Origin of the sequence: Pseudomonas hormoni, assembly GCF_018502625.1 — a bacterium.
In the GTDB taxonomy this organism is placed as follows: domain Bacteria; phylum Pseudomonadota; class Gammaproteobacteria; order Pseudomonadales; family Pseudomonadaceae; genus Aquipseudomonas; species Aquipseudomonas hormoni.
Genome location: NZ_CP075566.1, coordinates 5,111,194 through 5,168,864, shown reverse-complemented (window position 1 = coordinate 5,168,864; position 57,671 = coordinate 5,111,194). Strand labels below are relative to the sequence as shown.

The 57,671-nt window shown below is 59.6% G+C and carries 48 protein-coding genes, 1 tRNA gene and 1 pseudogene (2 of these 50 only partly in view); 17 read left to right on the top strand and 33 right to left on the bottom strand.

All coding sequences use genetic code 11. The features are described from left to right. On the bottom strand, positions 1-820 hold the beginning of the coding sequence (locus KJF94_RS24100; RefSeq protein WP_214379300.1) for a malate synthase G. The gene continues 1,358 nt to the left of window position 1, outside the view; only the first 820 of its 2,178 coding nucleotides appear in the window; it begins with the start codon at positions 818-820; its stop codon lies off the left edge, out of view. Positions 821-1,384: 564 nt separating this feature from the next. Here KJF94_RS24100 and KJF94_RS24095 point away from each other — a divergent pair. Next, positions 1,385-1,903 (top strand): glycine cleavage system transcriptional repressor, encoded by a 519-nt coding sequence (locus tag KJF94_RS24095; protein ID WP_007947710.1) that lies wholly within the window; start codon positions 1,385-1,387, stop codon positions 1,901-1,903. A 215-nt stretch (positions 1,904-2,118) separates the two neighbouring features. Here KJF94_RS24095 and rarD read toward each other — a convergent pair whose 3' ends face one another. From rarD to KJF94_RS24070, 5 genes are all read right to left on the bottom strand, one after another. Next, positions 2,119-3,006, bottom strand: a complete 888-nt coding sequence (rarD, locus tag KJF94_RS24090; protein ID WP_214379298.1) for an EamA family transporter RarD — start codon at positions 3,004-3,006, stop codon at positions 2,119-2,121. 205 nt (positions 3,007-3,211) lie between these two features. Then, on the bottom strand, positions 3,212-4,186 hold the full coding sequence (locus KJF94_RS24085; protein ID WP_214379296.1) for a serine/threonine protein kinase: 975 nt from the start codon (positions 4,184-4,186) through the stop codon (positions 3,212-3,214). 198 nt (positions 4,187-4,384) lie between these two features. Next, the gene (locus KJF94_RS24080; RefSeq protein WP_214379294.1) at positions 4,385-6,286 is read right to left on the bottom strand and encodes a PhoX family protein; all 1,902 of its coding nucleotides are present in this window, start codon (positions 6,284-6,286) and stop codon (positions 4,385-4,387) included. Positions 6,287-6,344: 58 nt separating this feature from the next. After that, positions 6,345-7,109 carry a TOBE domain-containing protein gene (locus tag KJF94_RS24075; protein ID WP_214379292.1) on the bottom strand — a complete coding sequence of 255 codons (765 nt, stop codon included), beginning with the start codon at positions 7,107-7,109 and terminating at the stop codon, positions 6,345-6,347. A 187-nt stretch (positions 7,110-7,296) separates the two neighbouring features. Continuing rightward, positions 7,297-8,037, bottom strand: a complete 741-nt coding sequence (locus KJF94_RS24070) for a ComF family protein (RefSeq protein WP_214379290.1) — start codon at positions 8,035-8,037, stop codon at positions 7,297-7,299. Between the two features lie 90 nt (positions 8,038-8,127). Here KJF94_RS24070 and bioB point away from each other — a divergent pair, with 90 nt between their 5' ends. The 10 genes from bioB to KJF94_RS24020 all read left to right on the top strand — a co-directional run bounded on the left by bioB (position 8,128) and on the right by KJF94_RS24020 (position 20,622). Continuing rightward, the gene (bioB, locus tag KJF94_RS24065) at positions 8,128-9,183 is read left to right on the top strand and encodes a biotin synthase BioB (RefSeq protein ID WP_214379288.1); all 1,056 of its coding nucleotides are present in this window, start codon (positions 8,128-8,130) and stop codon (positions 9,181-9,183) included. Positions 9,184-9,321: 138 nt separating this feature from the next. After that, on the top strand, positions 9,322-10,500 hold the full coding sequence (gene bioF / locus KJF94_RS24060; protein WP_214379286.1) for an 8-amino-7-oxononanoate synthase: 1,179 nt from the start codon (positions 9,322-9,324) through the stop codon (positions 10,498-10,500). Beyond that, a complete protein-coding gene (locus tag KJF94_RS24055; protein ID WP_214379284.1) occupies positions 10,493-11,224 on the top strand; it encodes an alpha/beta fold hydrolase in 732 nt (243 codons plus the stop codon). The genes bioF and KJF94_RS24055 overlap by 8 nt, the downstream gene beginning before the upstream one ends. Next, complete coding sequence (bioC, locus tag KJF94_RS24050; protein WP_214379281.1) at positions 11,217-12,041, top strand: malonyl-ACP O-methyltransferase BioC; 825 nt, start codon at positions 11,217-11,219, stop codon at positions 12,039-12,041. Before KJF94_RS24055 ends, bioC begins: the two co-directional genes overlap by 8 nt. Next, a complete protein-coding gene (bioD, locus tag KJF94_RS24045; RefSeq protein ID WP_214379279.1) occupies positions 12,038-12,718 on the top strand; it encodes a dethiobiotin synthase in 681 nt (226 codons plus the stop codon). The genes bioC and bioD overlap by 4 nt, the downstream gene beginning before the upstream one ends. Positions 12,719-12,838: 120 nt before the next feature. Continuing rightward, complete coding sequence (locus KJF94_RS24040) at positions 12,839-13,135, top strand: pyrroloquinoline quinone biosynthesis protein PqqE (RefSeq protein ID WP_214379277.1); 297 nt, start codon at positions 12,839-12,841, stop codon at positions 13,133-13,135. 277 nt (positions 13,136-13,412) lie between these two features. Next, positions 13,413-15,218 carry a phenylacyl-CoA dehydrogenase gene (locus KJF94_RS24035; protein ID WP_214379275.1) on the top strand — a complete coding sequence of 602 codons (1,806 nt, stop codon included), beginning with the start codon at positions 13,413-13,415 and terminating at the stop codon, positions 15,216-15,218. A 200-nt stretch (positions 15,219-15,418) separates the two neighbouring features. Continuing rightward, complete coding sequence (locus tag KJF94_RS24030) at positions 15,419-16,705, top strand: GGDEF domain-containing protein (RefSeq protein ID WP_214379273.1); 1,287 nt, start codon at positions 15,419-15,421, stop codon at positions 16,703-16,705. A 90-nt stretch (positions 16,706-16,795) separates the two neighbouring features. After that, positions 16,796-18,592, top strand: coding sequence for an acyl-CoA dehydrogenase C-terminal domain-containing protein (locus KJF94_RS24025; RefSeq protein WP_214379271.1), 1,797 nt, complete (start codon positions 16,796-16,798; stop codon positions 18,590-18,592). A 251-nt stretch (positions 18,593-18,843) separates the two neighbouring features. After that, positions 18,844-20,622 carry an acyl-CoA dehydrogenase C-terminal domain-containing protein gene (locus KJF94_RS24020; protein ID WP_214379269.1) on the top strand — a complete coding sequence of 593 codons (1,779 nt, stop codon included), beginning with the start codon at positions 18,844-18,846 and terminating at the stop codon, positions 20,620-20,622. A 227-nt stretch (positions 20,623-20,849) separates the two neighbouring features. On the opposite strand, the gene KJF94_RS24015 is transcribed toward KJF94_RS24020, so the two are convergent. Beyond that, the gene (locus KJF94_RS24015; protein ID WP_214379267.1) at positions 20,850-21,770 is read right to left on the bottom strand and encodes a LysR family transcriptional regulator; all 921 of its coding nucleotides are present in this window, start codon (positions 21,768-21,770) and stop codon (positions 20,850-20,852) included. A gap of 169 nt (positions 21,771-21,939) precedes the next feature. Between KJF94_RS24015 and KJF94_RS24010 the strand changes: the two genes are divergently transcribed. Beyond that, positions 21,940-23,223 (top strand): aspartate aminotransferase family protein, encoded by a 1,284-nt coding sequence (locus KJF94_RS24010; protein WP_214379265.1) that lies wholly within the window; start codon positions 21,940-21,942, stop codon positions 23,221-23,223. Between the two features lie 206 nt (positions 23,224-23,429). After that, positions 23,430-23,588, top strand: coding sequence for a YqaE/Pmp3 family membrane protein (locus KJF94_RS24005; RefSeq protein WP_007904205.1), 159 nt, complete (start codon positions 23,430-23,432; stop codon positions 23,586-23,588). Positions 23,589-23,692: 104 nt separating this feature from the next. Here KJF94_RS24005 and KJF94_RS24000 read toward each other — a convergent pair whose 3' ends face one another. From KJF94_RS24000 to KJF94_RS23955, 10 genes are all read right to left on the bottom strand, one after another. Next, positions 23,693-25,519, bottom strand: a complete 1,827-nt coding sequence (locus KJF94_RS24000) for a S9 family peptidase (protein WP_214379263.1) — start codon at positions 25,517-25,519, stop codon at positions 23,693-23,695. Next, a complete protein-coding gene (gene pqqE / locus KJF94_RS23995; RefSeq protein WP_250548192.1) occupies positions 25,485-26,660 on the bottom strand; it encodes a pyrroloquinoline quinone biosynthesis protein PqqE in 1,176 nt (391 codons plus the stop codon). The genes KJF94_RS24000 and pqqE overlap by 35 nt, the downstream gene beginning before the upstream one ends. Continuing rightward, positions 26,632-26,907 carry a pyrroloquinoline quinone biosynthesis peptide chaperone PqqD gene (pqqD, locus tag KJF94_RS23990; protein ID WP_214379261.1) on the bottom strand — a complete coding sequence of 92 codons (276 nt, stop codon included), beginning with the start codon at positions 26,905-26,907 and terminating at the stop codon, positions 26,632-26,634. Before pqqD ends, pqqE begins: the two co-directional genes overlap by 29 nt. Then, complete coding sequence (gene pqqC / locus KJF94_RS23985; protein ID WP_214379259.1) at positions 26,904-27,656, bottom strand: pyrroloquinoline-quinone synthase PqqC; 753 nt, start codon at positions 27,654-27,656, stop codon at positions 26,904-26,906. Before pqqC ends, pqqD begins: the two co-directional genes overlap by 4 nt. Positions 27,657-27,793: 137 nt before the next feature. Further along, on the bottom strand, positions 27,794-28,705 hold the full coding sequence (gene pqqB / locus KJF94_RS23980; RefSeq protein ID WP_214379257.1) for a pyrroloquinoline quinone biosynthesis protein PqqB: 912 nt from the start codon (positions 28,703-28,705) through the stop codon (positions 27,794-27,796). Positions 28,706-28,777: 72 nt separating this feature from the next. Beyond that, positions 28,778-28,852 carry a pyrroloquinoline quinone precursor peptide PqqA gene (gene pqqA, locus KJF94_RS23975; protein WP_009045898.1) on the bottom strand — a complete coding sequence of 25 codons (75 nt, stop codon included), beginning with the start codon at positions 28,850-28,852 and terminating at the stop codon, positions 28,778-28,780. A 155-nt stretch (positions 28,853-29,007) separates the two neighbouring features. Then, on the bottom strand, positions 29,008-31,434 hold the full coding sequence (gene pqqF, locus KJF94_RS23970; RefSeq protein ID WP_214379255.1) for a pyrroloquinoline quinone biosynthesis protein PqqF: 2,427 nt from the start codon (positions 31,432-31,434) through the stop codon (positions 29,008-29,010). A 48-nt stretch (positions 31,435-31,482) separates the two neighbouring features. Then, positions 31,483-32,277: a carbon-nitrogen hydrolase family protein gene (locus tag KJF94_RS23965; protein ID WP_214379253.1), complete on the bottom strand. Its 795-nt coding sequence runs from the start codon at positions 32,275-32,277 to the stop codon at positions 31,483-31,485. Positions 32,278-32,289: 12 nt separating this feature from the next. Beyond that, positions 32,290-33,972: a flavin monoamine oxidase family protein gene (locus KJF94_RS23960; RefSeq protein WP_214379251.1), complete on the bottom strand. Its 1,683-nt coding sequence runs from the start codon at positions 33,970-33,972 to the stop codon at positions 32,290-32,292. Between the two features lie 188 nt (positions 33,973-34,160). Continuing rightward, positions 34,161-34,622 (bottom strand): Lrp/AsnC family transcriptional regulator, encoded by a 462-nt coding sequence (locus tag KJF94_RS23955; protein WP_046029956.1) that lies wholly within the window; start codon positions 34,620-34,622, stop codon positions 34,161-34,163. A 140-nt stretch (positions 34,623-34,762) separates the two neighbouring features. Between KJF94_RS23955 and KJF94_RS23950 the strand changes: the two genes are divergently transcribed. After that, positions 34,763-35,410 (top strand): zinc metalloprotease, encoded by a 648-nt coding sequence (locus tag KJF94_RS23950; protein WP_214379249.1) that lies wholly within the window; start codon positions 34,763-34,765, stop codon positions 35,408-35,410. A gap of 69 nt (positions 35,411-35,479) precedes the next feature. On the opposite strand, the pseudogene KJF94_RS23945 reads toward KJF94_RS23950, so the two are convergent. The 6 genes and pseudogenes from KJF94_RS23945 to rpsU form a co-directional block, all read right to left on the bottom strand. Then, positions 35,480-35,789 (bottom strand): annotated as a pseudogene (locus KJF94_RS23945) (DUF3077 domain-containing protein). Between the two features lie 397 nt (positions 35,790-36,186). Beyond that, a tRNA-Ile gene (locus tag KJF94_RS23940) sits at positions 36,187-36,263 on the bottom strand. A gap of 15 nt (positions 36,264-36,278) precedes the next feature. Then, positions 36,279-40,025, bottom strand: a complete 3,747-nt coding sequence (locus KJF94_RS23935; protein ID WP_214379247.1) for a bifunctional diguanylate cyclase/phosphodiesterase — start codon at positions 40,023-40,025, stop codon at positions 36,279-36,281. A gap of 121 nt (positions 40,026-40,146) precedes the next feature. Beyond that, positions 40,147-41,994, bottom strand: a complete 1,848-nt coding sequence (rpoD, locus tag KJF94_RS23930) for an RNA polymerase sigma factor RpoD (RefSeq protein WP_084318398.1) — start codon at positions 41,992-41,994, stop codon at positions 40,147-40,149. Positions 41,995-42,061: 67 nt separating this feature from the next. Beyond that, entirely contained in the window at positions 42,062-44,041 is a 1,980-nt protein-coding gene (gene dnaG / locus KJF94_RS23925) for a DNA primase (RefSeq protein WP_214379245.1), read from the bottom strand. 481 nt (positions 44,042-44,522) lie between these two features. Next, positions 44,523-44,738: a 30S ribosomal protein S21 gene (gene rpsU, locus KJF94_RS23920; protein ID WP_002551877.1), complete on the bottom strand. Its 216-nt coding sequence runs from the start codon at positions 44,736-44,738 to the stop codon at positions 44,523-44,525. Between the two features lie 199 nt (positions 44,739-44,937). Here rpsU and tsaD point away from each other — a divergent pair, with 199 nt between their 5' ends. Continuing rightward, positions 44,938-45,963: a tRNA (adenosine(37)-N6)-threonylcarbamoyltransferase complex transferase subunit TsaD gene (tsaD, locus tag KJF94_RS23915; RefSeq protein WP_214379243.1), complete on the top strand. Its 1,026-nt coding sequence runs from the start codon at positions 44,938-44,940 to the stop codon at positions 45,961-45,963. A 23-nt stretch (positions 45,964-45,986) separates the two neighbouring features. Here tsaD and plsY read toward each other — a convergent pair whose 3' ends face one another. Continuing rightward, positions 45,987-46,556, bottom strand: a complete 570-nt coding sequence (gene plsY, locus KJF94_RS23910; RefSeq protein WP_214379241.1) for a glycerol-3-phosphate 1-O-acyltransferase PlsY — start codon at positions 46,554-46,556, stop codon at positions 45,987-45,989. A gap of 74 nt (positions 46,557-46,630) precedes the next feature. On the opposite strand from plsY, the gene folB reads away from it, so the two are divergent. Both folB and folK read left to right on the top strand, forming a co-directional pair. Further along, a complete protein-coding gene (gene folB / locus KJF94_RS23905; RefSeq protein WP_008027044.1) occupies positions 46,631-46,987 on the top strand; it encodes a dihydroneopterin aldolase in 357 nt (118 codons plus the stop codon). Continuing rightward, positions 46,978-47,496 carry a 2-amino-4-hydroxy-6-hydroxymethyldihydropteridine diphosphokinase gene (gene folK / locus KJF94_RS23900; RefSeq protein ID WP_214379239.1) on the top strand — a complete coding sequence of 173 codons (519 nt, stop codon included), beginning with the start codon at positions 46,978-46,980 and terminating at the stop codon, positions 47,494-47,496. Before folB ends, folK begins: the two co-directional genes overlap by 10 nt. An 83-nt stretch (positions 47,497-47,579) precedes the next feature. Here the strand turns inward: folK and KJF94_RS23895 are convergent, their stop codons facing one another. The 9 genes from KJF94_RS23895 to pdxA form a co-directional block, all read right to left on the bottom strand. After that, positions 47,580-48,809, bottom strand: a complete 1,230-nt coding sequence (locus KJF94_RS23895; RefSeq protein ID WP_214379237.1) for a multifunctional CCA addition/repair protein — start codon at positions 48,807-48,809, stop codon at positions 47,580-47,582. A gap of 63 nt (positions 48,810-48,872) precedes the next feature. After that, positions 48,873-50,435: a SpoVR family protein gene (locus KJF94_RS23890; protein WP_214379235.1), complete on the bottom strand. Its 1,563-nt coding sequence runs from the start codon at positions 50,433-50,435 to the stop codon at positions 48,873-48,875. Then, the gene (locus tag KJF94_RS23885) at positions 50,432-51,703 is read right to left on the bottom strand and encodes a YeaH/YhbH family protein (protein ID WP_084318393.1); all 1,272 of its coding nucleotides are present in this window, start codon (positions 51,701-51,703) and stop codon (positions 50,432-50,434) included. Before KJF94_RS23885 ends, KJF94_RS23890 begins: the two co-directional genes overlap by 4 nt. Before the next feature lie 204 nt (positions 51,704-51,907). Next, positions 51,908-53,830: a PrkA family serine protein kinase gene (locus tag KJF94_RS23880; protein ID WP_214379233.1), complete on the bottom strand. Its 1,923-nt coding sequence runs from the start codon at positions 53,828-53,830 to the stop codon at positions 51,908-51,910. A 297-nt stretch (positions 53,831-54,127) separates the two neighbouring features. Further along, positions 54,128-54,457 carry a thiosulfate sulfurtransferase GlpE gene (glpE, locus tag KJF94_RS23875; RefSeq protein WP_046045372.1) on the bottom strand — a complete coding sequence of 110 codons (330 nt, stop codon included), beginning with the start codon at positions 54,455-54,457 and terminating at the stop codon, positions 54,128-54,130. A 33-nt stretch (positions 54,458-54,490) separates the two neighbouring features. Further along, positions 54,491-55,372, bottom strand: a complete 882-nt coding sequence (locus KJF94_RS23870) for a symmetrical bis(5'-nucleosyl)-tetraphosphatase (protein ID WP_214379231.1) — start codon at positions 55,370-55,372, stop codon at positions 54,491-54,493. After that, the gene (gene apaG / locus KJF94_RS23865) at positions 55,372-55,752 is read right to left on the bottom strand and encodes a Co2+/Mg2+ efflux protein ApaG (protein ID WP_123368659.1); all 381 of its coding nucleotides are present in this window, start codon (positions 55,750-55,752) and stop codon (positions 55,372-55,374) included. The genes KJF94_RS23870 and apaG overlap by 1 nt, the downstream gene beginning before the upstream one ends. Before the next feature lie 123 nt (positions 55,753-55,875). After that, complete coding sequence (gene rsmA / locus KJF94_RS23860) at positions 55,876-56,694, bottom strand: 16S rRNA (adenine(1518)-N(6)/adenine(1519)-N(6))-dimethyltransferase RsmA (protein ID WP_017341115.1); 819 nt, start codon at positions 56,692-56,694, stop codon at positions 55,876-55,878. Beyond that, a protein-coding gene (pdxA, locus tag KJF94_RS23855) for a 4-hydroxythreonine-4-phosphate dehydrogenase PdxA (protein WP_214379229.1) crosses the window boundary here: on the bottom strand, positions 56,691-57,671 show its 3' portion. The gene runs 9 nt beyond the window's last position; only the last 981 of its 990 coding nucleotides appear in the window; its start codon lies beyond the right edge, outside the window — the gene reads right to left on this strand; the stop codon is at positions 56,691-56,693. The genes rsmA and pdxA overlap by 4 nt, the downstream gene beginning before the upstream one ends.

The following is a 57,671-nucleotide window of genomic DNA, read 5'->3' as shown; positions in this document are numbered from 1 at the left end:
CGCAGTCCATGATGGTGGTCAGCGCGGCTTCCATCAGGATGTCTTTGACGCCGGCAGCGTCGGTCTGGCCGACCGGGGTGCTGGCGTCGACCTGGATTTCGAAATGCAGGCCGTTGTTTTTCAGCAGGATCGCGGTGGGTGCCGCTGCATCGCCGTGGAAACCGATCAGCTGCGCGTCGTTGCGCAGGCCGCTGTTGCTGCCGCCTTTGAGGGCGACCACCAGTTTGCCGTCAACGATCTTGTAGGCGGTGGAATCGACGTGGGAGCCGGCGGCCAATGGCGCGGCTTCGTCGAGGAAGGCGCGGGCGAAGGCAATCACCTTGTCGCCGCGAACCTTGTTGTAGCCTTTGCCTTTTTCCGCGCCGTCAGCTTCGCTGATGGCGTCGGTGCCGTAGAGCGCGTCGTACAGCGAGCCCCAGCGGGCGTTCGAGGCGTTGAGCGCGAAGCGGGCGTTCATCACCGGCACCACGAGCTGCGGGCCGGCCATGCGGGCGATTTCGTCATCGACGTTTTGCGTCGTTGCCTGGAAATCGGCCGCTTCTGGCAGGAGATAACCGATGTCTTGCAGGAAGGCTTTATAGGCCACGGCGTCGTGCGCCTGACCAGCACGCGCTTGGTGCCAGCCATCGATACGAGCCTGGAAATCATCGCGTTTGGCGAGTAGGGCTTTGTTCTTCGGCGCCAGGTCGTGAATGACCTTGTCGGCACCGGCCCAGAATTTATCGGCGGTGAGGCCGGTTCCGGGAATGGCTTCGTTGTTCACGAAGTCGAACAGGACTTTGGCGACCTGCAGGCCACCGACTTGAACGTGTTCAGTCATTGCTTGCCTCACTCTGCTCAGCTATTTCGCTTTTCAGCTCTTCAAATTAACAATGAAGCCTCTGGCTATTTAAACCACAAACCCCTTCCACCAGTACATGCCATTTCGGGCGGCTGGGATGGAACCGATCAACGGCTTTGAGGCCTTGCTGATAGGGCTTTCAGGGCTGCGACTGCGCCTGTGGCAGACATCGATCCAACGTCATGTAGTGCGCGCTGCGGCATACTACATGATGAATTGCGGTTGTGAAAATTAGACTAATTACGTCGTTCTGCGACCCCATGACGCATTGCAGTCACGTCGGGGATGGGGATGTTCTCAAAAAACTATGAGATTGTTCCAGTTAATTATAAGAAGTTGTACACGATTTGTGTTTGACAGGTTCATTGGCGATGCTCCGATTCGCGGGCAAGCCTCGCTCCTACAGGTTTTGTGTCGTTCACAAAATTGGCGACCGACACAAAACCTGTAGGAGCGAGGCTTGCCCGCGAAGGCGTCGGCCGATTCAACGCAGCAATAACCCTTGCCTATACTTCTCTTTCTATAACAAAAGAGGGCTGCGCCATGGACCACCTCGTACTCACTGTTTTCGCACCGGACAAACCTGGGCAGGTCGAGCGCATCGCCCAGTGCATTGCCGAGCACGGCGGCAACTGGCTGGAAAGCCGCATGTCACGTATGGCCGGGCAATTTGCCGGGATTCTTCGGGTGGGCGTGCCGGCCGAGGCCTACGACGAATTGGTCGATGCCCTGCAGGCGTTGTCGGCCCATGGCATTCGCGTGTTGATTGCCGAAAGTGGCATCGAGCAATCCTGCACCTGGAAACCAATCGCCATGGAATTGGTGGGCAACGACCGTCCGGGGATCGTGCGCGACATCACGCGTCTGTTGAGTGAGCAGGGGGTCAATCTGGAACGACTGGTTACCGAAGTGCGTCCGGCGCCGATGAGCAGCGAGCCGCTGTTCCACGCCGAAGCGATTCTCGCCGTGCCGCTGACCCTGTCTCTGGATGTGTTGCAGTCGCGCCTGGAAACCCTGGCGGACGATTTGATGGTGGAATTGGTCCTGCGCAGCGAACCCTGACAGGGTTATCCAAGTTATACGTGCACCTGCCTGTGGATAACCTGTAGAGACAGCCCGCCAGCCCACGCCGGCCGGGCTTCTTCAAGAACTGATCAAAAAATCATCAGATTCAACAAGTTGCGCACATACGCCGGGGATCACGTTGTGGATAACCTTGGGAAAGATCGATGCAGGCCACGAAATACGTGGCCTGCAAAGGTTCGTACGATTTTTGATCAGCTGCGACGGCGCAAACTTATCCACGCATCGACGCTGTAAACCGCCAGCCCGGCCCAGATAAAGATAAACGCCACCAGTGTGCTGGACGACAAGTGTTCGCCAAACAGCAGCACGGCTTGCAGCAGCACCAATGTCGGTGCCAGGTATTGGAGGAATCCCAGCGTGGTGTAGGGCAAATGCCGTGCGGCGGCGTTGAAACACACCAGCGGCACGAGGGTTACCGGCCCGGCGGCAACCAGCCACCAGGCTTCGGTAGTCGTCCAGAACTCGGGCTGAGCGCTCATGGCCGTCTGATTGAATAGCAGCCAGGCCATGGCAATCGGCACCAGCATCCAGGTTTCCACCACCAGGCCGGGCAGGGCTTTGACCGGTGCCTGCTTGCGGATCAAACCGTAGAAGCCAAACGTCAGCGCCAGCACCAGCGACACCCACGGCAGACTGCCGACCTGCCACACCTGTTGCGCCACACCGACCGCCGCCAGACCCACTGCGATCCACTGCATGCGCCGCAGCCGTTCGCCGAGGATCAACATCCCCAACAACACGTTCACCAGCGGGTTGATGTAGTAACCGAGGCTGGCTTCGAGCATGCGCCCGTTGTTCACCGACCAGACGTACGTCAGCCAGTTGGCCGCGATCAGCGTGCCGCTCAGCGCGAGGATCGCCAGCCGTTTCGGGTTGTCACGCAGCTCGCGCCACCAGCCCGGATGCTTCCACACCATCAGCAGCAAGGCACCGAACAACGCAGACCAGAGCACGCGGTGGATGATGATCTCCACGGCGGGCACGTTGGCGATGGCTTTGAAGTAGATCGGGAACAGGCCCCAGATGATGTAGGCACTCAGGCCCAGGATGTACCCGCGACGCGGGTTGGCGGCTTGCATGCAGAATCCTTGCTTAGGCAGCTAACTAAAGAGGGGATTGTAAGGAAATTTGTCTACGAATGTCCCGCCCGAATACGTCGGGCAATTGTGAACACATGACCTGTAGGCGCTAGGCCGGCTTGCCGGTGCTGTATCAGCTTGCATCGATGTTGCATGTGTTGCCGTCATCGCTAGCAGGCTAGCTCCCACAGGGATTTTCGGTGTGTCAGAAAAGTTTTAGGGGCTCTTCGTTGAGCGCCGCCAATTGCTCACGCAACGCCAACACCTGATCCCCCCAATACCGCTCGGTCCCGAACCACGGAAAACTGTGCGGGAACGCCGGGTCGTCCCAGCGCCGCGCCAGCCAGGCGCTGTAGTGCATCAGGCGCAGCGCGCGCAGCGGTTCGATCAGCGCCAGTTCCCGCGGGTCGAAGTCGTGAAATTCGTTGTAGCCGTCCATCAATTCCGACAGCTGCCCCAGACATTCCTGACGGTCACCGGCGAGCATCATCCAGATGTCCTGCACCGCCGGGCCCATGCGGCAGTCGTCGAGGTCGACGATGTGGAACATTTCGTCGCGGCACATCATGTTGCCGGGGTGGCAATCGCCATGCATGCGGATGTTCTGGTGAGGCGTGACGTTGTAGACGTCTTCCACACGCTTGAGCAGGTCGCGGGCCACGGACTCGTAGGCCGGCAGCAGGCTTTTGGGGATGAAGTTGCCTTCGAGCAGCGTCGTCAGCGAGGCATGACCGAAGTTCTGCACGCCCAAGGCTTCACGGTGTTCGAACGGTTTGGTCGCGCCGACGGCGTGCAGGCGACCAAGCAGTTGGCCCAGCCGATACAGCTGATCGAGGTTGCCCGGCTCCGGCGCGCGTCCGCCACGGCGGGGAAACAGGGTGAAACGGAAACCGTTGTGTTCGTGCAGGCTGGCGCCGTTGTGAATCATCGGCGCCACCACGGGTACGTCGCACTCGGCGAGTTCGAAGGTGAATTGGTGCTCTTCGAGAATCGCTTCGTTGGTCCAGCGCTGCGGGCGGTAGAACTTGGCGATCAGTGGCTCGGAGTCTTCGATGCCGACCTGATAGACGCGGTTCTCGTAGCTGTTGAGCGCCAGAATGCGCGCGTCGCTGAGAAAGCCGATGCTTTCGACGGCATCGAGCACGAGGTCTGGGGTGAGGGTTGCAAACGGGTGGGCCATGCTGACTCCTGCGCGCAGCAGGCTGCCGCGTCCGGCCAAGCATGGTAGCGCAGACGGGCTGTCTTTAGTGGTTGGGCTTTAGATGAGTGGTGTTTGGGCTGACGCTTTCGCGGGCAAGCCTCGCTCCTACAGGATGTCGTCAATTCTAGAATTGCGCATAACCTGTAGGAGCGAGGCTTGCCCGCGAAGGGGGCCCTATCAGGCGCCGACGATCCCGCCATCCTCACGGGAAATCGCCATCACCGAAGACCGCGGCTTGCCGTTCGGCAAATGCTCAGGGAACGTCGACCCACCGTTTTCCCCCGGATGCTGAATCCCGACAAACAGCGTCTTCTGATCCGGCGAGAAGCTGATCCCCGTCACTTCGCAGCCAATCGGCCCGACCATGAAGCGGCGGATCTCCCCGGTGACCGGGTCGGCGCAGAGCATCTGGTTATTGCCCATGCCGGCAAAATCACCGGCATTGCTCGAGTCGCCATCGGTCAGGATCCACAAGCGTCCGGCCTTGTCGAAACCCAGGCCATCCGGGCTGTTGAACATGTTTTGCGGCGTGATGTTCGACGAACCGCCCTTCGGCGTACCCACGTGGACACCCGGGTTGCCGGCGACCACAAACAGATCCCAGGCAAAGCTTTTCGAACCATGATCATCGCGGTCCGTGCGCCAGCGCAGAATCTGCCCGTACACGTTCTTCTCACGCGGATTCGGCCCACCCACCGGTTGACCGTCTTCACCGCGCTTGGCGTTGTTGGTCAGCGTGCAATAGACCTGGCCATCCTTGGGGCTGACGACGATCCACTCCGGACGGTCCATGCGCGTGGCTTTCACCACGGTGGCCGCGAGGCGCGCGTGAATCAGCACTTCGGCCTGATTGGCGAAACCGCTGCTGGCGTCGATGCCGTTTTTGCCGTGGGTCAATTCGATCCACTCGCCCTGACCTCTCGGGTGATCGGCATTGCCGTCACCCGCGTCGAAGCGCGCCACGTACAAGGTGCCGTGATCCAGCAGGTCGCGATTGGCCTTCGGGTTTTTGTGGTTGATCTTGTCGCGGCTGACGAACTTGTAGATGAACTCGCCGCGCTCGTCGTCGCCCATGTACACCACGGCGTGGCCGTCATGGGTTTCGGCCAGGGCCGCGTTTTCATGTTTGAAACGGCCCAGTGCGGTGCGCTTGACGGGTGTCGACTGCGGATCGAACGGATCGATTTCCACCACCCAGCCGTGACGGTTGAGTTCGTTGGGGTTTTTCGCCAGGTCGAAACGCTCGTCGTGTTGATGCCAGTTGATTTCTTTACTGGTCGCCACCGCGCCGTAGCGTTTCTGCGCGGCGTCGAATTTCTGCTCGGCATTGCTGCTGCCGAAACAGTCGGTGAAGTTCTCTTCGCAGGTCAGATAGGTGCCCCACGGCGTCTTGCCGTTGGCGCAGTTCTGGAAGGTGCCGAGTACGTTCTTGCCGTGTGGGTCGGCGCTGGTTTTCAACAGGTCGTGGCCGGCAGCGGGACCGCTGAGGGTGATCGGCGCGTTACCGTGAATGCGTCGGTTGTAGCGCGAACCCTGAACGAATTGCCATTGGCCATTCTTACGCTGCACTTCGATCACCGACACGCCTTCGCAGGCCAGCGCCTTGCGCACTTCTTCTTTCGATTGCGGCATGCCGCCGTGCGGGTAGAGGTAGCGGTAGTTGGTGTATTCGTTGTTGATCGCCATCAATGCCCGGTCTTTCTCACCCGGAAATTCGAACAGGCTCATGCCGTCATTGTTGTCGCCGAACTGGATTTCCTGATGCTCGGCAGTGCCGTTACCGCTCGGGTCGAACGCCGGACCGTTCTTCTGCAACGGCTGGCCCCAACTGATCAGCACCGAAGACTTGTAGCCCGGCGGCAGGGTAATGGCGTCGCTGGTGGCGGCGGGGATGCTGTCAAAACCCAGCAGTTTGCTGGTGCCTGCGCTGACACTGGCCGCGAGCACGCTGCGGCTCAGCAGGTTGCCGCCGAGGAACATGGCTGCACCGCACAGGGCGCCCGCGCTGATGAAGCCACGACGGCTGAGGCCGACCATGTTCTCGAGGTCGGTGTTCTGGTTGTCTTCTAATAGGCTCACATCAGGCTCCCTGCGGGTTTTTGCAGTCACCTTAAAGAGCGTTAATGACGCTTGTGTTTCAGAGTGGTGTACCGAGCAGCACGTTGGAGGGGGCAAATTGCACCCGTACCGGTTTGTCGGTGACGAGGCCGAGGGTTCGCAAGTGCAGCGGCTCGGCCAGAGCGCATAGCGTCTGGCCATTGGGCAGGCCGATGCGCACTTCACTGGGGCCGTCTTCGGCGTCGAGGATTTCTTCGATGATGCCGGTCAGGTCATTGTGTCCTGATGTTGCAGTGTCTTCGATGGCCAGCAGGTCGAGCCAACCGGCCTTGATCAGGGCGACGACTTCAGTGCCGGGCTCCAGCTCCAGGCGCACGGTGCTGTCGTGGGTGATCTGCGCATCAAGGGCCAGGCCTCCGGCCAGTTCAAGACGAATCAGGTCGTTGCGCCCCTGAGCTTCAATCGCCACGACCTTGCCGTGCAATTGATTGCGCGCGCTGGTTCTGAGCATCAGGCGGCCGAGCAGGTCGAGGTCGCTGGCGTCCTCGGCGGCTTCCAGCACCTGGGCCTGCAGCGTTTGCAGCTTTTGATACAGGCGCAATACGCGTTCGCCTTCGCTGGACAGCTTCGCACCGCCACCGCCCTTGCCGCCGACACTGCGCTCCACCAGCGGTTTCTGCGCCAGGTTGTTCAACTCGTCGATGGCGTCCCACGCGGCTTTGTAACTCAGGCCCGCGCTTTTCGCGGCGCGGGTGATCGAGCCCTGCTCGGCGATGTGTTGCAGCAACGCGATGCGCTGCGGGCGACGGACAATGTGCTGGGACAACAACGTGGGCAAGGACATGGCAAGGCGCTTTGGGCTGTGACGATGGTGAGGACGTTGGCGGCTTGGGCTGCGGGAGTCAAGTCATGTGGAAATCCCTGTGGGAGCGAGCCTGCTCGCGATGAGGTCATCAAGTTCAACATTGATGTGGCTGATAAACCGCCATCGCGAGCAGGCTCGCTCCCACAGGTTTTGTGCCTGGCGCAAGTCAGGCGATGTCGCCGGGTTTGGGTGTGCGCGCCAGGCAATAGACATCGACCCGCGAGGCGCCGGCATCCATCAACAGGCGAGCCAGGGCCTGGGCGGTGGCGCCGGTGGTCAGCACGTCGTCGACCAGCGCCAGGTGCCGACCCTTGATCGCTGCATCGGGCATCAGGGCAAATGCGTTACGCAGGTTCTTTTTGCGGGCCTCGGCCTTCAGGTCTTGTTGCGCGCTGGTGTCCTGAATCCTCTTGAGTAACTGTTCGTCGCAGGGGATATCCAGGCTCGCGCTCAACCAGCGGGCCAGCATCGCGGCCTGGTTGAACCCCCGCTGCCGCAGACGCTTGGTGGCCAGCGGAACCGGGACCAGCGCGTCGGGCCGTTCCAACGCTTCATTGAAGCGATGTTGCAGGGACTGGGCGAGAAGTTCGGCAAGCAGGTTGCCAAACGGCCACTTCACGCTGTGTTTGAAACGGGTGATCAGGCTGTCGACCGGAAAGCTGTAGGTCCACGGGGCGATCACGTGTTCGAAGGAGGGCGGCGCCTTCAAACATTGGCCGCAGGTCATTCCCGCCGCGGGCAAAGGCAGGGCGCAGGTCCTGCAGTGATCGCCGAGCCAGGGCAGGTCGGATTCACACGCCATGCAGATCGGCGTAGCTTCATCCGCCATCTCGCCGCAAAGCAGACAGGGTTGTTTGTTTTTTAACCAGATGTAAACCGGTCCTTTGTATCGTGGTTGACAGCGCATCGCTCTTCCTTAAATATGCCGAACATCCGTGTCGCGTCTGTGGGTATTCCATTCCCCAGTCGCTTGCCAAGCATAATCAAGGAAACACCCATGAGCGCCAGCACCTCTGCAACCCTGCGTCATGACTGGTCTTTGGCCGAAGTCAAAGCACTCTTCGTTCAGCCATTCAACGACCTGCTGTTCCAGGCGCAGACCGTGCACCGCGCGCATTTCGACGCCAACCGCGTCCAGGTTTCCACGCTGCTGTCGATCAAGACCGGCGCCTGCCCGGAAGATTGCAAATATTGTCCGCAGTCCGGTCACTACAACACCGGCCTGGAAAAAGAAAAACTGATGGAAGTGCAGAAGGTCCTCGAAGAGGCTGCCCGCGCCAAGGCCATCGGTTCGACCCGTTTCTGCATGGGCGCGGCGTGGAAACACCCGTCGGCCAAAGACATGCCGTACGTGCTGGAGATGGTCAAGGGCGTGAAAGCCATGGGCCTGGAAACCTGCATGACCCTCGGTCGCCTCGACCAGGACCAGACCGAAGCCCTGGCCCAGGCCGGTCTCGATTACTACAACCACAACCTCGACACCTCGCCCGAGTTCTACGGCAGCATCATTACCACCCGCACCTACAGCGAGCGCCTGCAAACCCTGGCCTACGTACGTGAATCGGGAATGAAGATCTGCTCCGGCGGCATCCTCGGCATGGGCGAATCCCTCGATGACCGTGCCAACCTGCTGATCCAGCTGGCCAACCTGCCGGAGCACCCGGAATCGGTGCCGATCAACATGCTGGTGAAAGTCGCCGGTACGCCGCTGGAAAACGCCGAAGACATCGACCCGTTCGACTTCATCCGCATGCTCGCCGTCGCGCGCATCCTGATGCCGCAATCCCACGTGCGCCTGTCCGCCGGCCGTGAAGCGATGAACGAGCAGATGCAGGCCCTGGCGTTCTTCGCCGGTGCGAACTCGATTTTCTACGGCGAAAAACTGCTGACCACCGCCAACCCGCAGGCTGACAAGGACATGCAACTGTTCGGGCGCCTGGGGATCCTGCCGGAAGCGCGTGAAGAGCATGCGGATGAAGTGCACCAGGCAGCCATCGAGCAGGCGCTGGTGGAGCAAAAGAGCAGCGAGATGTTCTACAACGCGGCTGTTTGATCACCGCTGAACCCCTGTAGGAGCAAGGCTTGCCCGCGATGGGATCGCCACGGTCATTCAGACAGACCGAGGCGCATTCATCGCGAGCAAGCTTTGCTCCTACAGAAGCTTTATCTCCTTCCTACTCGCGAGGCCTGCATGTCTTTCGATCTCGCCGCACGCCTTGCTGCCCGTCGTGCCGAAAATCTCTACCGTCAACGCCCATTGCTCGAAAGCCCTCAAGGCCCGGAAGTTGTGGTCGATGGCCAGCCGTTGCTGGCGTTCTGCAACAACGACTACCTGGGCCTCGCCAATCACCCGCAAGTGATCGAAGCCTGGCGCGCCGGCGCGTCCCGTTGGGGAGTCGGTGGCGGGGCTTCGCATTTGGTCATTGGCCACAGCACGCCACATCATGAGCTGGAAGAAGCGTTGGCTGACTTGACTGGCCGCCCGCGTGCACTGCTGTTTACCACCGGCTACATGGCCAACCTTGGCGCGGTGACCGCGTTGGTGGGGCAGGGCGATACGGTGCTCGAAGACCGCCTCAATCACGCCTCGTTGCTCGATGCCGGCCTGTTGTCCGGTGCGCGTTTCAATCGTTATCTGCACAACGACGCGGCGAGTCTGGCCAATCGTCTCGAGAAGGCCACCGGCAATACGCTGGTGGTCACCGACGGCGTGTTCAGCATGGATGGCGACATCGCCGACCTGCCAGCGCTGGCCCGGGAAGCGAAGGCCAAAGGCGCATGGCTGATGGTCGATGACGCCCACGGTTTTGGTCCGCTGGGCGCCAACGGTGGCGGAATCGTCGAGCATTTCGGCCTGAGCCAGGAAGACGTGCCGGTGCTGGTGGGCACCCTCGGTAAAGCTTTCGGCACTGCTGGCGCCTTTGTTGCCGGCAGCGAAGAACTGATCGAGAGTTTGATCCAGTTCGCTCGGCCGTACATTTACACCACCAGCCAACCGCCCGCGCTGGCCTGCGCGACGCTGAAAAGCCTGGAGTTGTTGCGTAGCGAGCACTGGCGTCGTGAACATCTGAACATCCTGATTCGCCAGTTCCGGCAAGGTGCCGAGCAGATCGGCCTGGAGCTGATGGACAGCTTCACGCCGATCCAGCCGATCATGATCGGCGATGCCGGGCGTGCGGTGCGGCTGTCGCAAATGCTGCGCGAACGCGGATTGATGGTGACCGCGATCCGCCCACCGACCGTGCCCGCCGGCAGCGCCCGACTGCGTGTGACCCTGACCGCTGCGCACAGCGAGGCGCAGGTACAGCTATTGTTAAATGGACTGGCCGATTGTTTTGCACAACTGGGACCGGAGCCAAGCCATGCGTGATCGTCTGATTCTGCTACCTGGCTGGGGGCTCGGGATTTCACCTCTGGAGCCATTGGCAGCTGCGTTGCAAGGGCTGGACGAACACCTGCGCGTTGAGATCGAGCCGCTGCCGGAGCTGGAATCCAGCGACCTTGAAGAATGGCTTGATGAACTGGATTCGACGATCCCGCAAGACGCCTGGCTCGGCGGCTGGTCCCTTGGCGGGATGCTCGCTTCCGAGTTGGCGGCCCGACGCGGCGATCGTTGTTGTGGCTTGTTGACCCTGGCGAGCAATCCTTCGTTTGTCGGCCATGAGCAATGGCCAAACGCGATGCCCGGCGAGACCTTCGACGCGTTTCTGGCCGGATGCAGCGCCGATCCACGGATGACGCTGAAGCGCTTTTCGCTGCTCTGCGCTCAAGGCGCCGCAGACCCGCGCGGATTGTCACGGTTATTGCTCGGTGGCGCGCCCCACACCTCTGCTTCGGTATTGATGAACGGCCTGGAGCTGCTTGCGCAACTGGATACCCGTCAGGCATTGCAAGCATTCCGCGGCCCGCAGCTGCATTTGTTCGCCGGTCTCGACGGGCTGGTGCCGGCCGAAGCGGCGGGGGATTTGCTGGCGTTGCTGCCGGACGTTGAAATCGGCCTGATTGAACAGGCCAGCCACGCGTTTCTTCTGGAAGACCCTCACGGTGTGGCGGGGGCGATCCAGGCCTTTTTGCATGAGTCCGGTGATGACTGATTTATCCCTTCCGCTTCCCCTTCCAAAGCAGCCCGGCGGCTTGCCGGACAAGCGCCAGGTGGCCGCGTCCTTTTCCCGTGCGGCGGCCAGCTATGACAGCGTCGCCGAATTGCAGCGTGATGTCGGCAGCCAGTTGTTAAGCCATTTGCCGGGTGATTTCGTGCCGGGTCGCTGGCTGGACCTGGGCTGTGGCACCGGGCATTTCAGTCGCGTGCTGGGTGAACGTTTTCCTGCCGGTCACGGCGTGGCGCTGGATATTGCCGAAGGCATGCTCAATCACGCGCGCCCGTTGGGTGGGGCCACGCACTTCATCGCCGGAGATGCGGAACGACTGCCCTTGCAGGATTCGACCTGTGATCTGATCTTCTCCAGCCTGGCGGTGCAGTGGTGCGCGGACTTCGCTTCGGTGCTCAGTGAAGCCCATCGTGTGCTGAAACCTAGCGGAAAGTTTGCATTTGCTAGTCTGTGCGTGGGCACGCTGTTTGAGCTGCGTGACAGTTGGAGGCAAGTGGATGGCATGGTGCACGTCAACCGCTTCCGCGAGTTCGGGGTTTATCAACAGCTGTGCGCGGCCAGCGGTTTGAAGGTCGCGAGTCTGCAAACCCGTCCTCACGTGCTGCATTACCCGGATGTGCGCAGCCTGACTCACGAACTCAAGGCGCTGGGTGCGCACAACCTGAATCCCGGACGGCCGGGCGGTTTGACCGGCAGGGCGCGGATTCTCGGCCTGGTCGAGGCTTACGAACAGTTTCGTCAGGCCGAAGGCCTGCCGGCGACTTATCAAGTGGTGTATGCCGTTATGGAGAAACCCTTATGAGCGCAGCGTATTTCATCACCGGTACTGACACCGATGTCGGCAAGACCACTGTGGCTGCGGGTTTGTTGCATGCCGCGCGGTCGGCGGGCCTGAGTACGGCGGCGGGGAAACCGGTTGCTTCGGGTTGCGACGTGACGCCCAAGGGTTTGCGCAACGCCGATGCGTTGGCGTTGCTGGCGGAATGTTCGTTGCCGCTGACGTATGCACAGGTCAATCCGGTGGCGTTCGAACCTGCAATCGCACCGCATCTGGCGGCGCGGGAGGCTGGCGTGGCGTTGACGGTGCAATCCTTGTTGGCACCGATGCAGCAGATTCTGGAGATGCAGGCGGATTTCACCCTGATCGAAGGCGCCGGTGGCTGGCGCGTGCCGTTGGCGGATCAGGACAACCTGTCGGACCTGGCCATGGCGCTGGATCTTCCGGTGATTCTGGTGGTCGGCGTGCGGCTGGGTTGCATTAACCATGCGTTGCTGACAGCCGAGGCGATTGCGCAGGACGGTTTGCAGCTGGCGGGTTGGGTAGCCAATATCATCGATGCCAAGACGGCGCGCCTTGAAGAAAACCTTGCCACGCTTGCCGAGCGGATCCCCGCGCCGTGTCTGGGGCGAGTGCCGAAACTCAAGCTGGTGACAGCAGAGGCGGTGGCGGAACACCTTCAGCTGGATTTGCTGGACTGACCATTCAAGCGATGGTTTTACCTATGACAAGGCACTGTGCCATTAGTGTTTTTGTCGGGTGTTTTGCGCGTGCGTCTGTTTCAATGCCCGCTGTTGATCCTTTGTAGGACGAGTTCTCCCATGGAAATCTCAGGAAGTACCGCTTTTTATGCCGGTCTGAGCACTATTCAGACAGGGCAGAACCGTGTCGATCAGGCTTCCGGGCAGATCGCCAACAATACAATCGAGCGCTCGGTGACCAGTCAGTCTTCCGAGGTTCAGGTCGATCGCCTGCGTTCGGTCGATCGCAGTCAGCAGTCGGACCTGGCCAGCAACATGGTCGAGATGGCGCAGGGCAAGTTTCAGGTCGCGGCGGGCGTAGCAGTCGCCAAGGCTTCCGATGAAATGCTCGGCACGTTGATCGATACCTTCGCCTGATCCTCCGCTGAATCAGTACTTCCAACGCCGCGATTTCTCGCGGCGTTTTTGTGCGTAAGTCCTTCTCTCCAAACTAAACTTTGTTATACGGCGTGTTGCCTGGGCAACGGCGCAGTGTTGCCGTGCGTCCGGGATTTGCGTCGAGCCATGACGAACGGCAAAAGATCGACGCTTGACAAGATTTGGGCGTAAACGTATGTTTCAAACAACTGTTTGACCGTTACAACAAATCACCACGGTCGTTCATTCCCGGTTACATCAGCAGAGGTTTATCGCTATGCCTGACTACAAGGCCCCCTTGCGTGATATTCGCTTCGTTCGTGACGAACTGCTCGGCTACGAAGCGCACTATCAGAGCCTTCCGGCTTGTGCAGACGCAACTCCGGACATGGTTGACGCCATTCTCGAAGAAGGCGCCAAGTTTTGTGAGCAGGTGCTGGCTCCGCTGAACCGCGTGGGTGACACCGAAGGCTGCACCTGGAGCGAGTCCGGCGTTAAAACCCCGACTGGCTTCAAAGAAGCCTACAAACAATTCGTCGAAGGCGGCTGGCCGAGCCTGGCCCACGACGTAGAGCACGGCGGCCAAGGCCTGCCAGAGTCTCTGGGTCTGGCTGTCAGCGAAATGGTCGGCGAAGCCAACTGGTCGTGGGGCATGTACCCAGGCCTGTCGCATGGCGCGATGAACACCATCTCCGAGCACGGCACGCCTGAGCAGCAAGAGGCTTACCTGACCAAGCTGGTGTCCGGCGAATGGACCGGCACCATGTGCCTGACCGAACCGCACTGCGGCACTGACCTGGGCATGTTGCGCACCAAGGCCGAACCTCAGGCCGACGGTTCCTATAAAGTCTCCGGCACCAAGATCTTCATCTCGGCCGGTGAACACGACATGGCCGACAACATCGTCCACATCGTGCTGGCCCGCCTGCCGGATGCACCGGCTGGCACCAAAGGCATCTCGCTGTTCATCGTTCCGAAGTTCCTGCCGAACGAAGACGGTTCGATCGGTGCACGTAACGCCGTGTCCTGTGGTTCCCTGGAACACAAAATGGGCATCCATGGTAACGCCACCTGCGTGATGAACTTCGACGCGGCCACCGGTTTCCTGATCGGCCCTGCGAACAAAGGCCTGAACTGCATGTTCACCTTCATGAACACCGCACGTCTGGGCACCGCGCTGCAAGGTCTGGCCCACGCCGAGATCGGCTTCCAGGGCGGCCTGAAATACGCTCGTGATCGTCTGCAAATGCGCTCCCTGACTGGCCCGAAAGCGCCGGAAAAAGCCGCTGACCCGATCATCGTGCACCCTGATGTACGTCGCATGCTGTTGACCATGAAGGCGTTCGCCGAAGGCAACCGCGCGATGGTTTACTTCACCGCCAAGCAAGTCGACATCGTCAAGTACGGCGTGGACGAAGAAGAGAAGAAGAAAGCCGACGCGCTGCTGGCATTCATGACGCCAATCGCCAAAGCCTTCATGACTGAAGTCGGTTTCGAATCCGCCAACCACGGCGTGCAAATCTACGGTGGCCACGGCTTCATCGCCGAGTGGGGCATGGAGCAGAACGTTCGCGACAGCCGCATTTCGATGCTGTACGAAGGCACCACCGGTATCCAGGCGCTCGACCTGCTGGGCCGTAAAGTGCTGATGACCCAAGGCGAGGCCCTGAAAGGCTTCACCAAGATCGTCCACAAGTTCTGCCAGACCAACGAAGGCAACGAAGCCGTTCAGGAATTCGTCGCACCGCTGGCTGCACTGAACAAAGAGTGGGGCGAGCTGACCATGAAGGTCGGTATGGCGGCCATGAAAGATCGCGAAGAAGTTGGCGCGGCCTCCGTGGACTACCTGATGTACTCCGGTTACGCCTGCCTGGCCTACTTCTGGGCTGACATGGCACGTCTGGCGGCCGAGAAACTGGCGGCCGGCACCACCGAAACGGCGTTCTACACCGCCAAGCTGCAGACAGCGCGCTTCTACTTCCAGCGCATCCTGCCGCGTACCCGCACTCACGTTGCAACCATGCTGTCGGGTGCCAACAACCTGATGGACATGAAAGAAGAAGACTTCGCACTGGGCTACTAAGTCCCGAGCGGTCGCTTCAGAAAGCCGCTGTTTCCTTTGGGAGCAGCGGCTTTTTTGTGCGCGATTTACGCGCGTAAATATTCCTGACTAAAACGCTAAGAAGAACGACTTTGCTGCCGTTAAAGAGGATGGCTATGTGACATGCCGCTCGATGAGCAGGCACAATGCCATCTCAGTTTGCCGGGTCGGAGCTTTTACCCTTGCCGCGTTCTTCCGCTGTACGTTTCAGTCATTTCCTACCGTCACTTCTGCTTTTGATTGCGGGGCTGGCGGCTGCCTACGTCAAGGATCTGAACGTCTTCTTCACGTCGCTGTTCAACGTGTTGCCCACCCTCGTTTTGTTGCTCGGTGGCGCTTACTGCGCGGTTTACCGACGTCAGCGCGAGCTGTTTCTGATGGTCACGGTGTACATCGCTTACTACCTGCTCGACACCCAGACCGACTATTACCGCGACAACGGTAAGGTGCGCGAAGACGCCGCTGTGGTTTTTCACCTGTGCTGTTTGCTGCTTCCGCTGCTGTTTGGTGTGTTCGCGGCGTGGCAGGAACGCACCCATTTGTTCCAGGACATGGTCGCGCGCTTCGCGGTGTTGCTGGCCGTCGGCAGTGTGGCGTTGGGGCTGGAGCAAAGTTACCCACAGGCGTTGCTGATGTGGCTGTCGGAAATCCGCTGGCCCGCCCTGCATGGTGCGTGGATGAGCCTGATTCAGCTGTCTTACCCGGTATTCATCGCCTCGTTCCTGCTGCTGAGCTGGCAATACTGGCGCAATCCCAGACCGTTGCACGCCGCACAACTGGTGGGTTTGCTCGGGTTGTTCTGGGCGTTACCGAAAACCTTCATCCTGCCGTTTACCCTTAACATCATGTGCAGTCAGGTGATGTTGATGATCGCCGCGGCGGTTGCCCATGAAGCCTATCAAATGGCTTTCCGTGATGAGCTTACCGGTCTGCCGGGGCGCCGTGCCTTGAACGAACGCATGCAGCGCCTGGGGCGCAATTACGTATTGGCCATGAGCGACGTCGACCACTTCAAGAAATTCAACGACACCCACGGTCACGACGTCGGCGATCAGGTGCTGCGCCTGGTTGCCAGCAAGTTGTCGAAAATCGGCGGTGGCGGTAGGGCGTATCGCTATGGCGGTGAGGAATTTGCACTGGTGTTTGCGGGCAAGACGCTCGAGGAGTGCATGCCCCACCTGGAAGTGATCCGTGAATCCATTGCGACCTACAATATTCAACTGCGTAACCAGGACAATCGTCCTCAGGACGATCAGCAGGGTCGTCAGCGTCGTTCCGGTTCCGCGGCTTCGAGTGTGTCGGTCACCGTCAGCATCGGCGTCGCCGAACGCGTGGATCAACGTAACCCTGAAAAAGTGCTCAAGTCTGCCGATGAGGCGCTCTACGCTGCCAAAGGTGCCGGGCGAAACTGTGTGGTGGCTTACGGTCAGAACCGTCGTGGTGCGGTGCGCGAGGCGGCTGCGGGTTGAGTGATGATGGCGCATTCAGCGTCTGGACTGTGATTGTGAGGCGTGGTCGGCGGCAGTAGGTTTAAGGAATCTGCTGCCGGAGAAATGACCATGCCCGAGTACAAAGCTCCCCTGCGCGACATGCGCTTTCTGATCGACCACGTCTTCGATTTTCACCGCAACTACGCGGCGCTGGGTGCCACCGAGGCCAGCCCGGACATGGTCAATGCGATCCTCGAAGAAGGTGCGAAATTCTGCGAGAACGTGCTGGCACCGCTCAATCGCAGCGGCGACGAAGAAGGCTGCCATTTCGACAATGGCGTGGTGACAACGCCTGCAGGCTTCAAGCAAGCCTTTGCACAATACGTGGAAGGTGGCTGGCATGGTCTGGCGGCTGATCCCGCTTACGGCGGTCAAGGCTTACCGATTTCTCTGGGGCTGGTCATCAGCGAGATGGTCGCGTCCAGCAACACTTCCTGGGGCATGTACCCCGGTCTGACCCACGGTGCTATGTCGGCCATTCATGCCCATGGCACCGACGAACAGAAAAACACCTACCTGAGCAAACTCACCGCGGGTCAGTGGACCGGCACCATGTGCCTGACCGAAGCTCATTGCGGCACTGATCTGGGCATCATCAAGACCCGCGCCGTGCCTGCGGCGGACGGCAGTTACGCGATCTCCGGCAGCAAGATCTTCATCTCCGCCGGCGAACACGACATGAGCGACAACATCATTCACCTCGTGCTGGCGAAACTGCCTGATGCGCCTGCAGGAACCCGGGGCATTTCGCTGTTTATCGTTCCCAAATTCCTGCCGGATGCCGACGGTGGAGCGGGCGAGCGCAACGGCGTTTCCTGCGGCTCGATCGAGCACAAGATGGGCATCAAGGCTTCGGCCACCTGCGTGCTGAACTTCGACGAGGCCAGGGGCTTCCTGATCGGTGAACCGAACAAGGGCCTGAACTGCATGTTCACCATGATGAACCATGCGCGCCTCGGCACGGGGATGCAGGGTTTGTGTCTGGGCGAAGCGAGCTTCCAGGGCGCAATCAAGTACGCCAACGACCGTTTGCAGATGCGCTCGCTGACCGGCCCGAAAGCGCCGGAAAAAGTCGCCGACCCGATCATCGTTCACCCCGATGTGCGCCGGATGTTGCTGACCATGAAAGCCTTCAACGAAGGCAATCGCGCGTTGACGTACTTCACCGCGCAATTGCTGGACGTTGCGCACCTGAGCCCGGATGAAACCACGCGGCAGGACGCCGAAGACCTGTTGGCCTTCCTGACGCCGATCTGCAAAGCCTTCATGACCGACACCGGGCTGGAAGTGACCAACCTCGGCATGCAAGTGTTTGGCGGTCACGGGTTCATTCGTGAATGGGGCATGGAGCAACTGGTTCGCGATTGCCGGATTGCACCGATCTACGAAGGCACCAACGGCATTCAGGCGCTGGATTTGCTGGGGCGCAAAGTGCTCGGCAGTCAGGGCAAACTGCTGCGGGGCTTTACCAAAATCGTTCACAAGTTTTGCGCGGCGAACGCCGGGCATCCGCAACTCGCCAGTTATGTGGCGCAACTCAATGGGTTGAATCAGCAGTGGGGCGAGTTGACCACCCAGGTCGGCATGGCCGCAATGAAGAATCCGGACGAAGTGGGCGCCGCGTCGGTGGACTACCTGATGTACAGCGGTTACATCATCCTTGGCTATTTGTGGCTGCGCATGGCACTGGTGGCTCAGTCACAACTGGATGCGGGCAGCGGCGATGCCGATTACTGCCGGGGCAAACTGGCGACCAGCGAGTTTTACTTCAAGCGCTTGCTGCCGCGCACTGCCGCTCATCGCGCGGCCATCGAAGCGGGCAGCGAATGCCTGATGAAGTTGCCGGCGGAGTTGTTTGCGCTGTAACGGTTACGTTTGCAAAGCTTCGCGGGCAAGCCTTGCTCCTACAGGTCATGCGCTAAATTTAAAATGGCGCAAACCCTGTAGGAGCGAGGCTTGCCCGCGAATGCGTTTTCGCAGGCATAAAATTCAATGACTAAAAATTACAAAACGGTCATGGCCTGACCCTATGTGTCTCAAAAGTTGTTGGGTTACACTCGGACCCAACGAAAACTTTCTTCCTACGAATCACCTGTAAAGATCCTGCGAGGTTTGCCATGGCTGACTACAAAGCGCCCCTGCGCGATATGCGCTTCGTCCTCAATGAAGTATTCGAGGTCGCCAAGCTCTGGGCCGAGTTGCCTGCACTGGCCGAGACCGTCGATGCGGAAACCGTTGAAGCCATTCTTGAAGAAGCCGGCAAGGTCACCAGCAAAAGCATCGCGCCCCTGAACCGTGCGGCAGACGAAGAAGGTTGCCATTGGGCGGACGGTGTTGTCACCACGCCGGCAGGTTTCACACAGGCTTATCAGACTTATGCCGAAGGCGGATGGGTCGGCGTCGGTGGCGATCCGACCTACGGCGGCATGGGCATGCCCAAGGCGGTTTCGGCTCAGGTCGAAGAAATGGTCAACTCCGCGAGCCTGTCGTTCGGTCTGTACCCGATGCTGACCGCCGGCGCCTGTCTGTCGATCAACGCCCACGCCAGCGAAGAACTGAAAGCGGCGTACCTGCCGAACATGTATGCCGGCGTCTGGGCCGGTTCGATGTGCCTGACCGAGCCGCACGCCGGCACAGACCTGGGGATCATCCGCACCAAGGCCGAACCTCAGGCCGACGGTTCCTATAAAGTCAGCGGCACCAAGATTTTCATCACCGGCGGCGAACACGACCTGACCGAGAACATCATCCACCTGGTGCTGGCGAAACTGCCGGACGCGCCAGCGGGGCCGAAAGGCATTTCGCTGTTCCTGGTGCCGAAGTTCATGGTCAATGCCGATGGCAGCCTGGGCGCGCGCAACCCGGCGACCTGCGGTTCGATCGAACACAAGATGGGCATTCAGGCGTCCGCGACCTGCGTGATGAACTTCGACGAAGCCGTGGGCTATCTGATCGGCGAGCCGAACAAAGGTCTGGCGGCGATGTTCACCATGATGAACTACGAACGTCTGGGCGTCGGCATCCAGGGCCTGGCCTCTGGCGAGCGCTCTTACCAGAACGCCATCGAATACGCCCGCGACCGTCTGCAAAGCCGTTCGCCGACCGGCGCGCAGAACAAAGATAAAGTGGCTGACCCGATCATCGTCCACCCGGACGTGCGTCGCATGCTGCTGACGATGAAAGCCTCGAACGAAGGCGGCCGTGCGTTCTCGACGTACGTGGCCATGCAACTGGACACCGCCAAGTTCAGCGAAGACGCGACCACCCGCAAACGCGCGGAAGACCTGGTGGCGCTGCTGACCCCGGTGGCCAAGGCGTTCCTGACTGACCTCGGTCTGGAAACCACCATTCACGGCCAGCAGGTTTTCGGCGGTCACGGTTACATCCGTGAGTGGGGCCAGGAGCAACTGGTTCGCGACGTGCGCATCACCCAGATTTACGAAGGCACCAACGGCATTCAGGCGCTGGACCTTGTAGGACGCAAGATCGTCGGCAGCGGCGGGGCGTTCTACAACCTGTTCGCCGACGAGATTCGTCACTTCACCGCGACTGCCAGCGCTGACCTGGCCGAGTTCACCAAGCCGTTGAACGATGCCGTGACCACCCTCGACGAATTGACCGCATGGTTGCTGGATCGGGCAAAAAACAACCCGAGCGAAATCGGCGCGGCCTCGGTCGAGTACCTGCAAACCTTCGGTTATGTGGCCTACGCCTACATGTGGGCACTGATGGCCAAGGCGGCCTTGGGCAAAGAAGCGCAGGACGATTTCTACGCGAGCAAACTGGGCACCGCTCGGTTCTATTTCGCACGCCTGCTGCCGCGTATTCACTCGTTGAGCGCGTCGGTGAAGGCCGGTAGCGAGTCGCTGTTCCTGCTGGACGCAGCGCAGTTCTGACACTGTAACGTCATGTAAGCATTCTCTTACATGACGTGCTGCTCTTCTCCCATAGATGCAGATTGGATCCACAGCTAATCTACTTCTCATGGACGTCGCGCAGGAAGCGCAAAGCAACAACACGGACACGTAGGATTCTGCCAGGACGGCGGAGTGAAATGGATGTCAGGGAAACAGTCTGCAAAGCCCCGCTTCGGCGGGGTTTTCTTTTGCCCGCAGAAAAGTGGTCAACTCAGCCCATCCAGGGTTGCCGAGCGCTCATCCGGTGCGTTCATCACTTCTTCCAGCAAGGTTCGCAATAAGGCCAGCGAGGCTTGTTGCCGCTGCACATCCCGACACACCAGCCCGACTTTCAGCGGCACCCGTGGTTCGGTCAATGGTTTCCAGAGCAGTTCACGGTTGCCGAGCGCTTTCTGCGAGCGGCCCGGAAGCACGGTCGCCAGCCGGGTGTGGGGCAGACTGTCGAGAATGCCCGCCATATTGTTCAGTTCCGCCTGCACCTGCGGGCGTCGCCCCAGGTTGGCCAGTTGCGTCTGCCAGATCTGCCGCACCTGAAACTCTTCACCCAGCAGCAACATCGGCAACTCGGCAGCCTGACTCATGGAGACTTTTTTGAATTCGCGCAACGGGTGATCCGCCGGGATGACGAGCGTCAGTTCATCTTCGTACAGCATTACGCCGTGCAACCCCGGCTGTCGGGGCGGCAGGTAACTGATGCCGATGTCCAGAGCGCCGTTGAGCAGCCGCCGCTCGATCTCCAACCCGGTCAGTTCATAGATCTGTACCACCAGGTGCGGTTGCGCCTTGCGCACACGTTCGAGCATTTGCGGTACGAGACTGGTGTGAACGGTTTGCAACACGCCAATGGCCAGCGTGCGAAGCGCTTGTCCCTTGAAATTGCCCAACGCTTCACGTGCCCGTTGCAAACCATCCAGCAACGGCAGGGCGTGGTTGTACAACGTGTGGGCGGCCAGGGTAGGCAGCAGGCGTTTGCTGCTGCGCTCGAACAGGCTCACATCGAGGTTTTGTTCGAGGTGGCGGATTTGTTGGGACAGTGCCGGCTGAGAGATCGAAAGTCGCTCGGCGGCCCGGCCGACATGGCCCTCTTCGTAGACCGCGACGAAATAACGCAGTTGTTTGAAATCCATAAGATTTGCTTATCGAAAATGCTGGGAAATCGAAATGGCTCGAGGCCTGGTCTGGGCCTAGTCTAACCGCATTCACAAGGCTTACAGGGCCATAGAGCGCGATGAATATCGTTTACGCCGAGGTTGTTTACATAGGTAAGGCAAAAAACCTTAAACGAGGTTTTTTCGGATGAACTTGTTCAATTTACGGCGTAGCACTCCCAGCCTTGATGACTTGGCCGCGGACAATTTCCTGCCGTCCAGAAGTGACAATCTTTCCAGCGAGTGTCTGATGCCCAGTGTCGAGCGGCCTAAACAGATTTTTGTGCGCGGCCAAGGCTCTTGGCTGTGGGACAGCGACGACCGTGCCTATCTGGATTTTTCCCAGGGGGGCGGGGCCAATAGCCTCGGACATAGCCCTTCTGTTCTGGTCAATGCGATTACGGCGCAGGCTCAATCGCTGATCAACCCCGGTTTCGGCCTGCATAACCGCGGCATGCTCAACCTCGCCGAGCGGCTCTGCGTCAGCACCGGCAGTGATCAGGCGTACCTGCTCAACAGTGGCAGCGAAGCCTGTGAAGCGGCGATCAAACTGGCGCGCAAGTGGGGTCAGCTACATCGCGGCGGTGCTTCGCGGATCATTGTGGCCAAGAAGGGTTGTCATGGTCGTAGCCTCGGGACGATTCCCGCGTCGGACAGTTCCACTCTTACCAACCGCTTCGAGCCTCAGCTCCCCGGTTTCAGCCACGTGCCATTCAACGATCTTGCAGCCTTGCATGCAGCGGTTGATGCCCGGACCGTGGCAATCATGCTCGAACCGATCCAGAACGAAGCCGGGGTCATTCCCGCCACCGAGCTTTACCTCAAGGGTGTCGAACGCCTGTGTCGTGAGCTCGGCATTCTGTTGATCTTCGACGAAGTGCAGACCGGTGTCGGTCGCCTCGGGACATTGCTCGCGGAACAATCCTACGGCGTGCGGGCAGATATCGTTGTCCTCGGCAAAGGGCTGGGCGGTGGCGTGCCTCTAGCGGCGTTGCTGGCGCGGGGCAAGGCATGCTGTTTCGATATCGGCGAACTGATGGGCACCCATCATGGCAATGCACTGATGACCGCTGCCGGCCTTGCGGTACTCGATAGCGTGCAGGACAAGGGATTTCTCGAGCATGTCCGGGAAACCGGCCAGCACCTGCGTGAAGGCCTTGCCCGTCTGACTCATCGCTATGGACACGGTGAAGTACGCGGGCAGGGGCTGCTCTGGGGTCTTACCCTGTCCGAGGATTCGGCTGACGCCGTCGTTAAAGCGGCGATGTACGAAGGGCTGCTGCTCGACGCCCCGCAAGCCGATTGCCTGCGTTTCACCCCGGCGCTCACCGTCAGCAAGGCCAACATCGACGAAATGCTCTTGCGCCTGGCCCGTGCCTTTTCCCGCGTACGCACCGCACAACTGCAATGCCGGAAAGGGATCGCCGTGTAATCAGAACCGCCCTACGCGAATTCCCGAACCGTCTCGCGGTATAACGCATCGCCCCACGTTTGATTCTTTTAACGTGGGGCGTTTTTTTGTCCACGAATTCATTTGGATACCGCATCCTGCGAAGAACCGCACTGAACCCTGACGAACAGCGCGGGTCGATTGGTTGTGTAGCTCACACGAGCCCACTTCACATCAGGAGCTGACCCATGGACTTCATTCGTATCATCATCGCCATTCTGTTGCCGCCACTGGGTGTGTTTCTGCAAGTCGGTTTCGCCGGCGCGTTCTGGCTGAATATTCTGCTGACGCTGTGCGGTTACATCCCCGGGATTGTGCATGCGGTGTACATCATCGCCAAGCGCTGATATTCGCGGCGCCAGGTAGATTGCTTTCGCGGGCAAGCCTCGCTCCTACAGCACAGCGTCATAACTGTAGGAGCGAGGCTTGCCCGCGAAGGGGCGCCACGGTATCAGTCCGCGAGCGCCATCACCCGCCGATAAAACAACCACTCCTGCTCCAGCGCATGGGCCTGATTGCCGGCCTTGCGAAAGCCGTGACGTTCATCCGCGTAGTAATGCGCTTCAACCAAAATGCTGTTTTTCTGCAGCGCTTCGACCATGTCGCGGGTTTGCTGCGGCACGACCACGGCGTCGAGTTCACCCTGAAAGAAAATCACCGGCACGCTGATGTTGCTCGCATGCAGCAGGGGTGTTCGTGCGGCGTAGCGCTCGGCGTCTTTGACAGGATCGCCGATCAGCCAATCCAGATAATCGCCTTCGAACTTGTGTGTCGCCCGACCCAAGGCAACGGGATCGCTGACGCCGTAAAGGCTGGCGCCCGCGCGGAAGACCTTCTTGAACGCCAACGCGCACAGCGTGGTGTATCCGCCGGCGCTGCCACCGCGAATAAACGCCTTGTCGCCATCGATCAACCCACGCTCGGCGAGATGGGTGACCACCGCGCAGGCATCTTCCACATCCACGTCTCCCCAGCTCAAATGCAACGCCTGGCGATAGGCCCGGCCATAACCGCTGCTGCCACGATAGTTGAGGTCGGCCACGGCGAAACCGCGTTGCGCCCAGTACTGGATGCGCGGATCGAGCATCGGGTAGCACGCCGATGTCGGGCCACCGTGGATGAACACCACCAGCGGCGGCTTCGTGTCGCCCGTCATCGCCGGATAGAAGAAACCGTGAGCCTCACCTGCACCGCTCAGGTAGCGCAGGGTTTGCGGGACGCTGATTTGTCCGGCGGGCAACGGTGCCATTCCCCCGGCCAACACCTTGACCTGCCGGGTTGTGCGGTCGATGGCGATCACGGCGGACGAACTGACTGGCGAAGCAGCGATGCAGTAGATGAATTGGTCATCCAGTGCGAGATGTCGGAAACGGCTGTAGTCCCCGGTGAAATCTTCAGGGGTTTCACCGCAAAGTCCCAGTCGGCCGAATCCACCTTCGGTCCAACTGGCCAAATAGCTGTTTTCACTCAAGGGCAGCCAAGTGCAACCACCCAACTGCCAGGGGGCTGGCCCATGATCAGCCGCAGCGCTGGGCAACGGGCGCAAAGCATCGGAAGACTCGACCCACGGCTGCCAGTAGCCGCCACGATCCGTCAGACAATACAGACGACCACTGTCATCGAATCGCGGCTGCTGCAGCGACTCCTGAACGTCATCGCCCGCCACACAACGGGCTTGAGCGAAACGGCTCTCGTCCTGGCGGTCGGCAACCATCAGGCGAGTCGCGGTCCATGGCTGGTCCGGGCGGCTCCATTCGATCCAGGCCAACCGTTGAGCGTCGGGGCTCAACGTCGGTGCGGCATAAAAGTCGGCCCCTTCGGCCAGCAGATGGCGGGCGCCATCCGCCAGATCGATGGCCACCAGACGATGCCGGTCTCGATGTTCTTCAACCGCCAGCACCTGCCCGTGCGCAAACTGCAAGTCGCCATAGCGGCACTCGCCGGATGTCAGTACCTCGGGCGTTTCGTCTTTCAGCGATTGGCGATACAGCTGCTGATCTGCCTCGTTGACGAAAACCACCCCGTCATCTGTCAGGCAAAACGCTCCACCGCCATATTCGTACACCCGACTGCGAACACTGAAACCCGCTGGCGTCAGGCAGTGTGCCTGGCCGTCCCGCCAATGCCAGATGCGGCAAGCGGCGTCCTCGGGGCGGTATTCATTCCAGAACAGGCCCTGCTGGCCAACCTGCAATTCGGCAAAGTCGATGCCGGCCGCAACGGCTTTGGCGGCGCTGAAAGGTTCAGCTTTTGGCGATGAGTCGTGAGTTTCGTTCATTGCGAAAGGCCAGTTGTTCGATGGTCTGGGTCGCGTGCTCGGCTTCTTCGCGGGCCTTGAGAATCACGCCGTGATGTTCCGATTTGCTGCACACCGGGTCGGCATTGCTCGCGTCACCCGTGAGCATGAACGCCTGGCAGCGGCAGCCGCCGAAATCCTTTTCTTTCTCGTCGCAGGAGTGGCACGGCTCGGGCATCCAGTCGTAACCGCGAAAGCGGTTGAAGCCGAACGAGTCGTACCAGATGTGCTGCATGCTGTGGTCGCGCACGTTGGGAAACTGTACCGGCAACTGTCGGGCGCCATGACAGGGCAGGGCGGTTCCGTCCGGAGTCACTGTCAGAAAAATACTGCCCCAGCCATTCATGCAGGCCTTCGGGCGTTCTTCGTAGTAGTCCGGCGTGACGAAAATCAGCTTGCACGGATGTCCTTCAGCTTCCAGTTTTGCGCGGTATTCGTTGGTGATGCGTTCGGCGCGGACCAGCTGTTCCCTGGTCGGCAGCAGACCGACCCGATTGAGCTGCGCCCAGCCGTAAAACTGGCAAGTGGCGAGCTCGACGAAGTCCGCCTCAAGGGCGATGCACAGCTCGATGATCCGGTCGATCTTGTCGATGTTGTGCCGGTGGGTGACGAAATTCAGCACCATCGGATAGCCATGAGCCTTTACCGCGCGAGCCATTTCCAGCTTCTGCGCAAAGGCCTTTTTCGAGCCGGCCAGCAAGTTGTTCACTTGCTCGTCGCTGGCCTGGAAGCTGATCTGGATGTGGTCCAGGCCGGCCTTCTTGAAGTCGCTGATTTTCTGCTCGGTCAGGCCAATGCCGGAGGTGATCAGGTTGGTGTAGAAACCCAACTTGCGCGCCTCGGCAATCAGTTCGGCGAGGTCCTGGCGCACCAGCGGTTCACCGCCGGAAAAACCCAATTGTGCCGCGCCCATTTCCCGCGCTTCGCGGAACACCTTGATCCACTGTTCGGTGCTCAGCTCTTTACCCTGCTCGGCGAAGTCCAGCGGATTGGAGCAGTAGGGGCATTGCAGCGGACATCGATAGGTCAGCTCGGCCAGCAGCCACAGCGGCAGGCCGATTTCCGGTTTGGGCGGTAACTTGTCTGACAGGGAATCAGGCAAGTTCGATCCAGTGCTGAACACGGGCGACCTCCATGAATTGCTCGATGTCATCACCGAGCTCCGGCACGCCGGGGAACTGCGCGTCCAGTTCGGCGATGATCGCCGCGACATCACGATCACCGTCGATCAAACCACCGATCAGCGCGGCGCTTTCATTGAGTTTGATCATGCCTTCCGGGTAGAGCAGCACATGGCCTTTCTGCGCCGGTTCGTACTGAAAGCGGTAGCCGGGACGCCAGGTCGGGGTCTTGCTGCGATCGAAACTCATAAGGTGATTCCTTTATGCCAGACCCGTTGTTCAGTCACGCTGTGATACGGCGGGCGTTTCAGTTCGTAGGCCATGCTCATGGCATCGAGCATGCTCCAAAGAATGTCCAGTTTGAACTGGAGAATTTCCAGCATGCGCTCCTGGCCTTCTCGCGTCGTGTAGTGCTGCAACGTGATCGCCAGACCGTGTTCCACATCGCGTCGCGCCTGGCCCAGACGGGTGCGGAAATACTCGTAGCCAGCCGGGTCGATCCACGGGTAATGCTGCGGCCAGCTGTCGAGGCGCGACTGGTGGATCTGCGGCGCGAACAGCTCGGTCAGCGAGCTGCTGGCGGCTTCCTGCCAACTGGTACGGCGGGCGAAGTTGACGTAGGCGTCCACGGCGAAACGTACGCCGGGCAGCACCAGTTCCTGGGAGCGCAGCTGGTCCGGGTCGAGGCCGACGGCCTGACCCAGACGCAGCCAGGCTTCGATGCCGCCGTCTTCACCGGGGGCGCCGTCATGGTCCAGCAGGCGTTGAATCCACTCGCGGCGGATCTCGCGGTCCGGGCAATTGGCCAGGATGGCGGCGTCCTTCAGGGGAATGTTCACCTGGTAGTAAAACCGGTTGGCAACCCAACCCTGGATCTGCTCGCGGGTCGCCCGGCCTTCATACATCGCCACGTGGTACGGGTGATGGATGTGGTAGAAGGCGCCTTTGGCGCGCAGGGCGGCTTCGAATTCGGTGGGGGACATTGCGGTGTCAGTCATTTTCGGTTCTCCGGGTGCAACCGGTGGATTTTGTGGTGTCTGGACCGGCCTCATCGCCAGCAGGCTGACTCCCACAGTTGATCGCATTCACCTGTGGGAGCCAGCCTGGCGATAGACCGCGCTGCGGTCTCGATGCCCTACAACACAATACTCATGCCGTCATACGCCACTTCAACATCACGCCGAACCAGCTCGGCACGCTCCGGCGAATCCTCATCGAGGATCGGGTTGGTGTTGTTGATGTGGATAAGCACCTTGCGCTGCTTGGGCAGTTTCTCCAGCACTTCCAGCATGCCGCCGGAGCCGTTTTGCGCCAGGTGACCCATTTCCCGGCCGGTGCGGGTGCCGACGCCACGGCGCTGCATTTCGTCGTCGTCCCACATCGTACCGTCCACCAGCAGGCAATCGCTGCCGGCCATGATTTCCAGCAGCGGCGCGTCGACCTTGCCCAAGCCCGGCGCGTAGAACAATTTGCCGCCGGTGTTCAGGTCTTCGACGATCAGTCCGATATTGTCGCCCGGATGCGGGTCGAAACGGTGCGGCGAGTACGGCGGCGCCGCGCTGCGCAGTGGCAACGGGGTGAAGCGCAGGCTAGGGCACGCCGGGATGGTGAAGCTCTGGTCGAGTTCGATACGGTTCCAGTTCAGGCCGCCGTTCCAGTGGGTCAGCATGGTGAACAACGGGAAACCGGTGCTCAGGTCTTCATGGACCATGTCGGTGCACCAGACATTGTGCGGGCAACCTTCGCGCAGGCTGAGCAGGCCGGTGGTGTGGTCGATCTGGCTGTCCATCAGGATGATCGCGCTGATGCCGGTATCGCGCAGGGCCCGGCCCGGTTGCATCGGGGCAAAACTCTGGAGTTGGGCACGGATGTCCGGAGATGCGTTGCAGAGCACCCAGTTCATGCCGTCATCGGAAATCGCGATGGATGACTGGGTCCGCGCCTTGGCATTCAGGCTCCCGTCGCGAAAACCTGCGCAGTTCACGCAGTTGCAGTTCCACTGGGGGAAACCGCCGCCGGCGGCGGAACCTAGAATCTGGACAAACATGGGTGCTCCATCATTTCAACGCTGAAAATAAAAACGCCTCGGCAAACCGAGGCGCTGAACGGCAAGACAAACTTAGCGGCTTGCGAAGTACATGGTGACTTCAAAGCCGATACGCAGGTCGGTGTAAGCAGGTTTGGACCAGGACATGGGAGCGCTCCTTCAGGTGATGGGACAGTTGAGATCTATACATATAGTCCACCTCCAGCCGGAGATGTTCAGATAGTTAGGTGGCTATGTTACTCAAAATTACAGAGCGAAAGGCCTGCATTCTCGGAAAAAGCTAATTGCACCAGCGGTAATGATCATTTTGTCACTTGCCAAGGCGCTTGCGGTTGCGAACTGCTGGCCAGGCAGCGCCAGCCGCCTTCGGCGTTGTTCAGTCGATGGGCGGCGGCGATCAGGGCGGAGCGATCGACGGCCAGAATCGACAAGGTCAGTTGCGTCAGATAATCCGACGAGCGGCCAGCCAGCTTGCCTTGCCAGAGCAGTTCGGCAGCCTGGGCCAAGGGTAAGGCCGCTATGTCGAATTGATCGGCCAACGCCTGGCGCTGGGCGATGAAAGTTGTCTCGTCGATCCCGTTGATCAATCCGGGCAGGTCGCTCAGGAAGCGTTCCATGTGTTCCAGCAACTTCAATGGCACGGTGTCCGGAGACTGCACGCCAAACAGGATTCCGGTCTGGCCATGGATCTGACGCAGTGCGCTGAGCACCGCGTAACCCAGTTGCAGCTCAACCCGCAGGCGCTGGTAGAACGGCGTCTGACAGACATGGGCCAGCAAGCGCCAGGCGGCTTCGTCGCAGATGTCCTGGGTAGCCGTAGGACAGAACAGCAACAATGCGTGTTCGCTGGACCCGGTGTCGAGCGATGTCCACAGGCGCTGTGAGTTGATCGAGGGCAGTGGGGGCGGTTGGGTGTCCGCTGCGCCGGGCACTCGGCTCAGGGCCAGACCCATCGCTGCTTGAGTCTGTGCCGACAGGCCAGTGGCCAGGCCTTCCCAGCGCGCACTCGACCATAGCTGCTGCAAGTCATCAGATACCCCGCTGTGCTCAAGGCAATGATCGGGCAGCGCCTTGAGCAGTTGTTTAATCGGGATCAGCGCAGTGTTTTTCAGTTCTTCCTGTGGGAAGCCGCTGGCAGGTGTTGTCAGCTCTTTCAGCGCATGTTCGAGAACGGTCGGCATTGGCTCCTGCAGTCCCGTCACCTTCAGCAGCCATTCATTGCCCGATGCGCTGAAGGAAAAATCGACGCCCGCCTGACGCGCATCCTCGCGCAGTGGTTGCAGGCTGTTTTCCAGACGCTGTTGAAGGCGGGGATGAGGTTCGGCCTCGAGCCGCCAGCGCAAATAAATCGCGCCTTCAGCGGTGTTATCCGGTAAGGCCTGGCTGAATTGCATCGGCGAATTTTCACGACGGCTGCGCGAACGATCCTGGGCAAATGTGCGCAGGCCGCGGTGCTTGCTGGTTTGCCCGCGAATCAGTCCGGCGTTTTGGGGCGGCGCCTCGGCGCGCAAGAACGGATTCGGTGCCGGCAGTTGCCATTCACCGCTGAAGTTATCCACAGCGCCGATTTTCTTCAGGATGTCCTTGAGCGCTGCAACGCCTTGTTCGGATAAGCCGGTTTCAAGCTGTTCACTGTCGAGTCGGGCCAGTTGCAGCGCGCCGCTGACTTGTTGCTGGCGCTGAAGCAGGGCCGCGTACTCTTCTCGCAGAGCGGCCCAGTCTTGCTGCGCGGCAAAAAAGCCCAACCAATCCAGCAGCTTCTCTCGCAGGACGCTCACCGGTGCGGACGTTGTGAATTCAACGTGCAGCACGGCTTGTCCGGCAAATTGGTACAGCGGCTTGGCGTTCAAGTGCTCAGCCACACCGCGTGCGCGCAAATCAGCCAGCAGCCCACCGGGTTTCGAGGCGTTCAAACAATGGCACAGAAACGCCAATGCTTCGGTCGATGAAGTGGGCAGCGATTCGAAGGTAAACAGCAGATCAAGCCTGCGCTCGTTCACCTGTTGATAACTTGCGTCCGAAGATTCCATAAGCGGCACAGGTGCCGCTTGCGGGACGATTTCTCCCATGGGAGTCGCCGCGCCGAAACTCAGCGCCATTTGCTTCAGCTCTTCGATACTTTGCGGGCCGGCCAGGCTCAGCGTCATCTGCCCGGTCTGATAAAACCGTTGATGGAAATCCTCCAACGCATTCTGAAATTCTGGCTGCGTCACCGGCAGGCTGTCGCGGTTGCCGGCATGAAAGCCGCGCAACGGATGAGTCGGCGAAAGTCCATCGAACAGCGCCAGTTGCTGTTGCACCGTCGCGTCCTGCGACCAGGCAACAAACTCTGCCTGCAACACTTCCCGTTCCCGCTGCTGATCGTCCGGACTCATACGCGGGTGAGCGAGCATGTCTGACAGACGCTCCAGCCCAACGCTGAACGCCTGAGGCGGCAGTTCGAAAAAGAAGTCGGTGGTGCGCTCGCTGGTCCGTGCATTCACCTGTCCGCCATGGCCTTGTACGTAGGCCATCAGCCCTTGTTCTGCAGGAAAACGCTCGGTACCGAGGAACAACAGGTGCTCAAGAAAATGCGCCAGGCCTGGCCATGCCAATGGCACGTCATGGCTGCCCGCAGCGACCCGCAACGCGGCCGCACAACGCTTCAGATTCGGGGCATGACGCAGCGTCACCCGCAGGCCGTTGGCCAGGGTTTCAGTATGGGGGCGAGGTTGATTCAATGCAGGCATGAGCACTTCCAGAACAGAGAAGCGCTAATGCTAGCGGATTACGGGTGATCAGCGCTTGTTCAGCTCGCCGTAAAGCTCCGGGCGGCGATCGAGGAAGTAGCGATTGGCCGCTCGGGAATCGACCATCAACTGACGATCCAGCTCACCGACAATCAGCGCTTCATCGAGACCGGCCTGGGCGATGCGGCTGCCATCCGGTGCGGCGATGCTGCTTTGGCCGCAGTAGTGGATCTCGCCTTCATTGCCGCAGTAGTTGGCATAAGCCACGTAGCACTGGTTTTCGAAGGCTCGGGCGCGGACGGTGACGTCGGCGACGAAGTCGTAAGGAATCATGTTCGCTGTTGGCACCAGAATCAGCTCGGCACCGGCCAAGGCCAGCCGCCGCGCATTTTCCGGAAACTCAACGTCGTAGCAGATCAGGAAACCCAGCATCCAGCCATTGAGCTCTACCAGTGGAAAATCACCCTGCCCGGCGCTGAACATCGAGTGATCGAGGTCGCCGTACAGGTGAGTCTTGCGGTAGTTGCACAGGCGCTCGCCATTGGCGTCGATCAGTTGCACGGCGTTGTAGATCTGCCCGTCCTCGGTGCGCTCGGGGTAGCCGTACAAAATGGCGATCCCCGCGGTTTTGGCAATGCGCGCAATTTGTTGCGCCGATTCACCGTTGTGCACCTCCGCCAGTACGCTGACGGCATCGCTGCCAATGTTGTAGCCGGTCAGGAACATCTCCGGCAGCACCAGCAAATCAGCGCCTTTGGCCTCCATCGCCAGTTGATGCAGGCGTTGCAGGTTGCCGGCGACGTCCAGGGGCAGCGGCGGACATTGGTAAAGGGCTACGCGCATTTGGAATTCCTCTTACTCGGGCAGGGCGATCGGACCGATCTCGTTGAACACATCTCCTGGACCCGGGTTCTCGGCGTGAGTTTCACCGCCGAAGTGTTTCATGATGCCCCACACCGCATTGAGCGAGGTCTGCACCGCGCCTTCGACCCACGCCGGTGTCCACGAAACGTCGTCGCCTGCGATGAAAATCCCGCGTTGTTCGGCAGGCATGTCTTCCTGCATGAAATGCGCGTACATGCGCTGGTTGTAGCGATAGTGGCCGGGCAGGGCGCCTTTGAAAGCCCCGAGGAAATGCGGGTCGGCTTCCCAGGACACGGTGATCGGATCGCCAATGATCCGTGCGGCGATGTCGACTTTCGGGTAGATCTTTTTCAACGCGTTCAACGCCAGTTCGACGCGTTTTTCCACTGGGTGCGGAAGCATTTTCAACGCGTCGCTCATCCACGAGTACGACAGGCAAATCACCCCGGGTTTGTCGTCGCCGTTGTCGAATAGATACGTGCCACGGGTCAGGCGATCGGTGAGGGTCATGCTCATCAGGTCGCGGCCGGTTTCCGGATCCTTGTCCTTCCAGAACGGCCGGTCGACCATCACGAAGGTTTTCGACGACTGCATGTAGCGCGTGCGGTCGAGGGCCATCCACATCTTTTGCGAGAACAGGGTTTCGTCGCATTCGATCTGGGTGGTCAGCAGCCAGCTCTGGCAGGTGGTCAGCACCGCCGCGTACTCGCGGGTGTCGCCGTTGTTATCGGTGACCGCAAAACGGCCGTCCGCGGCGTGGGCAATTTTTTTAACCCCGGAGCGTGGTGCGCCTCTGTGCAGCGACTTGAGGCTGGTGCCTTCGGGCCAGTGCACGCAACGTTCCGGCACATGACGCCAGATGCCTTGCGGCACTTGTTCGACGCCGCCGACGACCAGATGCTGGTGATCGTCGCAGTTGGTCATCACGACGCGGAAGATTTCCAGCATCGAGTTCGGGAAGTCCGAGTCCCAGCCGCCGGTGCCGAAACCGACCTGACCGAACACTTCGCGGTGATGGAACGAGAGCTTGGCGAAGGCTTTGGAGGTGGCGACAAAGTCGTAGAAGGTGCGGTCGTCCCACAGCGGAACCAGGGTGTTCCAGAGCTCTTTGAGGCGTGGCACGTCGCGATCGCGGATGGCTTGCTGGATATCGGCGAACTGCGAGCCGGCCTCCAGCGCATCCGCCCACGCGTCAGCCACTTCCTGGAACAGTGCAGGAAGATCCGCCAGTTTTTGTGCGTAATGGGTTTTGCCTTCGATGTCGATCACCGTGCTGCCCGACGCAGGCGTCAGCGGGTTCGGGAAGGGCTTGGTCTCGAGACCGAGTTTGTCGACATAGTGGTAAAACGCCGTGGACGACACCGGAAAGCGCATGCCGCCCAGTTCGGCGACGATGCCATCGGTCCCGTTGAACGCTTGCGAGCGCAGGCGGCCGCCAAGTTTTGAGGCTTCGTAAACGACGGGCTTGAGGCCCAGTTTCATCAGTTCATAGGCGGCCACCAGTCCGGCGATGCCTGCGCCGACAATCGCCACTTCGGCACCGTGGTTGTGCTCAGGAATACTGCCGAGGCCGGCCGGGTGCTCGATCCAGTCATCGAAGCCGAATGGAAAGTCCGGGCCGAAAATAGTGACTGGTTTCTTACCGTCTGCAGGATGGCGATTGTTCTTGTTCATGGCTGACCTTGCTGGCGACCGGACGCGGGATGCGCGTCGGAGTATAGGAAAAGATGGCAGCCATTCTAGAGAGCGTAGATCACGTTAATAAGACGCAATGTGTCGTCGTTTTGCTAATTACCTGATCAAAACGACGATCTATATGTGCACACTGTCCACTGTGGGAGCGAGACCGGCTTGAACCGTGTTTAAACCGGTTGGCCGCGATCAATCTTGCTGCTGAGAATGATCGACGTGGTCGTCTTCTCCACCCCATCCACACTCCCGATCTGATCCAGCAACTGATCCAGCTGCTCCGGCGAATCGGTTCTTAACCACGCCACATAATCAAATTCGCCACTGACCGCACACAACTGCTGCACCTGCGCCATCGCACTTAGCCGCCGCAACACTTCCTTGCCGGAACGCGGTTGCACCGTGATCCCGACGTACGCCTGCAATCCGCCATCCACCACCCGTTGACCCAAGCGCACGCCATAACCGGTGATGACCTTGGCCTTTTCCAGCCGTGCCAGCCGCGATGTCACAGTGGTGCGAGCGATGCCCAGTTGCCGGGCGAGCATGGCCACGCTTTCGCGGGCATTGATCTGCAGGGCCGCGATCAATTGGCGGTCGATTTCGTCAAGAACGGGCGGGCGGATGTCGGGCAAAGGTTGGCTCCAGCGGGACAGATCAATGGTTCAATATGTTACAGGCACATCCTGCACAGTGGATGCTTGATCTAGGCTCAGTACCGTTAATGTGGGGTTGAGAACTGGCAGGCAAAGTCGAGGAATCGGGGGGCGATGAAATGACGACGAACATGCCGACCGTTGTGCGCGATCGTGCGGTGCAGATTGCCCATCACGAAATGGGTCACTACGTAACGGCTCGCGCGTTGGGGTTCGAAACCGGTGGCGTCACCTTGTCCGTGACCACGGACTTGCGGCATCAAGGAGGGGCTTGCATCACATTGGCGCGGCCCATTCATTCGTTGGAAGCGATGAAGGCACACTTGGAGAATCGAATGATAGTCCTCCTGGCTGGCGCTATGGCGCAGACATTACCTCCAACGCTTTCCTCCGGTAAACGCGTCGATAGCTCGAAAGCCATTGCCGTCCTGAAAGGAGCCTTAGGGGCCGAGCAGGATTACGCGAAAGTCAAAGAGTTACAGAACTTACTGCGCAATATCACTTATCCCGCGACGGACCCCGCGTCATCTGACCGTATTGCGGCTGAGCTTAAAGCTATGACTGATCGTGTATGGGGGCGGACTCAAGAAATCGTCGAGGATCTGGCGGATACGATTACCGAATTGGGAAGCGTGCTGGTCGACAGCATGGTCATCGTGGAGCAGTGGGGCAGGGTGGCAGATACTTACGAGGTCGTTTTTACGCGTGAAATGCTTGAGCGGTTGCGGCCAGTGCAGGCCATTCCAGCGTTGGGTGTTTGGGCGTAAAGCGCGCACCGGCTGGTCCTGATGTGAGAGCCCCGAATTATCGAGGCTCATTCCACGGCCAATCCGTCGCTATTTTTTGGACTTCGCCTCGGTCCGATCAGGCCCGCGCTCCAGCACCTTCATCACATCATCAATCACTGCCTTGCTCATCGCCGTCAAATAATGCGCGGCCCAGATATGTCGGTCGGTATCGCGGTTGAAAGGCAGCGTCTCTGGTCAGTTCCTTGGAAAGGAACAGAAAATCGGAGGCCATGGCTAGCGCATCACTGAGGGGAACGTCTCGAGTGACATGGAACAGCGGTTGGTTTGAGCAGTAGATGAAGGGGGTTAGGCCAATGGTTTTCAGTTCTGAAGATTCAGACGGATTTGCTGTAGTCATGCTTTTACTCCTGGGTTCGAGGAGCCGTCACATTCGTTTCCAAGCGAATGGGTGACGGCTGTACGCAGGTTGGAAAACCGGGAACCTAGGAACCGGCACGCCCGAGGGCGTCCCACGCACAGTCGCCATAACTCAGGATCACAAAAAACGCGCAATCGTGATGGGGCTGTTGCGGCTAGTATTCGACGGGTTTCCAAGCCCGATCACTGAATGGTCAGCGACGTCCGGAGACTATCCCGTCGAAGAAAAGCGCAACAAGGCATCAAAGTGCCCACAAAACACGATTCGGAGTTTGCCTACAAGGTTTGCGGGCGTCATCCGATATTCCGACACTCTAAGTAAACGAATCCAAACATCAGACACGAAAAAGCCGCGCATTCAGCGCGGCTTTTTTGTTTGGTGGGCCCACACGGACTTGAACCGTGGACCAAAGGATTATGAGTCCTCTGCTCTAACCAACTGAGCTATAGGCCCTCAGTAGGCCGCGGATTATAGCGACGGTTTCTCGGCTGTGCTATCCGAAAAATCCGATACGGCTATACGAAGAAACGTCGCGGCGAATTCGTCCGCCGGCAAGGGCAGGCTGACGATGTAGCCCTGAATCTGTTCGCAGCCTTCCTCCGCGAGGAATTGCTGCTGGGCGAAAGTCTCGACGCCCTCGGCAATGACGGTGAATTGCATGCTGCGCCCCAGCGCGATGATTGCGCGAACAATGGCCGCGTCATGGGGATCATCCGGCAGGCCGCGGACGAACGACTGGTCGATCTTGAGGATGTCCAGCGGCAGGCGCTTGAGGTAACTCAGGGATGAATAGCCGGTGCCGAAGTCATCGATGGCCAGTTGTACGCCCAGGTGTTTGAGTTGATGCAGCACCGCCAGCGCTTCCTCGGCCTGGCTCATGATGAAGTTTTCGGTAATTTCCAGTTGCAATAATCCGGGCTGAAGACCGTTGTCCTTGAGCAGTTGTTCGATCCGGCCGAGCAGGTTGGGCTGGCGCAATTGCGCGCCGGCGAGGTTGACCGACAATGGGCCGAGGCATTCATAAGTCTGGTTCCATTCGTACATCTGCCGGCACGCGGTCTCGAGTACCCAGTCGCCGATTTGCAGAATCATCCCGTTCTCTTCGGCCAAGGGAATGAAGTGCTCTGGCGGCACGGCGCCGAAGGTCGGGTGATGCCAGCGGATGAGGGCTTCAGCACCCACCAGGCGATTGTCGTCCAGGCTCATTTTCGGCTGGTAGTGCAGCAGCAATTCATTGCGCTCGATGGCACGGCGCAGTTCGTGTTCCAGTGCGACCCGTTCGCTGGCCTGAGCGGTCAGGTCGCGGGTATAGCTCTCGACCCGGTTGCGGCCCTTGGCCTTGGAGCGGTACATCGCCGCGTCGGCGTTCTTGACCAGGGTGGCGACGTCACAGCCGTCCTTGGGATAGAGGCTGGTGCCAATGCTGGCACTGATGAAGAACTCGTGCTCGCCCGCCTGGAATGGCGCAGAGAAGCAATTGAGCAGTTTGGTGGCAATGTTGTCGGCGTCGCTCGACTGTTGCAGGCCGGGCAGCAGGATGATGAATTCGTCACCACCGAGGCGCGCCACGGTGTCGATGTCGCGCAACTGGTCCTTGAGGCGCACGGCGATGCCCTTGAGCAGCAGATCGCCGACCGGGTGGCCAAGGCTGTCGTTGATGTGTTTGAAGCGGTCAAGGTCGAGGAACAACACGGCGCCCTGGCCACCGTTTTCCTGCTGGTTGTTGAGTGCGGTCAGCAGTCGGCTCTCGAACAACGTGCGGTTCGGCAAGCCCGTCAGCGGGTCGTGGTGCGCCTGGTAATCGAGTTTGGCCTGCGCGTGCTTGAGGCTGGAAATGTCCGCGAATACGGCGACAAAGTGAGTGATGAACTTGTCGCGGTTGCGCACGGCGCTGATGGTCAGCCAACTCGGGTACAACTCGCCGTTCTTGCGCCGATTGGATATCTCGCCCTGCCAATGACCTTCGGCCGTCAGTTGATGCCACATGGCCGCGTAGAAAGCGCTGTCATGCAGGCCCGAGGCGAGCAGGCGAGGGGTGTGGCCCAGGGCCTCGGTTTCGCTGTAGCCAGTGATTTCGGTAAACGCGCGGTTGACCGCGCTGATGTGCTGCTGGGTGTCGGTGATCAACACGCCCTCGGCGGTGCTCTCGAACACGGTCGCGGCCTGTTGCAGTTTTTCCTGCATCAGGTGGCGCTCGGTGATGTCCCTTGCGATGGTCAGCATGCAGTCTTCGTCGCCGATCGGCAGCGGACGGCTCGACACCTCACAAAGGCGGATCTGCCCGTCGCTGCGGCGGATATGGCAACTGAAGTCGCGGACGAAACCGTCCCGATGCAGCAGGTCGAGCATCTGTTTGCGTTCGTTGAGATTGACCCAGATCCCCAACTCCAGCGCCGAGCGGTCCACGGACATCGCGCTGTTGAAACCGGTGATGCGGCTGAAACCCTCGTTGACCTCCAGCAGCAAACCGTCACTCTGCCGGGACAGCAACAAGCCGTCGGGCGAGGCGTGGAAGGCCTTGGCGAACTTTTCTTCGGAGGTTTGCAGCTGTTGCTGGGTTTCCTTGAGTTGACTGATATCCCGCACGACCACCACCAGCGCGGGGGTGGTGTCGAGGTCGAAGGGTTCGGCGGAGATCAGGCCGGTAAACACCTGGCCATTGTTGCGACGAAAGGGCATCTCCAGGTTACGGATGCTGCCGGCCTGCAAGCGCTGCAGCAAGCCCGGCCCAACGCCGGGGATGCCCCAGATGTTGAGGTCGGTGGCGGTCTGGCCGATGACGTCTTCTGCCTTGAGCCCGATCTGTTCTTCGAACGCTTCATTGACCTCCAGCAAGCAGCCGTCGGAGAGTCGCGCGATGACCAGGATGTCCGGGCATTGCTGGAATACCGAGGCGAACTTCTGTTCCGACAGGCGCAACGCCTCTTCGGTGCGCTTGGCCTCGCTGATGTCGATCATCAGGCCACGCATCACCGGTTCATGCCCGTGCTCGATCAGGCTGACGATGTCGCGTACCCATATGCAGCGGCCATCGGCAGTGATGACCCGGTAATCGAGGCTATGATCGCGCCCGGCCAGGACTTCGTGATCGCAGAATGTCTGGGCACGGGTCAGGTCAGCGGGGTGGATGATGTTGCGCCAGAAGCCAGGAATCAGCCAATGGGCCAAGGGGTAGCCGAGCAATTCTTCGGCGTGGGGCGACACGTAGCTGTAGGTGAAGTCAGTGATCCGCGCTTCCCAGGCAATGGCCGAAAGACTCTCCACCAGCCCGCGGTAATGGTATTCGCTGCTGCGCAGTTCCTGTTCCAGGTCGATGCGACGGGCGATTTCCGAACTCAGGCGGCGGTTGATCCGGATGACCACCCCCAGTACCGTCATCAGTAGCAACAATCCCGGCAGGCCGTACACCAGCAGGTCGGACCAGAACGTTCGATGATCGAGAACGTTGCCGACCCAGTGTTCCTGGATGGTGTTGATTTCCTCCGGGGTCATGTCCGCCAGGACTTTGTCCAGAATGCCGACCAGGATCTTGTTGTCCCGGGGCACGCCCATGGCCAGTTGATAGCGATAGGGCGTCTCACCGCTGACATACAGTCCGTCGAGTTTGAGCTGGCGCAGGCTCCAGACGCTGGAGGCGAGATCGCCGACCACCGCGTCCACTTCATCGGTCGCCAGTGCCTGCAAGGCTGAGCTGACGTTGGGCAATCCCACCAGGTTCAGGTCGGGATGGTGGGTGCGCAGCAGTTCATGGGGGGCGTAGTTTTCCACCACGGCGATTTTCAGGCCGTACAGGTCTTCGAGTTTGCGCGGTTGTGCGCCGCCGACGTGGGCAAGAATGACAATTGGAAAGTCCAGGTAGGGACGCGTAAACGACAGGTATGTCTGGCGTTCCGGGGTCGACATTATGCCCGGTAACAGGTCCAGTTTGGCTTGTTTGGCCTGTTCGAGAACAACGGTCCAGCTCACGGGTTCGATGGGCGTGAGCTTGATGGCCAGGCGTTGGCGGATCAGGTCGATGTAGTCCGCCGCAAGGCCCTGATAGCGGCCCTGATCATCGCGAAACTCGAAGGGAGGCCATGACGCATCCACACCCAGGCGCAAGTCCGGGTGGGCCGCCAGCCAGCTACGTTCTTCGTCGGTCAGAGTCAGCGCGCCAGCCGTTGCGGTCCAGGTCATCAGCGACAGCAAAAAAAGCACGGTCGGCAGTCTGGGCATAACGGTCTCGTTATGGCTCGGGGAATGCTTCGAGTGTAGACGGGCTATTCGGCGGGAGGGAAGTGCGGGGGATTTTATCTGCACAAAGCAAAACCCCCGGCCTGGGCCGGGGGTTTTGTGATCACTCGTCGAGGAAGGAGCGCAAATGCTCGCTTCTCGTCGGGTGGCGCAGCTTGCGCAGCGCCTTGGCTTCGATCTGACGAATCCGTTCACGGGTCACGTCGAACTGCTTACCAACCTCCTCGAGGGTGTGGTCGGTATTCATGTCGATACCGAAGCGCATGCGCAGAACCTTGGCTTCACGGGCAGTGAGGCCGGACAGGACTTCGCGAGTCGCTTCTTTAAGGCTCTCAACGGTAGCAACATCGATTGGCGACTGCATGGTCGAGTCTTCGATGAAGTCGCCCAGATGGGAGTCTTCGTCATCACCGATCGGGGTTTCCATGGAGATCGGCTCTTTAGCGATCTTCAATACCTTGCGGATCTTGTCCTCAGGCATTTCCATGCGTTCGCCCAGCTCTTCCGGGGTCGGTTCGCGACCCATTTCCTGCAACATCTGCCGGGAAATACGGTTGAGCTTGTTGATCGTCTCGATCATGTGCACCGGAATACGGATGGTGCGGGCCTGGTCGGCGATCGAGCGAGTGATCGCCTGACGGATCCACCAGGTGGCATAAGTCGAGAATTTGTAGCCGCGGCGGTATTCGAACTTGTCTACCGCTTTCATCAGACCGATGTTGCCTTCCTGGATCAGATCGAGGAATTGCAGACCACGGTTGGTGTACTTCTTGGCGATGGAGATCACCAGACGCAAGTTCGCTTCAACCATCTCTTTCTTCGCGCGGCGGGCCTTGGCCTCACCGATCGACATGCGACGGTTAATGTCCTTGATCTCGGCGATCGTCAAACCGGTTTCGGTTTCCAGTGCGGTCAGCTTCTGCTGGCAACGAATGATGTCCGGCTGCAGGCGACCAATGGCTTCAGCGTATTTGCTTTTGCCTTTGGCCAGCGCGTCGGTCCAGCTTTCGTCGACTTCATTGCCCGGGAACTGGCGCAGGAAATCGGCACGCGGCATGCGGGCATCACGCACGCAAAGTTGCATGATCGCGCGCTCTTGCTGACGCAGACGATCCAGGGCACTGCGAACACGCTCGACCAGGCCTTCGAATTGCTTCGGCACCAGTTTGATCGGCATGAACAGCTCAGCCAGGGCCAACAGTTCGGCGATTGCCAGCTTGTTGCCACGACCGTGCTTTTTCAGCGCCTTGCGGGTGATTTCCATCTGATCGGAGACAGCGCCAAAACGCTGTGCTGCGATGATCGGATCCGGACCGCTTTCGGCTTCTTCTTCGTCATCCGTTGCTTCGGCGTCATCGTCGTCGGTGTCGTCGTCCGCTTTCACGGCTTTCGGGTCGACTGGCGGCGGCACTTCTGCAGCAGGCGGCGCAATGCCGTCATCCGGGTCGATATAACCGCTCAGGACGTCGGACAGGCGGCCACCTTCGGTGGTGACGCGAGTGTACTCGGAGAGAATATGGTCAACCGTGCCAGGGAAGTGCGCGATTGCGCCCATCACTTCGCGGATGCCCTCTTCAATACGTTTGGCGATTTCGATTTCGCCTTCACGTGTGAGGAGCTCTACCGTACCCATTTCGCGCATGTACATGCGCACTGGGTCGGTGGTGCGACCAATGTCGGTCTCGACCGCTGCCAACGCTGCTGCTGCCTCTTCGGCCGCGGCTTCGTCGGTATCGGCGTCGGCCAGCATAAGGGAATCCTTATCTGGCGCAACCTCGAATACGTTGATCCCCATGTCATTGATCATGCGGATGATGTCTTCCACCTGTTCCGGATCTGAAATATCCTCCGGCAGGTGGTCGTTGACCTCCGCGTAAGTCAGGTAGCCCTGCTCACGACCAAGTGTGATCAACTCTTTGATACGAGACTGCTGTTGCGCTTTTCCGGACATAACACCCTATCCACTGAAGGTCTTGGCGGGCAAAAAACAAGCCGAGGATTATACCTGAGCTATGACCTCACGCGCCAGTTGAGGTCGGGTTTGGTGTGGCCATATTGCGTTTTAATAGGTCGCGCATCTGATTTGCGATCTGATTTGCTTCCTCTGCGGTCAATCCTGGCTGCCTTGCTTTTCTGATAAGTGCTTCAAGGCTATCGGTGTGTTGACCGGCTGATAGCCTAGTAATGGTGTCTAAAAACTGTTGTTCAAGGTTATCGCCTTTAATCAGCCATTCCTTTTCCGCCAATGCTTTGAGAAGGCGTCCCTGTTCAGTCCCGTGCCAGCGGGCCATTAACTGAATTGAGTTTAGCTTAGGATTTTTTTGCACAGCCTCGATAAGGGCCACCAGCAGTTGTGCGTAGGTGTTGCTCTCATTGGCGAAGTGATCGGCGGTTTCTACCTTGCCAGCCAGTTCCGGGTGATGAATGAGCGTGCGAAGCGCGATTAGGGTCGGGGCTTCCACGGCAATCGGTGTGCGGGGGGCGCTGTGTTGATCACGATCACCGCCGCGTTTGCCGTTCTTGTCCCAGGGTTTCTTGTCCCATTTCTTGCCGCCGGCGCCGGGTTTCTTCGGCGTCCATTCCTGCTGCGGCACATACATATCCTGTGCCTGCGGCTGATGGTAGTCGCTATAGTCCGGCATGGCGTCGTAATCGATGCCCGGATCGTAGGCCGGTGGCGCGTCTTGAGGCGCGCTTTGCACCAGTTGGCTCACGGCTTCACCGCTGAGTCCGGTGATTTCGGTCAGGCGCTGACGCATCAGGATGCGCAGGTTCGCGCCTGGGACTTTATCGATCAACGGCGCCGCGAGGGTGGCCATGTGGGCCTTGCCTTCGAGCGAGCGTGGATCGGATTCCTCGGTCAACTGCTGGAAGAAATAATCCGCCAGCGGCTGTGCGTGCTGATTGATTCGTGCGCGGAACGCGTCAGTGCCCTCGGAGCGGACCAGCGTATCCGGGTCTTCGCCCTCGGGTAGAAACAGGAAGCGCGCCCGTCGCCCGTCTTGCAGGCAGGGCAGTGTGGCTTCCAGCGCTCGCCATGCGGCGTTACGACCCGCCTGGTCACCGTCGAAGCAGAACAGCACGTTGGGTACGACGCGAAACAGTCGCTTCAAGTGCTCTTCGCTGGTGGCGGTGCCCAGTGTGGCGACGGCATTGCGCAGGCCTTGCTGGGCGAGGGCGATGACGTCCATGTAGCCTTCGACGACGATGATTTCGTCGAGGTTGCGGTTATTTTTGCGTGCTTCATAAAGGCCGTAGAGTTCCTGGCCCTTATGGAATACCGGGGTTTCCGGTGAGTTCAGGTATTTCGGTTTGTCATCGCCCAATACCCGGCCGCCGAAAGCGATGATGCGCCCGCGGCTGTCACGGATCGGGAACATCACGCGATCACGAAAGCGGTCATAGCGTTTGCCGGTTTCAGCGTTTTCGATCAGCAGGCCGGCATCGACCATGGCTTTCTGTTGCAGGGTGTCGCTGCTCAAGTGCTTGAACAGATTGTCCCAGCCGGGCGGGGCGAAACCCAGGCCGAAGTCTCGGGCGATTTCGCCGGTCAATCCGCGTCCCTTCAAGTAATCCACTGCGGCTTTACGCGATGGATGGCTTTTCAGTGCCTGGCGGTAGAAATCGGCGGCGGCGGTGAGCAGCGGGTACAGCGGCGAATCGGTCGGCTGTCGTGGTTTGTGCGGCCGGCCGCTTTCTTCGCGGGGGATTTCCATGCCGGCGGCTTTGGCCAGTTCTTCGACAGCCTGGATGAAGTCCAGGTTGTCGTGATCCATCATGAAACCGAGGGCATTACCGCCAGCGCCACATCCGAAGCAGTAATAGAACTGTTTGTCAGGGCTGACGCTGAAGGAGGGGGTTTTCTCTTTGTGAAACGGGCAGCAGGCGGTGTAATTCTTGCCGGCCTTTTTCAGTTGCAGGCGCGAGCTGACCACATCGACGATGTCGGTGCGGTTCAGAAGGTCGTCAATGAAGCTCTGGGGAATTAGCCCGGCCATGGCGTTCTCGTCATCTGCGCTGAAATGGACCCGAAACGAAGTGCGGCCGAACGCGGGTCGTTGTTTGAGGCGCGCAAAATGTGCGGCTCGACCAGTGTCGTCTGCGTAATCGCTATCGGGAAGTGTATCTGCCGAAAATCCACTGACGTTAATACCAATCAGTATTCGACTATTTGAAAGTGTTTCGCTGAATCCGCTGCGGCCAGTCGATGGCCTCGGAAAGCTCATAAGCGGGCACGCAAGAAGGTGCCTTGGGCTGATCGTCGTGAGAGGAATCAGTGGGTGTGCTCGTCAGTAGCCTTGGAAGGCTCGTCAGAAAAGACGTGCACCGCTGGCAAAAGAGCCAGGTCTGACGCTGTGAAGCAGGTTTGTCTCGGTCGCGTGTGCGGCTTTGACGGTGAAGCATCAAGCGTTTTCCGCAAATGCCATTAGCCCGGCTGAGGGCCGGGCTTGGCAGAAGCTTGCTACGATCGTCTGCGTATTAGTACAGACGAACGGCGCGGCGCTGTTCGCGCTGAACTTTCTTGGCGTGACGCTTAACAGCGGCTGCTGCTTTGCGCTTACGCTCAGAAGTTGGCTTCTCGTAAAATTCGCGGCTACGAACTTCAGCCAGTACACCGGCTTTTTCGCAGGAGCGCTTGAAACGACGCAGAGCTACGTCGAAGGGTTCGTTCTCTTTTACTTTGACGGCTGGCATCCAGAGCTACCTTCATTCATTACCGGGGTCAACATCCTCGCGGCAAAAGAGCACTTGAAGACGTCGGTTTTTAAGGGTTGCGGATGTTAACCCCTCATCGCTCGGAATGCAAAGCCTCTGATCGAAAACCGCTAGTCGGGGCATCACATGGCGACTATTATGCGCGCCTTCGAATTCAGCCTAAACAAGGCGCAAACCCATGCTAGTACTGGGATTAGAAACCTCCTGCGACGAAACCGGTGTCGCATTATATGACAGTGAACGCGGCCTGCTGGCCGACGCGCTGTTCAGTCAGATCGACCTGCACCGCGCTTATGGCGGTGTGGTGCCGGAGCTGGCCTCGCGCGATCACGTCAAACGCATGCTGCCCTTGATTCGTCAGGTGTTGGCTGAAGCTGACTGCGTGCCGACCGAGATCGATGCGATCGCCTACACCGCAGGTCCCGGGTTGGTCGGTGCGTTGTTGGTGGGCGCTTCCTGCGCTCAGGCATTGGCCTTTGCCTGGGGGATTCCGGCCCTCGGCGTGCACCACATGGAAGGCCACTTGCTGGCGCCCATGCTGGAGTCGAAACCGCCAGAATTCCCGTTCGTCGCTTTGTTGGTGTCCGGCGGTCATACGCAGCTGGTTCAGGTCGACGGGATCGGTCAATACACGCTCTTGGGCGAGACCCTTGACGATGCCGCCGGTGAAGCCTTCGACAAGACGGCGAAGATGATGGGGCTGAATTATCCGGGTGGTCCGGAAATCGCTCGTCTGGCGGAGCAAGGCGTTGCAGGACGTTTCACCTTCCCGCGTCCGATGTGCGACCGCCCGGGCCTGGCGTTCAGCTTCAGCGGGCTGAAGACATTTGCCCTGAATACCTGGCAGCAGAGTGTCAGCGCCGGGGACGACAGCGAGCAAGCCCGTTGCGACATCGCGCTGGCGTTCCAGCAGGCCGTGGTGGAGACTTTGACCATCAAGTGCAAGCGTGCCCTGAAACAGGCGGGCATGAAGCGTCTGGTAATCGCTGGCGGCGTCAGCGCGAACAAGGCGTTGCGTTCTTCCTTGGAGAAAATGCTCGGCGACCTGAAGGGCGACGTGTTTTACGCTCGTCCGGAGTTCTGCACCGACAATGGCGCGATGATTGCGTTCGCCGGCTGCCAGCGCTTGCAGGCCGGTCAGCATGAAAGCCTGGCGATCAGCGTTCAGGCGCGCTGGCCGATGGAACAATTGTCGGGGCTGTGATGAGCGGCGCTCACGTGCGGTATCTAAAAATGCCGTTCGCGCCCGGCAAACAGGTCGCGTAGATTGCCGCGATGACGCCAGACGATCAGCCCCGTGAGCGCGCTCATGGGCAGCAGCGCCGCCGGTTCTTGCCAGGCCAGCAGCGGCAGGGTCAGTGGTGTGGCGATCAGGGCGGCGAGTGAGCTGGTGCGGGTCAGGAGGAACGTCAGCAGCCACGCGCAGACCGCCAACAGGGCTGCAGGCGGGTAAAGACCCAGCAACATGCCGGCGGCGGTGGCGACACCCTTGCCGCCGCGAAAGCGAAAGTACAGAGGGAACAGGTGGCCGATGACGGCACAAACGCCGATCCAGGCCTGTTCTTGCAGCGAAAGGCCCGCAATGCCTGCGATCAACACCGGCAGCAGGCCTTTGCAGAGGTCGCCGATGAGGGTCAGGATGGCGAGTTTCTTGCCGGCCAGGCGCAACATGTTGGTGGCGCCGGCATTGCCCGAGCCACTCATTCGCGGGTCGGGGTTACCGGTCAGGCGGCTGAGCAAAATGGCGAAGGACAGAGAGCCGAGCAGGTAGGCGAAGGTCGCCAGTAACCAAAACATGCTAACTATTCCGGGCGAGGACGCCCTGATTCTAACGGCGCATTGCGCCCTTGTCGTGCAGCGGAGAAGAGTGCTTGGACAGAGTGTTTATCGAGGGCCTGGAAGTCGACACCGTGATTGGTGCCTACGACTGGGAACGAGGCATCCGACAGTGCCTGCGTCTTGATCTGAGCTTCGCTTGGGATAACCGCCCGGCCGCCGCCGGTGACGACCTGACCCTGGCGCTCGATTATGCGAGCGTTTCGTCGCGCATCCAGGCCTTTGCCGAGCAGGCGCAGTTCCAGCTGGTCGAGACTTTTGCCGAGCGACTGGTGGAAGTGCTGATGAGCGAATTCAACATCACCTGGATGCGCCTCAAGCTGACCAAGCCAGGCGCCGTCCCGGCGGCCACCGGTGGTGTGGGCGTGGAGATCGAGCGCGGATGTCGCTGACTCAGGTGTATCTCGGGCTCGGTAGCAATATCGAGCGCGAAACCCATTTGCAGGCTGGCCTGGAAGCCCTGGCGGGTTTTCTGGTGGATATACGCTGCTCGGCGGTGTTCGAAAGCCAGCCTGTGGGGATCAAGAGCGGGCCGTTCTTCAATTTCGTGGTTTCGGCTTACACCGATCTGCCGCTGATGGAGTTGGACCGGCGGTTGAAATTCATTGAGGCGGACAATGGCCGCTATGCGCCGGACCGCAAGGGTTTGCCGCTGGATATCGACGTTTTGCTGTTCGGCGACCTGGTGGGTAACTTCGATGGCTTGATTCTGCCGCGGGCCGAGATTCTGAAAAATGCCTTTGTGCTGTGGCCGTTGTCGCTGATTGCGCCGGATCGTGCGCACCCGGGTGTGGGCAAAAGCTTTGCGACGTTGTGGAGTGAAGCGCAGATTGATCAGGTGTTGGCGCCGGTGGCGTTTGAGTGGCGTGGCGAACAGTTGACTCCGTTGCATCTGCTGTGAGGCGGATGACGTCTTCGCGGGCAAGCCTCGCTCCTACAGTTCCGGGTGCTGACCTGTAGGAGCGAGGCTTGCCCGCGAAGCTTTCAGGCAGACGCCGCTTCTTTGTAAGCCTTCAATGCTTTGAGCCGTTCACGCTTGATCGCCTCACCCAACTCAGGCCCCTTGAATCCCTTCTCCAGCAACGGCTGAACCGCCACGCTCCGCGCCGCAGTCGCCGCCCCACGCAAATAATCCGCCTGTGGGTAACTTCTCTGCTCCAGCCCTTTGCGCCCCCGAGCATCCATCTCGCACGCCGCAATAAACTCTTCAAATCGCTGCGGCCGACGGTAGACATCGAAACTCTGCAGCAACTCCAGCAAGGTCGAAGGCTTCAGCTCCAGAGCGCGGTGGCCATGAGTGTGATACTGGCCCACCAACAGCGCCAATTCCTGGCAGTCCTTCGGCGCCTTGAAGCGTTCGTTTACCGCTTTGATCAGCTTCAATCCCTTGTGTTCGTGGGCTATATGCCGAGGCCACTCTTCTTCTGGCGTCAGTCCTTTGCCCAGGTCATGCAGCAGGCAAGCCCAACGCACAGTCAGCGGCTGTTTGTGCAGTGCGGCTTGTTCGAGCACGCTCAAGGTGTGTGCGCCCGTGTCGATTTCCGGGTGGTGGGCTTCCGGCTGGGGGACACCGAACAGTGCGTCGACTTCCGGCATCAACACCTTCAGCGCGGCGCAGTCGCGCAGCACCTGGATGAACACTTGTGGCTGATCTTCCATCAGTGCGCGGGAAATTTCCTTCCAGCTGCGTTCTGCCGTCAGCGCTTCGAGTTCTCCTGACTCACTGAGCTCACGCATCAGTTCCAGCGTTTCAGGTGCAACGGTGAAGCCGAGCTCGGCATATCGTGCGGCAAAGCGTGCAACACGCAGAACACGGAGCGGATCTTCGGCGAAAGCTGGGGAAACGTGACGAAGCAAGCGCGCCTCGAGATCACGTTGGCCATGATAGGGGTCGGTCAGATTCTGTTGATCGTCTTCGGCCATGGCGTTGATTGTCAGGTCACGACGGATCAGATCTTCTTCGAGCGTCACTTCGGGTCTGGCGTGAAAGGTGAAGCCGCCATAGCCGCGTCCGCTTTTGCGTTCGGTCCGGGCGAGGGCGTATTCCTCACCGCTTTTCGGGTGAAGAAACACCGGGAAGTCCGCACCTACCGGGCGAAAGCCCTTGGCGAGCATTTCTTCAGTGGTGGCCCCGACCACGACCCAGTCGATATCGGTGACAGGTTTGCCCAGTAGCCGATCACGAACTGCGCCGCCGACTCTATAAATCTGCATAAAAAACCTCCGTTAGCTCGACAGAATAACCGTTGCGTCGAACTTCCGGAGGCAGAAACAGGATCAAAGATGGATGACGGCCAAGTCCAGCCGACCGTAATCGCCTTCGCTGTGCTCGCTTCTGGGTGGAACATGGTGGGTTTTCATCACCTGATCCCCTTGCAGGGTTTCCAGGTGAATGTCGAAGCCCCAGAGACGGTGCAGATGTTTAAGCACTTCCTCGGTGGATTCACCTAGCGGTTTGCGGTCGTGTTGCTGATGACGAAGGGTCAGGGAGCGGTCGCCACGGCGGTCGATGCTGTAGATCTGGATATTGGGTTCGCGATTGCCCAGGTTGTACTGCGCTGCCAGGGTTTCACGGATGGTGCGGTAGCCATCCTCATCGTGAATGGCTGGCACCAGCAGATCGTCCTTCTGGTCGTCATCAAGAATGCTGAACAACTTCAGGTCGCGGATGACCTTCGGCGAGAGGTACTGCAGGATGAAACTCTCATCCTTGAAGCTGCTCATGGCGAACTTGATGCTCGATAGCCAATCGGAGCCCGCGATTTCCGGGAACCAGCGGTAATCCTCCTCGGTGGGGGTTTCACACATGCGCCGGATATCCCGGTACATGGCAAACCCCAAGGTGTAGGGGTTGATTCCGTTGTAGTACGGGCTGTCGAAACCCGGCTGAAAGACCACGCTGGTGTGGGACGTCAGGAATTCCATCATGAAGCCGTCGGTGACCAGGCCTTCGTCGTACAGGTCGTTCATCAGGGTGTAATGCCAGAACGTGGCCCAGCCTTCGTTCATCACCTGGGTCTGGCGTTGTGGGTAGAAGTACTGCGCGATCTTGCGCACGATGCGCACGATCTCGCGCTGCCACGGTTCCAGCAGCGGCGCATGTTTTTCGATGAAGTACAGGATGTTTTCCTGAGGTTCGGCGGGAAAACGCGCGTTGTCCTTGTCGCTGTACTTGTCCGCGCCTTTTGGAATGGTGCGCCACAGATCGTTGATCTGCTTCTGCATATGCTCTTCCCGATCCTTTTGCCGACGACGTTCCTCTTCGGCGGAAATCGGGTAAGGGCGTTTGTAGCGGTCTACCCCGTAGTTCATCAGCGCATGGCAGGAATCCAGCAGGTCCTCGACCGCATCGATGCCGTGGCGCTCTTCGCACTGCATGATGTACTGCTTGGCGAACACCAGATAGTCGATGATCGAACTCGCGTCGGTCCAGGTGCGGAACAGGTAATTGCCTTTGAAGAAGCTGTTGTGCCCGTAGCACGCGTGGGCCACCACCAGGGCCTGCATGCAGATGGTGTTTTCTTCCATCAGATAGGCAATGCACGGGTCGGAATTGATCACGATCTCGTACGCCAGCCCCATCTGACCGCGAGAGTAGGACTTCTCGGTGCTGAGGAAGTGCTTGCCGTAGGACCAATGGTGATACCCCAGCGGCATGCCCACGGAGGCGTAGGCGTCCATCATCTGCTCGGCGGTGATCACTTCGATCTGGTTGGGGTAGGTATCGAGTGCATAGCGAGCCGCGATACGGCTGATTTCGCGGTCGTAGGCCTGGATCAGCTCGAACGTCCATTCGGAACCGGTGGAAATGGGTTGGCGCTTCTGCTCTTTGGCGGTCATGTCACTAACCTGCGCTGGAAGAGTTCACGGAAGACCGGATAGATATCCCCGGCCGAGACCAGTTGTTGCTGGGCAAAAGTGTCAGAAAAGGCTTCGGCGATGCGTTCGTATTCGAACCACAAGGCCTGGTGTTCGCGCGGGGTGATCTCAACGTAAGTGTAGTACTGCACAAACGGCATGATCTGGTTGATCAGGATGTCACGGCAGATCGGCGAGTCGTCATTCCAGTTGTCACCGTCGGAGGCCTGCGCGGCATAGATGTTCCACTCATTGCTCGGATAGCGTTCGGCCATGATCTCCTGCATCAGTTTCAACGCGCTGGAAACGATGGTGCCGCCGGTTTCGCGGGAGTAGAAAAACTCTTCCTCGTCCACTTCCCGGGCGCTGGTGTGGTGACGGATGAATACGACGTCGATCTTTTCGTAGTTACGCTTGAGGAACAGGTACAGCAGGATAAAGAAGCGCTTGGCGATGTCCTTGGTCGCCTGGGTCATGGAGCCGGACACGTCCATCAGGCAGAACATCACAGCCTTGGAGCTGGGGTTGGGTTGTTTGATCAGCAGGTTGTACTTGAGGTCGAAGGTGTCGAGGAACGGAACGCGGTGGATGCGCGCACTGAGCTTTTCGATTTCGGCCTCGATTTCCTGAATATCGCCGAAGTTGTCCGGTTCATCCCGCTTTAGTCGCAACAGTTCTTCTTTGGCTTCGCGCAGTTTCGCCCGGCTGCTGCCGGACAGGGCGATGCGCCGTGCATGGGCGGAACGCAAGGTGCGGATGATGTTGATTCGCGAAGGGTTGCCTTCGTTACTGATCCCTGCCCGTACGGTCTTGAAGGTGTCGGTGCCGGTCAGGTTACGCTTGACCAGGTTCGGCAGCTCAAGGTCCTCGAACATGAACTCGAGGAATTCTTCCTGGGTGATCTGGAAGACGAATTCGTCCATCCCTTCGCCCGAGTTGCCGGCCTTGCCCGGGCCTCTGCCGCCGCCACCTCCGGGCGGACGGGCAATGTGCTCACCGCTGGTGAATTCCTTGTTGCCCGGATGCACCACGGTCTGCTTGCCACCGCGACCGTGGTGAAGCACCGGCTCGTCGATGTCGCGGCCGGGAATGCTGATCTGTTCGCCGTGTTCCATATCGGTAATGGAGCGCCGGCTGACCGCCTCTTCGACAGCCTTCTTGATGTGATCACGGTAACGCCGCAGAAACCGCTGACGGTTTACCGTGCTCTTGTTCTTGCCATTGAGACGTCGGTCGATCACATAGCTCATGACTGCTCCTTAGAAGCTGTCCTGAAAGGGGCGAGCGGTGATGCAGCATCGGACCGGGAGCCAAGGGATATTCAACGCTCCCCCAAGCGCTTTGGATGCTGCCTGAACTCGCTACCGACTTTCGAACACCTTCCAGAGGCCTGTGTAACAGAAAATGCGTACACAGGTCTCTGGCTGACGACAACCGGTCTGACCGGCAGCGGGTTATTGTGATTTTCTGACCCGCAGGTACCACTCGGACAGCAGTCGTACCTGTTTGTCGGTGTAACCCCGCTCGACCATCCGTGTGACGAAGTCGTTGTGCTTCTGCTGGTCCTCTTTGCTGGCCTTGGCGTTGAAACTGATGACCGGCAGGAGGTCTTCGGTGTTGGAGAACATTTTCTTCTCGATGACCACCCGCAGTTTTTCGTAGCTGAGCCAGGTCGGGTTCTTGCCGTTGTTGTTGGCTCGGGCGCGCAGCACGAAGTTGACGATTTCGTTGCGGAAATCCTTCGGATTGCTGATGCCGGCCGGTTTTTCGATTTTCTCCAGTTCTTCGTTCAGTGCCACGCGGTTGAGGATCTCGCCGGTTTCGGGGTCGCGATACTCCTGGTCCTGGATCCAGAAGTCGGCGTACAGCACGTAGCGATCGAAGATGTTCTGGCCGTACTCGCTGTAAGACTCGAGGTAGGCCGTCTGGATTTCCTTGCCGATGAATTCGATATAACGCGGCGCCAGGTACTCCTTGAGGAAGCGCAGGTAGCGTTCGCGGGTTTCGGCCTGGAATTGCTCCTGTTCGATCTGTTGTTCCAGCACGTACAGCAAATGCACCGGGTTGGCAGCGATTTCGTGCGGATCGAAGTTGAAGACCTTCGACAGAATCTTGAACGCGAAGCGCGTCGACAGGCCGTTCATGCCTTCGTCGACTCCCGCGTTGTCGCGGTATTCCTGAATCGACTTGGCCTTCGGATCGGTGTCCTTGAGGTTTTCACCGTCATACACGCGCATCTTGGAGTAGATGTTGGAGTTTTCCGGCTCCTTGAGTCGTGAGAGCACGGTGAACTGGGCAAGCATCTTCAGAGTGTCGGGTGCGCAGTGAGCCTTCGCCAGCGAGCTGTTGAACAAGAGCTTGTCGTAGATCTTCACTTCGTCGCTGACCCGCAGGCAGTACGGCACTTTGACGATATAGATCCGGTCGATGAAGGCTTCGTTGTTCTTGTTGTTGCGGAAGGTATGCCATTCCGATTCGTTGGAGTGAGCCAACAGGATACCGGTAAACGGGATCGCCCCCAGACCTTCGGTGCTGTTGTAGTTGCCTTCCTGAGTGGCGGTCAGCAATGGGTGCAGCACCTTGATCGGCGCCTTGAACATTTCGACGAATTCCATCAGGCCCTGGTTGGACCGGCACAGTGCGCCCGAATAGCTGTAGGCGTCGGCGTCGTTCTGCGGGAATTCCTCCAGTTTGCGGATATCGACCTTGCCCACCAGTGCCGAGATGTCCTGGTTGTTTTCATCTCCCGGTTCGGTTTTGGCCACGGCGATCTGGTTTAGGATCGACGGATAGAGTTTCACCACGCGGAACTGGCTGATGTCGCCGCCAAATTCGGCCAGGCGTTTAGTGGCCCATGGCGACATGATGGTATTGAGATAGCGCCGCGGAATACCGAAGTCTTCCTCGAGGATCGCGCCATCTTCAGTGGCGTTGAACAGACCCAGGGGCGATTCGAAAACCGGCGAGCCTTTGATCGCGTAGAAAGGCACCTTCTCGATCAGCTGTTTCAGCTTCTCGGCCAGGGACGATTTACCGCCACCGACAGGGCCGAGCAGGTAGAGGATTTGTTTCTTCTCTTCCAGGCCCTGAGCGGCATGGCGGAAATACGACACGATCTGGTCGATGCATTCTTCCATCCCGTGGAAGTCTTCAAAGGCCGGATAGCGGCGGATCACCTTGTTGGAAAAGATTCGCGAAAGCCTCGAGTTGGTCGAGGTGTCGAGCAGCTCCGGTTCTCCGATGGCCAGCAAGAGACGCTCGGCGGCGGAAACGTAGGCGCTGCGGTCCTTTTTGCACAGCTCCAGGTACTCTTGTAGCGAGAGTTCTTCCTGGCGTGTGGACTCGAAGCGTTGTTGGAAGTGGCTAAAGATACTCATGACGTCACCTCGCTCGATACGTGGAGCCGACGCCGGATCACTCAGTCGATGCTGGCAGCAACCGAACAGGCAGTCGCTGTTTACCCCCCAGAACTCTTTCGGAACTGACTACTCCGAAAGCTACTCCCGATGATCCGCGCGCCGGTGTACCGGCTCTCCCCTGTTTTGGATGGCCTGCGCTTAAGGATAGTTGGGAATTCGGGAGATAAAGGGCGGATACGTAATTAGTTGTGGCTGACCGTTCGTCTGCCACCGCGCTAGCCCGCGGGAGCCGGGGGCTTGCGCGTTACAAAAAAATTATTCGGAAGTGCCTTGCGCTGTTTCCGAAGGATAAGTCGTACGCCACAGCTCAAAACCGCCATCCATGCTGTAGACGTCGGAGAAGCCCTGGCTGATCAGGTAGGCCGCCGCACTCTGGCTGGAGTTGCCGTGATAGCAGACCACGACCGTCGGGGCGTCAAGATCGGCGGCGCGGATGAAATCCGAGATGGATACGTTGTCCAGATGCTTCGAGCCGGCGATATGCAGTGCGGCAAATGTTGCAGGGTCTCGAACATCGACCACCACCGCGCCTTGTTCGCGCAGGGCCTGGGCCTGTTCTGGGGGGATACGTTTGAATTCGCTCATGGCGGGCTCCTGTGGCTCGGCTGAAAGCGCAGTCTAGCGCTGGGCGCTGGCTGACGTTTGTAAGGGAATAGGCGGGGCGACTGGCGGCAGGGTATGGCCATGCTCATCGCATTTGCACTGCAGGCGCTCAAAGGTGTCGACGTTCATCAGGGTCATCGAACCACCCCAGACGCAACCGGTATCGAGGGCGAAGATGCCCGGCTCGTTGCACTGCCCCTCAAGCGCTGCCCAGTGACCGAAGATGATTTTCACACCCTTGGTCTTGCGCTCCTTGAACTGGAACCAGGGTTTGTAACCCACCGGTGCAGAGTCGAGACCTTCCTTGCTCTTCAGGTCCAGCTTGCCTTCGCTGGTGCAGAAGCGCATGCGGGTGAAATAGTTGGTGATCACGCGCAGGCGGGTCACGCCTTTGAGGTCATTGTCCCATTTCAACGGTTCATTGCCGTACATCCCGTCGAGGTAAGGAGCAAAACGGTTGTCGTCCCGCAGAGCCTCTTCGACCTCGGCGGCGCACTTCAAGGCTTTGCGCAGCGACCATTGTGGCGGTATGCCGGCGTGGACCAGGGCGATGTTGCGCTGTTCGTCGTAATGCATGAGCTTTTGCTGGCGCAACCACTCCAGCAGTTCCGCGCGATCCGGTGCTTCAAGAATCTCGCGCAGGGTGTCGGCTTTCTTCAGGCGTTCGATGTTATTCCCGGCGGCCAGCAAGTGCAGGTCGTGGTTGCCCAGTACGCACACCAGTGATTCGCGCAGGCTATAAAGGAAGCGCAGGGTTTCCAGTGACTGCGGGCCACGGTTGACTAGATCGCCAACCAGCCACAGTTTGTCCCGGGCAGGGTCGAAGGCGACCTGCTTGAGCAGGCATTTCAAGGGTTCGAGGCACCCTTGCAGGTCACCGACGGCATACGTCGCCATCAGTGCAGGGCCCCGGGCACCGCCAGGCGGAATGGGGCGATGATGGCGTCAAAGTGCTTACCGTCATCGGCAACCATTTCATAGGTGCCCTGCATCGTACCGACCTTGGAGGTCATGACGGTACCGCTGCTGTAAGTGTGGCTTTCGCCGGCATCGATCAACGGTTGCTGACCAACAACGCCCGCACCGCGAACCTCTTCGACATGCCCGTCACCATCGGTGATCACCCAGTGCCGCGACAACAGCTTGGCCGGTAACTCGCCATTGTTGTGCACGGTGATGGTGTAAGCGAAGGCAAAGCGGTTTTGCTCGGGTTGCGATTGTTCTGCCAGATAGCGGGTGACGACGCTGACGTCGACCTGATAACGAGGATCGGACATGCAAGAGGCCTTAAAAACGAAGCGGGACGCGGGGCGTAGCTGATGTCACTCAGTCTAGGCCAAGTATCGAGTAGTAAACCAGACATGGGGGCTGGTGTCCTACCCGATAACGCTTGTTGCCTGTCAGTCGGCGGCGGGCTTCTGTAGGACTTGTTCGCTGAGCTTGTCGGCCAGGCGCACGAAGGCCGCCAAATCGAGCTGCTCGGGACGCAGGCTGCCGTCGACACCGGCGGCGGTAATTTCGTCGTTGCTCAGCAGCAGTTTGAGGGTGTTGCGCAGAGTCTTGCGGCGCTGGTTGAAGGCTTCGCGTACGACGCGCTCCAGCAGCCGGTGATCCTTGGCCGGGTGTGGCAGTACCGCGTGTGGCACCAGGCGTACGATGGCCGAATCGACTTTCGGCGGCGGATTGAACGCGCCCGGACCAACGTTGAACAGGTGCTCTACACGACAGTGATACTGGACCATGATCGACAGGCGACCCCAGTCACCACCGCCAGGACCTGCTGCCAGGCGCTCGACCACTTCTTTCTGCAGCATGAAGTGCATGTCGCGAATGATGCCCGCGTTGTTCAGCAGGTGAAAAATCAGCGGGGTAGAGATGTTGTACGGCAGGTTGCCGACCACCCGCAGGCTGTTCGGCGCGGCGTTCAGGCTGTTGAAGTCGAACTTCAGCGCGTCACCCTGATGCAGGTTGAAGTTGCTCTTGCCGGCGAACTGTTGGTTGAGGATCGGGATCAGGTCTTTGTCCAGCTCCACCACGTCCAACTGGGCACCGCTGTTCAGCAGGCCTTGAGTCAGCGCGCCCTGGCCCGGGCCGATTTCCAGCAGGCGGTCTTCGGGTTTGGCATGGATGGAGCGCAGGATGCGGTCGATAACACCGGCATCGTGCAGGAAGTTCTGGCCGAAACGCTTGCGCGCCCGGTGTTGGTAATGCTCGGTCATAAACGGGTCTCGGCCATCTGGTAGGCGGTTTCCAGGGCGACTTGCAGGCTGCCGGTGTCGATTTTGCCGCTGCCGGCCAGGTCCAGGGCGGTGCCGTGGTCGACCGAGGTGCGGATGATCGGCAAGCCGAGGGTCACGTTGACTGCCGCGCCGAAGCCTTTGTATTTCAGCACGGGCAGGCCCTGGTCGTGGTACATCGCCAGCACCGCGTCGCAGTGCTCCAGATATTTGGGGGTAAACAGAGTGTCAGCGGGCAGGGGGCCGCGAAGGTCCATGCCCTCGCCACGCAGACGCTCTAATGTAGGTTCAATGATGTCGATTTCTTCATGGCCCAGGTGTCCGCCTTCACCGGCGTGCGGGTTGAGGCCGCAGACGAGAATGCGTGGCCGGGCGATGCCGAATTTTTCTTGCAGGTCCGCGTGCAGTATCCGCGTGACGCGTTCCAGACGCTCCGGCGTGATTGCATCGGCAATCTCGCGAAGGGGCAGGTGAGTGGTGACCAGCGCCACGCGCAATCCGCGAGTCGCGAGCATCATCACCACTTGCGCGGTATGCGTCAGGTCAGCGAGAAATTCCGTATGACCGGAAAAGGCGATGCCTGATTCATTGATCACACCCTTGTGCACAGGGGCGGTAATCATCCCGGCGAAATGCCCGTCGAGGCAGCCCTGACCCGCGCGGGTAAGGGTTTCCAGAACGAAAGCAGCATTGGCTTTGTCGAGTTGCCCGGCAATCACTGGCGCACTAAGCGGTGTATCCCAGACATACAGACTGTTGGCTGGCGCGGGTACATCCGGCCAGGCATCAGGCGTGACTGGCAGCAAATCGACAGCCACGCCCAGTTGCGCGGCCCGCTCTGTGAGCAGGTCGCGACTGGTAATGGCAATCAGGGGGTGTGGCTGGGCTTGCGAGGCGAGCAGCAGGCACAGGTCAGGACCTATGCCGGCCGGTTCACCGGGTGTCAGCGCGAAACGCTT

Coding starts and splice junctions, on each gene's coding strand:
- KJF94_RS24095 (WP_007947710.1), top strand. CDS start 1,385: ATGGACCACCTCGTACTCACTGTTTTCGCACCGGACAAACCTGGGCAG.
- rarD (WP_214379298.1), bottom strand. CDS start 3,006: ATGCAAGCCGCCAACCCGCGTCGCGGGTACATCCTGGGCCTGAGTGCC.
- KJF94_RS24085 (WP_214379296.1), bottom strand. CDS start 4,186: ATGGCCCACCCGTTTGCAACCCTCACCCCAGACCTCGTGCTCGATGCC.
- KJF94_RS24075 (WP_214379292.1), bottom strand. CDS start 7,109: ATGTCCTTGCCCACGTTGTTGTCCCAGCACATTGTCCGTCGCCCGCAG.
- KJF94_RS24070 (WP_214379290.1), bottom strand. CDS start 8,037: ATGCGCTGTCAACCACGATACAAAGGACCGGTTTACATCTGGTTAAAA.
- bioB (WP_214379288.1), top strand. CDS start 8,128: ATGAGCGCCAGCACCTCTGCAACCCTGCGTCATGACTGGTCTTTGGCC.
- bioF (WP_214379286.1), top strand. CDS start 9,322: ATGTCTTTCGATCTCGCCGCACGCCTTGCTGCCCGTCGTGCCGAAAAT.
- KJF94_RS24055 (WP_214379284.1), top strand. CDS start 10,493: ATGCGTGATCGTCTGATTCTGCTACCTGGCTGGGGGCTCGGGATTTCA.
- bioC (WP_214379281.1), top strand. CDS start 11,217: ATGACTGATTTATCCCTTCCGCTTCCCCTTCCAAAGCAGCCCGGCGGC.
- bioD (WP_214379279.1), top strand. CDS start 12,038: ATGAGCGCAGCGTATTTCATCACCGGTACTGACACCGATGTCGGCAAG.
- KJF94_RS24040 (WP_214379277.1), top strand. CDS start 12,839: ATGGAAATCTCAGGAAGTACCGCTTTTTATGCCGGTCTGAGCACTATT.
- KJF94_RS24035 (WP_214379275.1), top strand. CDS start 13,413: ATGCCTGACTACAAGGCCCCCTTGCGTGATATTCGCTTCGTTCGTGAC.
- KJF94_RS24025 (WP_214379271.1), top strand. CDS start 16,796: ATGCCCGAGTACAAAGCTCCCCTGCGCGACATGCGCTTTCTGATCGAC.
- KJF94_RS24020 (WP_214379269.1), top strand. CDS start 18,844: ATGGCTGACTACAAAGCGCCCCTGCGCGATATGCGCTTCGTCCTCAAT.
- KJF94_RS24015 (WP_214379267.1), bottom strand. CDS start 21,770: ATGGATTTCAAACAACTGCGTTATTTCGTCGCGGTCTACGAAGAGGGC.
- KJF94_RS24010 (WP_214379265.1), top strand. CDS start 21,940: ATGAACTTGTTCAATTTACGGCGTAGCACTCCCAGCCTTGATGACTTG.
- KJF94_RS24005 (WP_007904205.1), top strand. CDS start 23,430: ATGGACTTCATTCGTATCATCATCGCCATTCTGTTGCCGCCACTGGGT.
- KJF94_RS24000 (WP_214379263.1), bottom strand. CDS start 25,519: ATGAACGAAACTCACGACTCATCGCCAAAAGCTGAACCTTTCAGCGCC.
- pqqD (WP_214379261.1), bottom strand. CDS start 26,907: ATGAGTTTCGATCGCAGCAAGACCCCGACCTGGCGTCCCGGCTACCGC.
- pqqC (WP_214379259.1), bottom strand. CDS start 27,656: ATGACTGACACCGCAATGTCCCCCACCGAATTCGAAGCCGCCCTGCGC.
- pqqB (WP_214379257.1), bottom strand. CDS start 28,705: ATGTTTGTCCAGATTCTAGGTTCCGCCGCCGGCGGCGGTTTCCCCCAG.
- pqqF (WP_214379255.1), bottom strand. CDS start 31,434: ATGCCTGCATTGAATCAACCTCGCCCCCATACTGAAACCCTGGCCAAC.
- KJF94_RS23965 (WP_214379253.1), bottom strand. CDS start 32,277: ATGCGCGTAGCCCTTTACCAATGTCCGCCGCTGCCCCTGGACGTCGCC.
- KJF94_RS23960 (WP_214379251.1), bottom strand. CDS start 33,972: ATGAACAAGAACAATCGCCATCCTGCAGACGGTAAGAAACCAGTCACT.
- KJF94_RS23950 (WP_214379249.1), top strand. CDS start 34,763: ATGACGACGAACATGCCGACCGTTGTGCGCGATCGTGCGGTGCAGATT.
- KJF94_RS23935 (WP_214379247.1), bottom strand. CDS start 40,025: ATGCCCAGACTGCCGACCGTGCTTTTTTTGCTGTCGCTGATGACCTGG.
- rpoD (WP_084318398.1), bottom strand. CDS start 41,994: ATGTCCGGAAAAGCGCAACAGCAGTCTCGTATCAAAGAGTTGATCACA.
- dnaG (WP_214379245.1), bottom strand. CDS start 44,041: ATGGCCGGGCTAATTCCCCAGAGCTTCATTGACGACCTTCTGAACCGC.
- rpsU (WP_002551877.1), bottom strand. CDS start 44,738: ATGCCAGCCGTCAAAGTAAAAGAGAACGAACCCTTCGACGTAGCTCTG.
- tsaD (WP_214379243.1), top strand. CDS start 44,938: ATGCTAGTACTGGGATTAGAAACCTCCTGCGACGAAACCGGTGTCGCA.
- plsY (WP_214379241.1), bottom strand. CDS start 46,556: ATGTTTTGGTTACTGGCGACCTTCGCCTACCTGCTCGGCTCTCTGTCC.
- folK (WP_214379239.1), top strand. CDS start 46,978: ATGTCGCTGACTCAGGTGTATCTCGGGCTCGGTAGCAATATCGAGCGC.
- KJF94_RS23895 (WP_214379237.1), bottom strand. CDS start 48,809: ATGCAGATTTATAGAGTCGGCGGCGCAGTTCGTGATCGGCTACTGGGC.
- KJF94_RS23890 (WP_214379235.1), bottom strand. CDS start 50,435: ATGACCGCCAAAGAGCAGAAGCGCCAACCCATTTCCACCGGTTCCGAA.
- KJF94_RS23885 (WP_084318393.1), bottom strand. CDS start 51,703: ATGAGCTATGTGATCGACCGACGTCTCAATGGCAAGAACAAGAGCACG.
- KJF94_RS23880 (WP_214379233.1), bottom strand. CDS start 53,830: ATGAGTATCTTTAGCCACTTCCAACAACGCTTCGAGTCCACACGCCAG.
- glpE (WP_046045372.1), bottom strand. CDS start 54,457: ATGAGCGAATTCAAACGTATCCCCCCAGAACAGGCCCAGGCCCTGCGC.
- KJF94_RS23870 (WP_214379231.1), bottom strand. CDS start 55,372: ATGGCGACGTATGCCGTCGGTGACCTGCAAGGGTGCCTCGAACCCTTG.
- apaG (WP_123368659.1), bottom strand. CDS start 55,752: ATGTCCGATCCTCGTTATCAGGTCGACGTCAGCGTCGTCACCCGCTAT.
- rsmA (WP_017341115.1), bottom strand. CDS start 56,694: ATGACCGAGCATTACCAACACCGGGCGCGCAAGCGTTTCGGCCAGAAC.